The 56,936-nt window shown below is 60.3% G+C and carries 55 protein-coding genes and 1 tRNA gene (1 of these 56 running past the window's edge); 21 read left to right on the top strand and 35 right to left on the bottom strand.

Going from position 1 to position 56,936, the window contains the following annotated elements; all coding sequences use genetic code 11:
* Positions 1–103 precede the first annotated feature (103 nt).
* Positions 104–910, bottom strand: a complete 807-nt coding sequence (locus ACR0MO_RS19615; RefSeq protein WP_480892984.1) for a mechanosensitive ion channel family protein — start codon at positions 908–910, stop codon at positions 104–106.
* A gap of 216 nt (positions 911–1,126) precedes the next feature.
* Here ACR0MO_RS19615 and ACR0MO_RS19620 point away from each other — a divergent pair, with 216 nt between their 5' ends.
* Positions 1,127–1,825: a glutathione S-transferase N-terminal domain-containing protein gene (locus ACR0MO_RS19620; protein ID WP_170522116.1), complete on the top strand. Its 699-nt coding sequence runs from the start codon at positions 1,127–1,129 to the stop codon at positions 1,823–1,825.
* A gap of 51 nt (positions 1,826–1,876) precedes the next feature.
* Here the strand turns inward: ACR0MO_RS19620 and ACR0MO_RS19625 are convergent, their stop codons facing one another.
* The 11 genes from ACR0MO_RS19625 to ACR0MO_RS19675 form a co-directional block, all read right to left on the bottom strand.
* Positions 1,877–2,326 (bottom strand): YtoQ family protein, encoded by a 450-nt coding sequence (locus tag ACR0MO_RS19625; protein WP_170453210.1) that lies wholly within the window; start codon positions 2,324–2,326, stop codon positions 1,877–1,879.
* A gap of 64 nt (positions 2,327–2,390) precedes the next feature.
* A complete protein-coding gene (locus ACR0MO_RS19630; protein ID WP_480892986.1) occupies positions 2,391–3,350 on the bottom strand; it encodes a hypothetical protein in 960 nt (319 codons plus the stop codon).
* A gap of 250 nt (positions 3,351–3,600) precedes the next feature.
* The gene (gene pheT / locus ACR0MO_RS19635; protein WP_170624113.1) at positions 3,601–5,997 is read right to left on the bottom strand and encodes a phenylalanine--tRNA ligase subunit beta; all 2,397 of its coding nucleotides are present in this window, start codon (positions 5,995–5,997) and stop codon (positions 3,601–3,603) included.
* 78 nt (positions 5,998–6,075) lie between these two features.
* Positions 6,076–6,870 carry an alpha/beta hydrolase family protein gene (locus ACR0MO_RS19640; protein ID WP_170453213.1) on the bottom strand — a complete coding sequence of 265 codons (795 nt, stop codon included), beginning with the start codon at positions 6,868–6,870 and terminating at the stop codon, positions 6,076–6,078.
* 237 nt (positions 6,871–7,107) lie between these two features.
* The gene (locus tag ACR0MO_RS19645; protein WP_480892989.1) at positions 7,108–7,536 is read right to left on the bottom strand and encodes a hypothetical protein; all 429 of its coding nucleotides are present in this window, start codon (positions 7,534–7,536) and stop codon (positions 7,108–7,110) included.
* 149 nt (positions 7,537–7,685) lie between these two features.
* The gene (gene pheS / locus ACR0MO_RS19650) at positions 7,686–8,759 is read right to left on the bottom strand and encodes a phenylalanine--tRNA ligase subunit alpha (protein ID WP_170453215.1); all 1,074 of its coding nucleotides are present in this window, start codon (positions 8,757–8,759) and stop codon (positions 7,686–7,688) included.
* Between the two features lie 81 nt (positions 8,760–8,840).
* A complete protein-coding gene (locus ACR0MO_RS19655) occupies positions 8,841–9,917 on the bottom strand; it encodes a Hint domain-containing protein (protein ID WP_480892991.1) in 1,077 nt (358 codons plus the stop codon).
* Positions 9,918–10,091: 174 nt separating this feature from the next.
* Positions 10,092–11,462, bottom strand: coding sequence for a glutamate--cysteine ligase (locus ACR0MO_RS19660; protein WP_480892993.1), 1,371 nt, complete (start codon positions 11,460–11,462; stop codon positions 10,092–10,094).
* A 65-nt stretch (positions 11,463–11,527) separates the two neighbouring features.
* On the bottom strand, positions 11,528–12,055 hold the full coding sequence (locus tag ACR0MO_RS19665) for a hypothetical protein (protein WP_480892994.1): 528 nt from the start codon (positions 12,053–12,055) through the stop codon (positions 11,528–11,530).
* Positions 12,052–12,777 carry an endonuclease NucS domain-containing protein gene (locus ACR0MO_RS19670; RefSeq protein WP_480892996.1) on the bottom strand — a complete coding sequence of 242 codons (726 nt, stop codon included), beginning with the start codon at positions 12,775–12,777 and terminating at the stop codon, positions 12,052–12,054. The genes ACR0MO_RS19665 and ACR0MO_RS19670 overlap by 4 nt, the downstream gene beginning before the upstream one ends.
* 9 nt (positions 12,778–12,786) lie before the next feature.
* Positions 12,787–13,512 (bottom strand): 16S rRNA (uracil(1498)-N(3))-methyltransferase, encoded by a 726-nt coding sequence (locus ACR0MO_RS19675; RefSeq protein WP_480892998.1) that lies wholly within the window; start codon positions 13,510–13,512, stop codon positions 12,787–12,789.
* Between the two features lie 12 nt (positions 13,513–13,524).
* On the opposite strand from ACR0MO_RS19675, the gene ubiA reads away from it, so the two are divergent.
* The 4 genes from ubiA (at position 13,525) to ACR0MO_RS19695 (ending at position 17,740) form a co-directional block, all read left to right on the top strand.
* Positions 13,525–14,487: a 4-hydroxybenzoate octaprenyltransferase gene (gene ubiA / locus ACR0MO_RS19680; protein ID WP_170453221.1), complete on the top strand. Its 963-nt coding sequence runs from the start codon at positions 13,525–13,527 to the stop codon at positions 14,485–14,487.
* Positions 14,488–14,551: 64 nt separating this feature from the next.
* Entirely contained in the window at positions 14,552–16,465 is a 1,914-nt protein-coding gene (locus ACR0MO_RS19685; protein ID WP_480893000.1) for an OmpA family protein, read from the top strand.
* Position 16,466: 1 nt separating this feature from the next.
* Complete coding sequence (locus ACR0MO_RS19690) at positions 16,467–16,787, top strand: prefoldin domain-containing protein (protein ID WP_170453223.1); 321 nt, start codon at positions 16,467–16,469, stop codon at positions 16,785–16,787.
* 368 nt (positions 16,788–17,155) lie between these two features.
* Positions 17,156–17,740, top strand: coding sequence for a hypothetical protein (locus ACR0MO_RS19695; RefSeq protein ID WP_170624134.1), 585 nt, complete (start codon positions 17,156–17,158; stop codon positions 17,738–17,740).
* Between the two features lie 333 nt (positions 17,741–18,073).
* Here the strand turns inward: ACR0MO_RS19695 and ACR0MO_RS19700 are convergent, their stop codons facing one another.
* The 3 genes from ACR0MO_RS19700 to pgsA are packed head-to-tail and all read right to left on the bottom strand — an operon-like array spanning position 18,074 to position 19,463.
* Entirely contained in the window at positions 18,074–18,544 is a 471-nt protein-coding gene (locus ACR0MO_RS19700) for a molybdopterin synthase catalytic subunit (RefSeq protein ID WP_170453225.1), read from the bottom strand.
* 1 nt (position 18,545) lies between these two features.
* On the bottom strand, positions 18,546–18,791 hold the full coding sequence (moaD, locus tag ACR0MO_RS19705) for a molybdopterin converting factor subunit 1 (protein ID WP_170522072.1): 246 nt from the start codon (positions 18,789–18,791) through the stop codon (positions 18,546–18,548).
* A gap of 3 nt (positions 18,792–18,794) precedes the next feature.
* On the bottom strand, positions 18,795–19,463 hold the full coding sequence (gene pgsA, locus ACR0MO_RS19710) for a CDP-diacylglycerol--glycerol-3-phosphate 3-phosphatidyltransferase (RefSeq protein WP_170453227.1): 669 nt from the start codon (positions 19,461–19,463) through the stop codon (positions 18,795–18,797).
* 169 nt (positions 19,464–19,632) lie between these two features.
* Here pgsA and ACR0MO_RS19715 point away from each other — a divergent pair, with 169 nt between their 5' ends.
* Positions 19,633–20,517: a DMT family transporter gene (locus ACR0MO_RS19715; protein WP_170522070.1), complete on the top strand. Its 885-nt coding sequence runs from the start codon at positions 19,633–19,635 to the stop codon at positions 20,515–20,517.
* Here ACR0MO_RS19715 and uvrC read toward each other — a convergent pair.
* The 7 genes from uvrC to ACR0MO_RS19750 form a co-directional block, all read right to left on the bottom strand.
* Complete coding sequence (uvrC, locus tag ACR0MO_RS19720) at positions 20,514–22,388, bottom strand: excinuclease ABC subunit UvrC (protein WP_170522068.1); 1,875 nt, start codon at positions 22,386–22,388, stop codon at positions 20,514–20,516. The genes ACR0MO_RS19715 and uvrC overlap by 4 nt on opposite strands.
* 290 nt (positions 22,389–22,678) lie before the next feature.
* Positions 22,679–23,458 carry an SDR family oxidoreductase gene (locus tag ACR0MO_RS19725; protein ID WP_170737339.1) on the bottom strand — a complete coding sequence of 260 codons (780 nt, stop codon included), beginning with the start codon at positions 23,456–23,458 and terminating at the stop codon, positions 22,679–22,681.
* 21 nt (positions 23,459–23,479) lie between these two features.
* A complete protein-coding gene (locus ACR0MO_RS19730; RefSeq protein ID WP_170522064.1) occupies positions 23,480–24,451 on the bottom strand; it encodes a calcium/sodium antiporter in 972 nt (323 codons plus the stop codon).
* Positions 24,448–24,618, bottom strand: a complete 171-nt coding sequence (locus tag ACR0MO_RS19735; RefSeq protein ID WP_170522062.1) for a hypothetical protein — start codon at positions 24,616–24,618, stop codon at positions 24,448–24,450. Before ACR0MO_RS19735 ends, ACR0MO_RS19730 begins: the two co-directional genes overlap by 4 nt.
* Before the next feature lies 1 nt (position 24,619).
* Positions 24,620–25,417, bottom strand: coding sequence for a S49 family peptidase (locus ACR0MO_RS19740; protein WP_170624218.1), 798 nt, complete (start codon positions 25,415–25,417; stop codon positions 24,620–24,622).
* Between the two features lie 114 nt (positions 25,418–25,531).
* Positions 25,532–26,293 carry an ABC transporter permease gene (locus tag ACR0MO_RS19745; RefSeq protein ID WP_170453233.1) on the bottom strand — a complete coding sequence of 254 codons (762 nt, stop codon included), beginning with the start codon at positions 26,291–26,293 and terminating at the stop codon, positions 25,532–25,534.
* Positions 26,290–27,219, bottom strand: coding sequence for an ABC transporter ATP-binding protein (locus ACR0MO_RS19750; RefSeq protein ID WP_170453234.1), 930 nt, complete (start codon positions 27,217–27,219; stop codon positions 26,290–26,292). Before ACR0MO_RS19750 ends, ACR0MO_RS19745 begins: the two co-directional genes overlap by 4 nt.
* A 204-nt stretch (positions 27,220–27,423) precedes the next feature.
* On the opposite strand from ACR0MO_RS19750, the gene ACR0MO_RS19755 reads away from it, so the two are divergent.
* On the top strand, positions 27,424–28,533 hold the full coding sequence (locus ACR0MO_RS19755) for a CaiB/BaiF CoA transferase family protein (RefSeq protein ID WP_480893004.1): 1,110 nt from the start codon (positions 27,424–27,426) through the stop codon (positions 28,531–28,533).
* Positions 28,534–28,591: 58 nt separating this feature from the next.
* Here ACR0MO_RS19755 and hemE read toward each other — a convergent pair whose 3' ends face one another.
* Positions 28,592–29,626: a uroporphyrinogen decarboxylase gene (gene hemE, locus ACR0MO_RS19760; protein WP_170522056.1), complete on the bottom strand. Its 1,035-nt coding sequence runs from the start codon at positions 29,624–29,626 to the stop codon at positions 28,592–28,594.
* A 106-nt stretch (positions 29,627–29,732) separates the two neighbouring features.
* Here hemE and hemC point away from each other — a divergent pair, with 106 nt between their 5' ends.
* Positions 29,733–30,695 (top strand): hydroxymethylbilane synthase, encoded by a 963-nt coding sequence (hemC, locus tag ACR0MO_RS19765; RefSeq protein WP_170522054.1) that lies wholly within the window; start codon positions 29,733–29,735, stop codon positions 30,693–30,695.
* Positions 30,696–30,907: 212 nt separating this feature from the next.
* On the opposite strand, the gene ACR0MO_RS19770 is transcribed toward hemC, so the two are convergent.
* The 6 genes from ACR0MO_RS19770 to ACR0MO_RS19795 are packed head-to-tail and all read right to left on the bottom strand — an operon-like array spanning position 30,908 to position 36,373.
* Positions 30,908–32,194, bottom strand: coding sequence for an aspartate aminotransferase family protein (locus ACR0MO_RS19770; protein WP_480893006.1), 1,287 nt, complete (start codon positions 32,192–32,194; stop codon positions 30,908–30,910).
* A 34-nt stretch (positions 32,195–32,228) separates the two neighbouring features.
* On the bottom strand, positions 32,229–33,335 hold the full coding sequence (locus tag ACR0MO_RS19775; protein ID WP_480893008.1) for a mandelate racemase/muconate lactonizing enzyme family protein: 1,107 nt from the start codon (positions 33,333–33,335) through the stop codon (positions 32,229–32,231).
* On the bottom strand, positions 33,332–33,616 hold the full coding sequence (locus tag ACR0MO_RS19780) for a cupin domain-containing protein (protein ID WP_480585471.1): 285 nt from the start codon (positions 33,614–33,616) through the stop codon (positions 33,332–33,334). Before ACR0MO_RS19780 ends, ACR0MO_RS19775 begins: the two co-directional genes overlap by 4 nt.
* Positions 33,613–34,719, bottom strand: coding sequence for a mandelate racemase/muconate lactonizing enzyme family protein (locus tag ACR0MO_RS19785; protein ID WP_480893010.1), 1,107 nt, complete (start codon positions 34,717–34,719; stop codon positions 33,613–33,615). The genes ACR0MO_RS19780 and ACR0MO_RS19785 overlap by 4 nt, the downstream gene beginning before the upstream one ends.
* On the bottom strand, positions 34,716–35,294 hold the full coding sequence (locus ACR0MO_RS19790; protein ID WP_480893012.1) for a dimethylsulfonioproprionate lyase family protein: 579 nt from the start codon (positions 35,292–35,294) through the stop codon (positions 34,716–34,718). The genes ACR0MO_RS19785 and ACR0MO_RS19790 overlap by 4 nt, the downstream gene beginning before the upstream one ends.
* Complete coding sequence (locus ACR0MO_RS19795; RefSeq protein WP_480627063.1) at positions 35,291–36,373, bottom strand: alcohol dehydrogenase family protein; 1,083 nt, start codon at positions 36,371–36,373, stop codon at positions 35,291–35,293. Before ACR0MO_RS19795 ends, ACR0MO_RS19790 begins: the two co-directional genes overlap by 4 nt.
* Positions 36,374–36,469: 96 nt before the next feature.
* Between ACR0MO_RS19795 and ACR0MO_RS19800 the strand changes: the two genes are divergently transcribed.
* The 8 genes from ACR0MO_RS19800 to ACR0MO_RS19835 all read left to right on the top strand — a co-directional run bounded on the left by ACR0MO_RS19800 (position 36,470) and on the right by ACR0MO_RS19835 (position 44,529).
* Positions 36,470–37,357, top strand: coding sequence for a MurR/RpiR family transcriptional regulator (locus ACR0MO_RS19800; protein WP_170453242.1), 888 nt, complete (start codon positions 36,470–36,472; stop codon positions 37,355–37,357).
* Between the two features lie 158 nt (positions 37,358–37,515).
* On the top strand, positions 37,516–38,214 hold the full coding sequence (locus ACR0MO_RS19805) for a hypothetical protein (protein ID WP_480585459.1): 699 nt from the start codon (positions 37,516–37,518) through the stop codon (positions 38,212–38,214).
* Complete coding sequence (locus tag ACR0MO_RS19810; protein WP_480893014.1) at positions 38,211–39,521, top strand: hypothetical protein; 1,311 nt, start codon at positions 38,211–38,213, stop codon at positions 39,519–39,521. The genes ACR0MO_RS19805 and ACR0MO_RS19810 overlap by 4 nt, the downstream gene beginning before the upstream one ends.
* Positions 39,511–40,467, top strand: coding sequence for an AAA family ATPase (locus ACR0MO_RS19815; protein ID WP_480893016.1), 957 nt, complete (start codon positions 39,511–39,513; stop codon positions 40,465–40,467). Before ACR0MO_RS19810 ends, ACR0MO_RS19815 begins: the two co-directional genes overlap by 11 nt.
* Before the next feature lie 17 nt (positions 40,468–40,484).
* Positions 40,485–41,747, top strand: a complete 1,263-nt coding sequence (locus tag ACR0MO_RS19820) for a DUF58 domain-containing protein (RefSeq protein ID WP_480893018.1) — start codon at positions 40,485–40,487, stop codon at positions 41,745–41,747.
* Entirely contained in the window at positions 41,747–42,742 is a 996-nt protein-coding gene (locus tag ACR0MO_RS19825; RefSeq protein WP_480893028.1) for a stage II sporulation protein M, read from the top strand. The genes ACR0MO_RS19820 and ACR0MO_RS19825 overlap by 1 nt, the downstream gene beginning before the upstream one ends.
* The gene (locus ACR0MO_RS19830; RefSeq protein ID WP_480893030.1) at positions 42,739–43,632 is read left to right on the top strand and encodes an RDD family protein; all 894 of its coding nucleotides are present in this window, start codon (positions 42,739–42,741) and stop codon (positions 43,630–43,632) included. The genes ACR0MO_RS19825 and ACR0MO_RS19830 overlap by 4 nt, the downstream gene beginning before the upstream one ends.
* A 120-nt stretch (positions 43,633–43,752) precedes the next feature.
* Positions 43,753–44,529 carry a hypothetical protein gene (locus ACR0MO_RS19835; RefSeq protein ID WP_480893031.1) on the top strand — a complete coding sequence of 259 codons (777 nt, stop codon included), beginning with the start codon at positions 43,753–43,755 and terminating at the stop codon, positions 44,527–44,529.
* Between the two features lie 74 nt (positions 44,530–44,603).
* Here the strand turns inward: ACR0MO_RS19835 and ACR0MO_RS19840 are convergent, their stop codons facing one another.
* Both ACR0MO_RS19840 and ACR0MO_RS19845 read right to left on the bottom strand, forming a co-directional pair.
* The gene (locus ACR0MO_RS19840; protein WP_480893033.1) at positions 44,604–46,826 is read right to left on the bottom strand and encodes a CHASE2 domain-containing protein; all 2,223 of its coding nucleotides are present in this window, start codon (positions 46,824–46,826) and stop codon (positions 44,604–44,606) included.
* 40 nt (positions 46,827–46,866) lie between these two features.
* Positions 46,867–47,769 carry a FecR family protein gene (locus tag ACR0MO_RS19845; RefSeq protein WP_480627070.1) on the bottom strand — a complete coding sequence of 301 codons (903 nt, stop codon included), beginning with the start codon at positions 47,767–47,769 and terminating at the stop codon, positions 46,867–46,869.
* Between the two features lie 345 nt (positions 47,770–48,114).
* Here ACR0MO_RS19845 and ACR0MO_RS19850 point away from each other — a divergent pair.
* From ACR0MO_RS19850 to ACR0MO_RS19870, 5 genes are all read left to right on the top strand, one after another.
* A tRNA-Ser gene (locus ACR0MO_RS19850) sits at positions 48,115–48,204 on the top strand.
* Between the two features lie 193 nt (positions 48,205–48,397).
* Positions 48,398–49,807 (top strand): hypothetical protein, encoded by a 1,410-nt coding sequence (locus ACR0MO_RS19855; RefSeq protein WP_480893036.1) that lies wholly within the window; start codon positions 48,398–48,400, stop codon positions 49,805–49,807.
* Complete coding sequence (locus tag ACR0MO_RS19860) at positions 49,804–50,274, top strand: hypothetical protein (protein ID WP_170453250.1); 471 nt, start codon at positions 49,804–49,806, stop codon at positions 50,272–50,274. The genes ACR0MO_RS19855 and ACR0MO_RS19860 overlap by 4 nt, the downstream gene beginning before the upstream one ends.
* A gap of 66 nt (positions 50,275–50,340) precedes the next feature.
* The gene (locus tag ACR0MO_RS19865; RefSeq protein ID WP_170453251.1) at positions 50,341–51,921 is read left to right on the top strand and encodes a phage tail sheath subtilisin-like domain-containing protein; all 1,581 of its coding nucleotides are present in this window, start codon (positions 50,341–50,343) and stop codon (positions 51,919–51,921) included.
* Between the two features lie 226 nt (positions 51,922–52,147).
* Entirely contained in the window at positions 52,148–52,906 is a 759-nt protein-coding gene (locus ACR0MO_RS19870) for an aspartate/glutamate racemase family protein (RefSeq protein WP_480893038.1), read from the top strand.
* Positions 52,907–52,993: 87 nt separating this feature from the next.
* Here ACR0MO_RS19870 and ACR0MO_RS19875 read toward each other — a convergent pair whose 3' ends face one another.
* The 4 genes from ACR0MO_RS19875 to ACR0MO_RS19890 all read right to left on the bottom strand — a co-directional run.
* On the bottom strand, positions 52,994–54,727 hold the full coding sequence (locus tag ACR0MO_RS19875; RefSeq protein WP_480893040.1) for a thiamine pyrophosphate-binding protein: 1,734 nt from the start codon (positions 54,725–54,727) through the stop codon (positions 52,994–52,996).
* A gap of 68 nt (positions 54,728–54,795) precedes the next feature.
* The gene (locus ACR0MO_RS19880; RefSeq protein WP_170453253.1) at positions 54,796–55,920 is read right to left on the bottom strand and encodes an enolase C-terminal domain-like protein; all 1,125 of its coding nucleotides are present in this window, start codon (positions 55,918–55,920) and stop codon (positions 54,796–54,798) included.
* Between the two features lie 39 nt (positions 55,921–55,959).
* Positions 55,960–56,394, bottom strand: coding sequence for a universal stress protein (locus ACR0MO_RS19885; RefSeq protein ID WP_480585425.1), 435 nt, complete (start codon positions 56,392–56,394; stop codon positions 55,960–55,962).
* A 49-nt stretch (positions 56,395–56,443) separates the two neighbouring features.
* A protein-coding gene (locus ACR0MO_RS19890; protein WP_170453255.1) for a TRAP transporter large permease subunit crosses the window boundary here: on the bottom strand, positions 56,444–56,936 show its end. It continues 821 nt past the right edge of the window; 493 of the gene's 1,314 nt are visible here — the last part of the coding sequence; the start codon falls outside the window, past its right edge; its stop codon occupies positions 56,444–56,446.

Consider the following 56,936-nt stretch of genomic DNA (forward strand, 5'->3'; position numbering starts at 1 on the left):
TGCTGTACGTTCCCAAAAAAAAAAAAAGGCCCCGAACGATTGTGCTGCGCCGGGCCCAACGGGAAGAGGGCATTTTGAATGCCCGAACGACAGGCGGGAGGCCTTAGCCCTGTTTCTGGATCTCCACCGAATGCGGATAGGGGATCGACACGCCCTTGGCGTCGAAGGCTTCCTTGATCGTCTTGGTCAGTTCGAACTTCACATCCCAGTAATCTGCCGCCGCGCACCACAGGCGCGCCGTCAGGTCAACAGAACTGTCACCCAGATTGGTGACACGCACCCAGGGTTCCGGGTCCTTGTGAATGCGCTCATCCGCGTTCGCAACGTCCAGAATGATCTTCATCGCCTCATCCGCGCTGTCACCGTAGTCGATGCCAAAGATCAGATCGACGCGGCGCGTGTCATGGGCCGAGTAGTTGGTGATCACAGACCCCCAGGCTTGCCCGTTTGGTACGATGATCTGCACATTGTCCGGCGTCACCAACTCGGTCGTGAACAGGTTCAGGTCTTTGACCGTTCCGGCTGTTCCGCCAATATCCACGTATTGGCCCAGCTTATAGGGCCGGAACACCACCAGCATCACGCCTGCGGCCAGATCGCTGAGTGTCCCTTGCAGCGCCAGACCAATCGCCAGCGATGCAGCACCCAGAATGGCGACGATGCTTGTGGCTTCGATCCCGAAAATCCCCAGCACAGCCACCAGGACCATCGCAAGAATGGCCCATTTGACCAGGCTGGCCATGAAATTGCCAAGCGTCGGGTCAATATGCGGGGTCGCGTTGATCCGACGCCGCACGACGCCAGCAATCATACCTGCAACAATCCAACCGATGATCAGAACGATCAGTGCCTTCACCGCGTTCATGATCACAGGCGCAAATGCACCCACCTGTGTTACGACCTCATCCACGCGCATCTCCTTTGTCCAACAAGAAACCCGCGTCTTATGCGCGGGATTGGCCAAATTGTGAGGCAAAACCGCGTTTTGGTCTAGGTGCGAGTTGCGCGGGATTTCCCCGTTGTTCACCAGCAAACAGGTACTGACCGGCGTTGCACACAGGCAGGGGCTTTCAAGATCGCGCTGTGCTGCCTAGGTTTGACGATATCCAAAACAGGAGCCCCCTCAATGCTGGATGCCGAAACACACCCGATCATGACCCGTTGGCCTGCGCAGTTCCCTGACAGAATCCAACTCTATTCCTTTCCCACACCAAACGGCGTCAAGGCGTCGATCATGCTGGAAGAAACCGGCCTGCCGTATGAGGCGCACAAGGTCACTCTGGCCGATGCCGACGTGAAAAGCCCCGCGTTCCTGTCGCTGAACCCCAACAACAAGATCCCTGCGATCATCGACCCCAACGGCCCCGATGGCGAACCCTTGGGTCTGTTCGAAAGCGGTGCGATCCTGCTGTATCTGGCCGAGAAAACCGGCCAGTTCATCGGACAAACCGCAGCGGACAAGCATCGCGTCACCCAATGGCTGATGTTCCAGATGGGCGGCATCGGCCCGATGTTTGGACAGCTTGGATATTTCTACAAATTTGCTGGCAGCGAGATCGAAGACCCCCGCCCGCGCGAGCGTTATGTGAACGAAGCCAAGCGCCTGCTGAATGTGCTGAACACGCAGCTGGACGGGCAGGACTGGATTGCCGGTGAGTACTCGATTGCCGATATCGCCATCGCACCCTGGCTGCGCGGGTTGGACTTCTACGGCGCCAAAGAGCTGTTGGGATGGGATGACCACGCCCATCTCGCGCCCTATCTGGATCGGTTTCTGGACCGACCTGCGGTGCAAAAAGGACTGGTTACGCCTGCCCGTGACTAAGTGAACGCAACTGGTGGATGCCCGTCACAGGCATCCACCAGTTGTTTCACCTTAGCCCGGCAGCTTGCCGGTCAGGACATAGCGCAGGATCTCCACCACCTGTCGGGGGTCTTCCGCAACCGCCAGGGCGGCGGCATCGACCTCTTTCAGGGCATGTTGGTGATCGGGGCCGTGCAGCACGATCAGTGACTTGCCCAGCGCGGCGGCATAGCCCGCGTCAAAGGCCGCGTTCCACTGTTTGTACTTGTCGCCAAACCGTACCACGACCACATCGGCATCCGCGATGCCCTTGCGGGTGCGGATGGCGTTGACCATTGCGCCCTTGTGGTCATGCCAATACTTGTTCGGCTCGGCCCCAAGAATGGCGACCCCGCAATCATCGCTGGCGGCATGATCTGTGACCGGGCTGTTGAACGTGACATCCAGCCCCTGCGCCCCTTCAATGATTTGCTCACGCCAATCGGTGTGGATTTCTCCGGAAAGATAGACATTCAGGCCCATGGGTGCCTCCTTTGATTTCTTGCTGCGACCCTAGTTCGAAAGGGCGCGCAACCCAAGGGGTCGCTCAGAACGACAAGCGCCAGAACACCGGCTGATCGTTCCGAGCCACCTTGCGGGCCGCACTGCGTTGCTTGCTGCCCAAAAAGGGCGGAGTTTCGCGCGTCGGTTCGAACCCGAAACTGCGGGGCAGTTTGGTGTAGATCGACCGCGGCGGCATCCGGCCCCAGGTGATCGCCTTCAGCTTTGCGCCCGGACCGGGCTGATGCATCCAGACGGTGCGCACGGCAAATTCCTCGCGCAGCAGCATCAGAACCGCCAGCATCATCACCTCGGCCCAGATTTTCGCGTATTTCCGCCGCAGCGCCTGCTCATATTCCGAGGTCAGCCGCAATTCGCGCGAGCGTGGCGCGCGGTTTTCCAACCGTTGCCGCGCACGGCCGACAAAGCGCAACCAGTCCGATTGAACCTCTTCAATCAGGCAATGGCCGCTGGTCAGATCGACGTCCAGACGGCACCAGGCAAGGGTCGGACGACCTTCGGTCCGGATCGGGTGCCAGCAGCTTTGATATGCACCAACAGCACAGCGCTGTTCGTATTTCCACAGCAGCGCGGCATGTTCGGTCGGGAACCCCAACTGCACGACAAGGTTATGCGCCTTGCGCGTAGTCTGCTCGCCAGACCAGCAGTCGAAGCTGAGGCAGAAATCCATCCACTGGGATTGATAGGAAACCTCCAGCCCCGACAGCGCAGCCGGGCTCAGCCCGTCAAACCGCATCGCACGGTCCGCATGGGCCACCGCCAGCACATCATGCCGCCGCAGGACGCCACCGCACTGTGCAATCATCGGTGCCAACAGCGGGCGTGACAGCAAACGGGACAGTCCCGATTGTTTCAGGGTCGAGACCGGGGCCTCGGCATCCATGACCTGGCCAAGCAACCATGGGCTCTGCCGGTCGGGATAGTAAGGAAAGGGCATCTCTTGCGGCAGAATCTGCCGAATCATCGAGATGTCTTGGCGTTTCATGACAGCTCTCCAACGGGAAACACACCCGCCGAAGAACCGGCGGGCAATCAGATATGGGGTATCGCTTGCGCAGGGCTGGGATCTGGCATCTGGCAGACTCCGAAGTTTGATTGCGTCAGGGGGCCGGATGTAGGGGCCGAGGGTGATTCTGCTCAACCCTTTGTTTCGAGGCGCTTTCAGGTGTTGCCGTTTCGCCACAACAAAAAAGCGCGCCGGATGGCGCGCTTTTGTCGGATCATGTCGGGGGCGATCAGCCGCGCAGAACGCCGCCTGTGGCCTTGGTGACCTTGGCGATGATCTTTTCGGCCACCGCTTCGATGTCTTTCTCCTTCAGCGTTGCATCCGTCGGCTGCAAACGCACGGTGATGGCCAGCGATTTCTTACCCTCACCCAAACTGCCGCCGATGAATTCGTCAAAGACGCGCACATCCTCGATCAGCGCCTTGTCCGCACCTGCTGCGGCGTTCACCAGCGTCAGCGCCTCGACGCCTTCATCCACGACAAAGGCAAAGTCGCGCTCGACCGCTTGCAGGTCACGCAGTTCAAGGGCTGCACGGGTGGCACCGGATTTGCGCGGCAGCGGCACCTCATCCGGCCAGATGGTAAAGGCCATCGCCGGGCCCTTGATGTCCATCGCCTGCAACACGCGCGGGTGCAGTTCACCAAAGACGCCCAATACCTTTTTTGGCCCCAGACAGATCTTGCCGTGACGGCCCGGATGCCACCAGGCATCGCCATCGCGCAGAACCTGCACCTTGGCGGGCGCGCCAATGGCGGCCAGCACCGCCTCGGCATCCGCCTTGGCGTCGAATACGTCCACCGGGCGCGAGGCTCCGTGCACGTCCTTGGGCCCGCTACGACCGACCAGCAGGCCAGTGATCTGGGTTTTCTGATCGCCGGGCTCGCCGTCATGGAAGACCGGACCAACCTCGAACAGGGCCACATCTGCGTAACCACGTGCCTGATTGCGGGCAGCGGCCTGCAACAGACCGGGCAGCAGATCGGGGCGCATATGGCTCATCTCGGACGAGATCGGGTTTTCCAACTGCGTCGCATCATCGCCACCACCAAACAGCGCCGCCGAGGCCTGATCGATGAACGTGTACGAGACGCATTCGTTATAGCCCAGCGCAGCGCAGGTGCGACGCGCCATTGACTGGCGACGCTGTCCCGGGGTCATCACCGGCTTGGGGATACCATCGGTCACGCGCGGCAGCGGCTTGCCCTGCAGCTTGGTCAGGGATGCAATCCGCGCGACCTCTTCCACCAGATCGGCCTCGCCCATGATGTCGGGCCGCCAGCTGGGCACATGCGCCATCTCGCCCTCAAGGCGGAAGCCCAGGCGGGTCAGGGTCTGGCGCTGCTCGCTCTCGGCGATGTCCATCCCGACCAGAGACTGCACCCGCGCCGCATCCAGCTTGTAGGCCCGCGCGTGGTTCGGCGCTTTGCCCGCCTGAACCACGTTCGACGCCTCGCCACCGCAGATATCCAGAATCATCTGCGTCGCGTGTTCCAACCCTTCCAGCGTGTAGTCCGGGTCAACACCACGTTCGAACCGATAGCGCGCATCCGAGTTGATCTTAAGCGCCCGCCCGGTCAGAGCGATCTGCACATGATCCCAGAACGCGCTTTCCAGAAAGACGTTCACAGTCTCTTCGGTACAGCCGGTTTCCTCACCGCCCATGATACCGGCGATGGACTCCGCGCCCTTGTCATCCGAGATCACCATCATGCCCGGCTGCAGCGTGTATTCTTTCTCATCCAGCGCCACCAGCTTTTCGCCGCCTTTGGCGCGATGCACCCGCAGGTTGCCCTGTACCTTGTCAGCGTCGAACACGTGCAGCGGGCGGTTGTGGTCGAAGGTCATATAGTTGGTGATATCCACCAGGGCCGAGATCGGACGCAGCCCGATCGCCTTCAACTGGTCCTGCAACCACTGCGGGCTAGGGCCGTTCTTGACGCCACGGATCAGACGCCCGGTGAAATGCGGCGCACCATCCAGCGTGTCATCGTCAATCGTCACCTTGATCGGGCTGTCGAAATCGCCGGGCACCGGCGTGTAGTCCCGCTGTTTCAGCGTCCCGATCCCGCGCGCGGCCAGATCGCGGGCAATCCCCTCGACCCCCAGCGCATCGGGGCGGTTCGGAGTGATCGCGATCTCGATCATCGTATCGACCTTGGACGGCTCATTCTCGGCCAGCCAGTCGACGAACCGGTCTCCGACCTCGCCCGAGGGCAGCTCGATGATGCCGTCATGCTCGTCCGACAGCTCCAACTCACGTTCCGAGGCCATCATGCCAAAGCTTTCAACGCCACGGATCTTGCCGACGCTGATGGTCAGGTCCAGACCGGGGATATACATGCCCGGTTTGCAGACCACGACGGTGATGCCTTCGCGCGCGTTGGGGGCACCGCAGATGATCTGCAACTCACCCTCATCCGTGTCCACCTTGCAGACGCGCAGCTTGTCGGCGTCGGGGTGTTTCTCGGCATGTTTCACATAGCCCAGCGTAAAGCCTGCCAGCCGATCCGCCGGGTTCACGATCTCTTCGACCTCAAGGCCAAGATCGGTCAGCGCCTCGGCGATCTCATCAACCGAAGCGTCAGTGTCGAGGTGGTCTTTCAGCCAGGACAGAGTGAATTTCATTGCAAGCGGCCTTCTTGGGCAAACATCCGTTTGGCACAGGCAATGGCAAAGAATACGCCGGGGTGCAAGCGCTGCGCGTCACGGATAGCTGGGGGTGCGGCCCAAAATCTCATCCAACTGCCGCCCGATCCAGCCATGCGGGATGAAATGGCCGCCGGGATGGGTGTCCAGCACCACATGGCCTTTCGCGCAATCGGTCCATTCCACGCGGCTGAGCGTCAGGATCGGCACCACGCTCCAATCCCCGGTCGGAGTGGCGGTGTCACAGCCGTATTTCTGCCGCCACAGCGCCACCGGATAGGTGGTGTCGCCGCCCGGCCCAAACGGGAAATCCATCACCGTGTCACCCGTCCCATGCACATGGCGCACCTGGCGCGGGGCCTGCGGGCAGTCTTCGGTCTGACGGATGGTTCCGGCCACCCCCAGCAGCGCGGCGATGTCGTCACCCGACTGGCAGGCAAAACGCCACGCCATCGCGCCGCCAAAGGAATAGCCCGAGACATAGATGCGTTCGGGATCAACCGGATAGCGTTTGGCGACGTCCTGAAGCACCCGGTCGGCAAAGGGTACGTCGTCGGTGTCCGAGGTCCAGAAATCCCAGCTTTTACCCAACCCGTTGGGCGCAACCAGCAACACGCCGCGCAGCTTGGTCGCCCCGGCGATGCGTTGATGGTTCACCACCACGGTTCCCTGCCGCGCCCAGCCGTGGAAATGCAGCAGCACCGGCAGAGGCGTTTCGCCATCCCACCCGTCCGGCTCCAGCACATGATACGAGCGATCGCCGACCTGACAGGCGATATCGCCATGGCAGGCCTCCACAGCAGCGGCTTGGGTGGCGGTCAGCAACAGAAGGCAGAGTAGTCGATAGATCATGCGCCCGACCCTACCCGGCCCGCGCGCCATGTCACGTCACAACCCCGTGCGAGCCTGTAACAAGCCGCGCCATCGCCAGACCGCGGGATGGCGATCCAACGGTTATGTTGGGCAGTTTATGTTGGCCAAATCCGTGCGTCGTTCAAATGGAGCGCTGACGGAGACAAATCGCCAGCCCGTGCGGGCGGTCTGGCGATGGCGCGGCGGCCTATCGGCCTTTACTCCGCGCAACAGCACTCAGAAACCCATGTTTCCATTTATCCTGTGCCAATAGGTTACAAGTTCAACCCAAACAGGCGGCACAATAAGACTTAACGAAAAGGTTAGTATCGCAGCACCGAGAAAATAAGTGGCGTAGGTTTGTAGTCGCTCAACATGCCCGATGAACCCAGTGATCTTTTTCTCCCATTGGCTCAATTCGAGTTTTTCAAATCGCCCATCAACCGTCACATCCATGTGCTTCATCGAAAGCAAGTAGAGCCAGATCGCAATCAAAAGTGTAGAAAGCCCAACCAATAGGCCGGGTGCAAAAAGATCACTGCTTTTGAGCATCCCCAATCCGGTGATCTTTTCAGCCAAACCAACCAAACTTGCAGCCCCAAGGAGCCCAGACGCGACCGCCAAACCTCTTTGTGATCGAGCTTGTACATTTCCAAGAATCTGCAACGAGCGGTCAACTCGGTTTACTTCCCAAGTACATTTGCTCTCGGCAGAACATAGCGGGCAATTTGTCGTATAACCATCAGAACTATCGCAAAACGACCCATGCTCCCGGCACAAGTACCTTCCGCGATTGACGCTCAGAAAGTGATAGATCACCGAGACAAACCACCATGTAGGTTCGGCATATCCAGCGCCGCAAACCCGTAGTGGCGCAGCCACCGCAGATCGCTGTCAAAGAACGCGCGCAAATCCGGAATGCCGTATTTCAGCATCGCCAGACGGTCGATCCCGATCCCGAAGGCAAAGCCCTGATAGACCTCGGGATCGATCCCACCCGCAGCGATCACCTTGGGGTGGACCATGCCCGAGCCCAGAATCTCCATCCAGTCGTCGCCCTCGCCGATCTTCAGCTGACCGTTATCCCAGGAACAGCGGATATCGACCTCGGCCGAGGGTTCGGTGAAGGGGAAATGCGAGGCGCGGAAGCGGAGTTCGACATCGTCGACCTCGAAGAACGCCTTCACGAACTCTTCCAGAACCCATTTCAGGTTCGCCATCGAGATGTCTTTATCAATCGCCAGCCCCTCGACCTGATGGAACATCGGCGTGTGGGTCTGGTCATAGTCGGCGCGGTACACGCCGCCCGGACAGATCACGCGGATCGGCGCGCCCTGCTTCTCCATCGAGCGGATCTGCACCGGCGAGGTATGGGTGCGCAGCACATGCGGCGGGCGGTTGTCGCCCTCGGCACGGTGCATATAGAACGTGTCCATCTCGGCCCGCGCGGGGTGGTGGCCGGGGATGTTCAGGGCGTCGAAATTATACCAGTCGGTCTCGATCCGCGGCCCTTCGGCCACCGAGAAACCCAGCTCGGCAAAGATCGCGGTCAGTTCCTCGGTCGCCTGGCTGATCGGGTGGATCGAGCCCTGACGGCGCGCGCGGGTCGGCAGGGTGACGTCCAGCCATTCGGTGCGCAGACGCTCATCCAGCGCGGCATCGGCAAGTGCTGCTTTCTTGGCGGACAGGGCCGAGTTGATCTCATCCTTCAGCGCATTCAGCGCGGGGCCTGCGACCTGGCGTTCCTCGGGGGTCATCTTGCCCAGTTCGCGCATCTTCAGCGCGACCTCGCCCTTTTTGCCGACGGCGGCGACGCGGATCGACTCGAGCGTGTTCTCGTCGCCTGCTTCGGCGATCTGACCCAGATATTTTGCCTTGAGATCGTCCATGACGCTTCCTGACCTTGGCCCCTGACTGCTGTTCAGGCTCTGCTATCACAGCGGACCGTGAAAGCAAGAGGGGCCGGGCAATCAGGCGCAGCGCAGCAAAGCGGTGGTTCTGTTCTGCCGCACCGGGCGCGCGGTCTCGCCATAGGTTTCGGGGCAGTCGCGCAGGTTGGGGAACAGGGTCAGGATCTCATCCGTGGCGTCACCGCCCAAGCCATCCAACCCCTCTTGCCCGGGAAAGAAGCTTTCGGACACCAGACCGCTGGTGGTCACCAATTGGTGGCGGTCGAACATCATATGGATGTAGCGCACGATATCGCAGGGCACGGCCGTCACGGTCGCGCCATTGACCAGCGCCTTGGCGGGAACCAGCACCTCATGCTCGCCAAACAGAAGCTGAGCTTGCCAGCCGGTGATCAGAACCTGGTGCTGGGGTGAAATCAGAACGTCATCCTTGGCCCCCAGTGTTCCGGCGCTGATCCGGATCGGGGCAAAGCGACCGCGCCCGGACACCGTGCTGCCCCCGATCCAGCTGATCGGAAGCGGGCCGTTATCAACGGTGTTCACCAGGTCCCCCGCTTCAAGCGTTTCGATACGGCGGGGCCCGTGTGGCGTATCCACCAACGTGCCCGCCGTGAAACAGGCGGCACCACTGTCACCGGGCGAAACATCGGCGTGAACCAGCGTGTTCGGGTTGGGCTGGTTGAACTGCAAGGATGTGGTGGTCGAGCCGGGACCCGTCAGAACAACCAGATTTTCGGACGTCGCCCCCGCAGCCAGCCCATCGATTGCGGTGATATTCTGCGTGCCGTTGCCGATGTCATAGAAGTCGATGACCTCATTGGTGCTTGTGTTGGTCAATGCGACCGCTTCGAAGATCGTATCGTTCACCGGAACAGGCGCATCGGGGTCGGTCAGCAGGAAGGTGAAGTTATCCGCCGAGATGACAAAGACCTGCTCATTGTTGTCCGGGTCGGTTGTCACTACGACGCCGGGATCGGTCAGCGCGATCTCTAACCCGACGGTGCCGTCGCTGTTGTAAAGCGAAACGGTGAAATCTGCCGGATCTTCCGACGCGCCCAGCGCAACTTCGACAAACTCATTCACGCCGGAGGAAACGACAAACGGGTCGGCGTAGTGCAATTCGCTGATGCGGGGCATTCAGGGCATCCTTTGGGGAAAGGTCGTCGCAATTACTAGGACGCTTGTATTCACGAACGATGAACGCCTTCAATCCACAGGCGATCACAATTTGCGTTACCACACGGCAGCTTACGACGCGCACGCCACCTCACCAAAGGGGTAAGGTGGGCTGCTCGGCGTGTTAGGTCGGTGTCAGTAGCTGTACTGCGGGAACACCCGCGTCAGATCGCCGTTCCAGTCGCCGTTATAGTGATCCAGCAATTCATCTGCCGGAACCTTGCCGGTTTCGATACTGTCTTTCAGCGCATTCAGGAAATGGGTTTCGTCCGGCACCAGACCGCCTGCGCCGGGGAAGGCGCGGGATTTCAGCCCGGATTCCGAGATCGCCACGACCTCGCGCGCCAGATCGTGCATGTTGATGTTGCCGACCCGCGCTTGCAGCCCGTCCTTGGCGGCCTCAACACGCAGCGCTTCGCGGGTTTCGGCATCCCAGCCCTTGACCAGATCCCAGGCTGCATCCAGCGCGCCCTGATCGTAGGTCAGACCAACCCAAAAGGCAGGCAGCGCACAAAGCCTGCGCCACGGGCCGCCATCAGCGCCGCGCATCTCCATGAATTTCTTGATCCGCGCTTCGGGGAAGGCGGTGGTCAGATGGTCGGCCCAATCGGACAGGGTCGGTGTTTCGCCCGGCAATGCGGGCAGCTTGCCTTGCAGGAAGTCACGGAAGGACATGCCCAGAGCATTCACATACTGACCGTCGCGATAGACAAAATACATCGGCACATCGAGCGCATATTGCACGTAGCGCTCGAACCCGAACCCGTCTTCGAACACGAAGGGCAACATGCCCGTACGCGCATCATCGAGATGCCGCCAGATATAGCTGCGCCAGCTTTTCTGGCCGTTGGGCTTGCCCTCGAAGAACGGAGAGTTGGCGAACAGCGCCGTTGCCACCGGCTGCAACGCCAGCGCCACGCGCAGTTTCTGCACCATGTCGGCCTCGGACCCGAAGTCGATATTGACCTGAACGGTGCAGGTGCGCCGCATCATGGCGCGGCCCATGGTGCCGACCTTCTCCATATAGTCGTTCATCAGCCGATAGCGGCCCTTGGGCATCAGCGGCATCTCATCATGGGTCCAGAACGGAGCCGCGCCCAGACCGATAAAACCTACGCCGATCTCGTCAGCGATGTCCTTTACCTCGCGCAGGTGGGTGTTCACCTCGTCGCAGGTCTCGTGGATCGTTTCCAACGGTGCCCCCGACAGCTCCAGCGCGCCACCGGGTTCGAGGCTGACATTCGCCCCGTCTTTCTCCAAACCGATCAGCTTGCCGCCTTCGCGCACCTCGGCCCAGCCGTGCCGATCCCGCAGACCCTCCAGCACCGCCACGATAGACCGAGTGCCTTCGAATGGCAGCGGCTTCAGGGTGTCCTTGCAATAGCCGAACTTTTCATGCTCGGTGCCGATGCGCCAATCCTGCTTGGGCTTGCAGCCCGATTCCAGGTATTCGGCCAATTGCTCATGACGTTCGATCGGTCCGCCGCCGGACTGGGGGATGGACATGAATCGCGCTCCGATCCTGATGTGTCTGTCTGGTTGGTCAGTCGTGGGGGCAAACCGCGCCGGTGTCAATGCAGCCTGAGATGCGCGGGCCGTAAGGGGGTGCGTTCCCAGATCACCACCGGATGGCTCGCGCCACCGTTCAACTCCGCCAGCATTTGTTCGGTTTTCAATCCCGGCAGGGCCGAGAAGACATCGAACAGCGCCTCGGCCCCTTCGGCATTCACAGGAATGTGAAGCAGAGGCTGGCCCGGTTGTTCCAGCACCCAATGCGCCGGGGTCGAGGTCGGGTCGAGCGCCAGCCGCTCAATCTCGCGCGTGGCGACCATGCCACCGTCCAGCGGGCCAAAGTAGTTGATCTGACCTTCGTCGACGGTGACAACACCCTGCCCGCCCGACCCGGTCCGGAACCGCCCGCGCTGTACCCCGATCACCGCCAGCGCCACCGCGACGGCCACAAGCACCCAGCCGAGCCAGCCCAGCAATCCACCGGGCCCGCTAATCCAACTGAGGCCGAGGATCAGGACAAACCCGGCCACCAACACTTCGCGCCAGCGCCAAAGGGCCTGTTTTGCTTCGGGTCGGATAAAGCTCATGACAAAGCCTCGAACGTAAACGAGACCGAGTAACGGACCAGTTTCAAATTGGGGACAGCCTTTGATGCAGACAAAGTGCGTTTGTCGAATTCATGTGCAACGATAATACCCCGGATCGAGTCTTCGCCCTCTTCCACCAAATCACCCATGTATCCCAAGATTTGAGCGACAACCTTTGAATCCGTCTTGCCAGCCTTCAACTCTACAACGACCAGCTTCTCGTCCGTATCTCGGCACAGAATATCGATGAAGCCCGAGGTCACAGCCCGCTCGGCCCCGTCGTCAACAATTTCAAGGCCGGCGTCAAGCAACGAGATTTCTTGCCGTATCGCCGATTGCATATCCCGCTCTAGCGCAAACCGCTGTCTCTCGGGTGCTTGCATTCCGATAGACTCTCTGGCGTCATTCGGTTTCGTCAATCTGCTGTCAGGCTCATTTTCGCGCAGGAAGCGTGCGTAGCGCTGAACCGCGTTCTTGTAAGATTGCAACCCATTTCGCAAATTGCCGTTGATGGGAATCTTCGACGGGTTATCTTTACCGCTCCGCTGATCCGCAGACGAATAACTCAAAGCCGTAACGATATCGCTCAATGTCCCGTGGTCAGACGCTTCGTCCAACGAACCGTAATGCTCTTCGACTTTTTGAACCCGATGAATTTGAGCAACACAGGTATTTTCCGCATATCCTTCGGAAACCAGCCAGTCTCGATAATGTGTTTTCATAATTTTATTCTAGCTCCAATCCCCCAACGCCTGCTGCCACATTGTCAACGCCGCAACCGCCGCTGTATCCGCGCGCAGGATACGAGGGCCAAGACTGACCACATGCGCAAAGGGCAACGCTGTCAGGCGCGCGCGTTCCTTGTTCGAAAACCCACCCTCGGGACCCACCAGAATGGCCCATGGCTGACCTTTTTCCTGGGCCGCCAGACGCAGGGCCGAGCCGACCTCGGCCTCATTGCAGAACATCAACTGACGCCCCTCGGGCCACGCGTCCAGTACACGATCCAGTCGCTGCAGATCGGCAACCTCGGGCACAAAAGTACCGCCACACTGTTCGGCAGCCTCGACCGCATGGGCCTGCAAACGGTCCTGTCGGATGCGTTCGGAATTGGTGAACTCGGTCTGAACGGGCACAATCCGCGCCGCGCCCATTTCCGCTGCTTTTTCAACGATGAAGTCCGTGCGGGCCTTTTTGATCGGCGCAAACAGAAACCACAGATCGGGCGGCAATTGCAGCGGCTTGGTCTGCCGCTGACAGGTCAGAACACCACCGCGCTTTCCGGCCTCGGCAACCTCGGCCAGCCATTCGCCATCCTTGCTGTTGAACAACGCCACAGGACCGCCAACCGACAGGCGCATGACGCCGAACAGGTAATGCGCCTGCTCGCGCGTCAATTCAACCGATTGCCCCTGACCCAGGGGCTGCTCTACATACAGTCTGATCTTCGCACTCATGAGACCTTACATATGCAAGGCAATGCCCCAACACCAGATGGTCAGGTCGCCGATGCCGTATCCGGCAACTGGGTCGACACCTATGCCCCCGCTTTCGCGCGCCCCTACCTGCGGCTCAGCCGCGCGGACCGGCCCATTGGAACATGGCTTTTGCTGATTCCCTGCTGGTGGGGTCTGGCGCTGGCCATCCTGCATGACGGGCAAGCGCGGTTGGAGGATCTGTGGATCGCCATCGGATGCGCGCTGGGCGCGTTCCTGATGCGCGGGGCGGGGTGCACCTGGAACGACATCACCGACCGAGAGTTCGACGCGCAGGTCGAACGCACGCGGTCCCGCCCCCTGCCCGCAGGTCAGGTCACGGTGCGGCAGGCGATGGGCTGGATGATCCTGCAATGTCTGCTGGCGTTGGGCATCCTGCTCAGCTTCAATCAGGCGGCAATTGCGATGGGAGTGCTGTCGCTGCTGCCGGTGGCGATCTATCCGTTTGCCAAGCGCTTTACATGGTGGCCGCAGGTGTTTCTGGGGCTGGCCTTTAACTGGGGCGCGCTGCTGGCCTGGGCTGCGCATACCGGATCAGTGGGCTGGCCCGCAATCACCCTGTATCTGGCGGGTATCGCGTGGACGCTGTTTTATGACACCATCTACGCCCATCAGGACGCCGAGGATGACGAACTGGTCGGCATTAAATCCACCGCGCGGCTGTTCGGGACCGATACGGCAAAATGGCTCAAATATTTTCTGGCCGCCACCGTTTCGCTGATGGGACTGGCGATCATCGACGCGCTGGTTCCCGGAAGGTCGACTCTGGTGCTGGTTATCGCCCTTGGCGGTCCATGGGCGATGGGCTGGCACATGATGTGGCAATTGCGCGGTCTGGATCTGGAAAACAATGCCAAGCTGCTGCAATTGTTCCAGTCGAACCGCGACACCGGCCTTATTCCGCTGATCTTCCTCTGCGTCGCGCTGCTGCTCTGATTGCACCTGCGGGCCGGGGTCTGTAAGAGTCCGCCCAAACGCCTGAGGAGTCACTAGCCCGCACATGCGTCTGCCGTATTTTCTGTCCGTGTCCCTGATCTTTCTTGTATCCGCAGGGGTGTCACTGCTGGCGGCCGGTTTTGCCGTCACCAAGATCGAGGAAAGCTCGGAATTTGCTGTGCGGCGAGCCCTGGACCTGAAGGGCCATGACTGGGCCGAAGTTCAGTCAGACGGGCTGCGCGTGGTGCTGACCGGCATCGCACCGGACGAGGCCACACGGTTCAATGCCCTGACCGCTGCGGGAACCGAGGTCGATACCTCGCGCGTCATCGACGAGATGGAGGTCACCGCCACCACCGCGCTGGCCGCGCCGCGCTTTTCGGTCGAGATTCTGCGCAATGACAGCGGCATCTCGGTCATTGGCCTGTTCCCGGCCAGCGAAAGCCGCGATGACCTTGTCGACAGGCTTAGCGATCTGGATCGCGCGGCCCCTGTTGCGGATCTGATGGAAACTGCCGACTACCCGAAACCCGATGGTTGGGATGAGGCGATCGCCTATGCGGTCAGCGCCCTGTCGCGCCTGCCGCGTGCAAAGATCTCGGCTAGCCCGGGGTTGGTGAAAGTGACCGCCATTGCCGACAGCCAGGCCGAAAAAGAACAGCTGGAACAGGACCTGACCCGCGCCGCGCCGCCCAGCCTGCGCATCGGCCTGTCGATCTCGGCCCCGCGCCCCGTCATCACTCCGTTCACCCTGCGTTACCTGATCGGCGCGGATGGTGGCCAGTTTGACGCCTGCTCGGCCCAGGATGAAGAGGCGCGGGATCAGATCATTGCCGCCGCGCAGCAGGCCGGTCTGAGCACGACATATACCTGCACCATCGGTCTGGGTGTGCCGTCGCCCCGTTGGGCAGACGCGGCGACCCTTGGCATCAAGGCGCTGGCCGAGATTGGGCAGGGATCGATCACCCTGTCCGATGCAGATATCACCCTGATTGCCGCGCAAGGAACCAATCCCGCCCTGTTTGACCGTGTGGTGGGCGAACTGGAAAACGCCCTGCCCGAGGTCTTCGCCCTGCACGCCGTACTGCCCGAGCCCGAGGACGAAGAACCCACAGGCCCGATTGAGTTTTCAGCCACACGCAGCCCCGAAGGACTGGTGCAATTGCGCGGGCGCGTGGGCGATGAAACCCTGCGGGACATGGCCGACAGCTATGCTCGCGCCGCCTTTGGGTCGGAACAGGTTTATACAGCCACCCGCGTCGTTCCTGATCTGCCCGCAGACTGGCCTGTCCGTGTTCTGGCCGGGCTTGAGGCGCTTTCGCTTCTGCAAAACGGCGCTTTGACCGTGACGCCGGAATCAGTGGACCTGAGCGGCAACAGCCATGACGAAGACGCCAAGGCCCGCATCGCCGGGATGTTGTCCGAGAAATTGGGCGAAGCGCAGGATTTCACCCTGTCGATCACCTATGTACCGCCGCCGGAACCTGAGGACGCCCTGCCCGATCCCGAGCTGTGCGAGGAACGGATTGCCGAGGTACAGAAAGCCAGCAAAATTGCGTTCGAGCCCGGCTCGGCCACAATCGCGGCGGACTCGCGCGATGCGGTGAACCAGATCGCCGATATCCTGCGCGAATGCGGCCCGATCCGATTGGAAATCCAGGGCCATACCGACAGTCAGGGCCGCGAAGAAATGAACCAGCAACTCAGCCAGGCGCGCGCGCAATCCATCCTGAACGAATTGCGCGGGCGGCGGATTCCGACCTCAAGCTATACCGCCGTCGGGTATGGGGAAACGCAGCCCATCGCCGACAATGACAGCGAAGCGGGCCGCGAGGAAAACCGCCGGATCGAGTTCCGCCTGATCCGCCCGGAACCGGTCGAAAACACCGAAACCGGGCTTGAAGCGCTGGAAACCGGCGCGACCGAGCCGGACCAGACCGACACGACCGCACCGGATGCGGATGCAGAGGATCAATAGAGTGAACAGAACCGAATTCATCATCGCCACCGCCGTCATCCTGTTCGCGGCCTTCTGCATGGGCTGGTTCGCCAACTGGCTGGCCCACCGCCTGTCCCGCGTGCGTCAAAGCGACGTGGCCGATCTGGACCGGATGAGCCAGGAGCTGCACGAGGCCGAAGAAACCCGCGATCAGGCGATCACCTACCTGCAACAGCGCGAAGCCGAACTGACCAACCAGCTGACCCAGACCGAAGCGGAACTCGCCGCCGCCATGGACGGCCTGCGCGCCGCCCGGCAAGAGGCCGAAGAACTGCGCGGACGCATCAACAACGCGGATTAGGAGTTTCCTCAGAATTGAGACCTTCGCGCTTGCCAGCTGTTGACCGTCACACGAACCTGACTCAACCGTAATAGTTGGATCAATAGCAAGGCGAGCGCTCAACATCAGAGATGTGCGCCAGTCAAACATCCTTGGAGCAAAGAGATTAGGTACAGGAGTACTGATCTGTACGGCGCTCTTTAGGAAGTGTCGGCTATAAGCCCTAGGTGTCAGATGCTGCGGCAACAACGAACGTCGGTTTTTCGCGCTATGATCAAAAACCAGAGCTGGTCTCGAACAACATTGCACGCAGAAATACAGTAGCGCGACTTACTCACCTGTATCGAGTGGTTGATGACGGCCTCACTGGCTTAGGATAAAGTGAACCTATGAAATGTGGTCAATGTGAACGGCCAGCGCTCTACGAATACGATAACGGGCTGTATCTGTGCCTGTCCTGCAATGCGATCCTGCAAGAAAACAATTACCGTGGCTTCCTGATGAACGCTGCTATGATGAACCATGCCATGGATGAAATGGACATGGTGACGGGCATTCCTCTGGGAGGTGGTAGAATCCCGGTTAGCGCGCTATCCCAAGCAATGAGCCGCCCCATGACAAACAACCATATCACCATCTCAAATTCATCCGTGGGCGTTTTGAACACTGGTGACCTAGCGAAGATCAATGCAGTTATAACGATCACGGAAGGAAGTGACGCTGAGGAGCTGGGTCACACCATCAAAGACTTCGCGCAAGCTGTGGTCGATTCCGATGAGATCACGAAAGAGGAAAAGCACGAGGTAGGCGAACTGCTCGGGACCCTGTCGGAGCAGATCGCCGGAAAGCGTTCTAAACCTGTGATCGGAAGCGTTCTCAAAGGAATCGAGGAGCGGATAAAGTCCGTGAATGTGTTGTGGGGCTTCGCTGAGAAAATTGGTAAGCTACTAGCAGACCTTGGAATTACAGCTTGACGTTCTGGCACGTGGCGCAGGTCAAGACCCCTCTACCGTGCCTCTCGACGCTCCTGTTTGTCCTTCGCCCTAGCCAGTACCTCACCAATCGCGAGAAGCCCCGTCCGACGGCACTGGCGGCTTCTTCTGACGCTCGGCCACCACTCCCGCTCGTTGATCCGCAACACTGCTATTTCCGAGTGTTTCGTGACCAGCACATTCTTGAAGCTGACATTGGCGCGTGTGGGTTTAACGACAACTTGGTCCCGCACTGCCGACACTGGATCAGCAATACACGGTGTTCGGGCCAATGCTACGTGTCGGGTCACGCTGCATTGATTCAGAAATTTCGCATCAAGACTCAGAGAGTTGCGACGTTCCATCCCAACGGGTCAGCGCGTCTTCGTCCTCATCCTTGGCGGCGACCCATTCCGCGCCGGAGTCGGTGATTTCCTTCTTCCAGAACGGCGCGCGGGATTTGAGGTAGTCCATCAGAAACTCAGCCGCCTCGAACGCATCCTTGCGGTGCCGCGCGGCGGTGGCGACCATCATGATGCGATCGCCCGGAGCAAGCCGTCCGTGGCGGTGAATCACCAGCACATCGCCCAATGACCAGCGCGCGCGCGCCTCTTCCGCGATCTTGGTCAGGGCGCGTTCGGTCATGCCCGGATAATGCTCAATCTCCATCACATCCAGATCGCCCGAGGCCAGATCGCGCACCACCCCAGTAAAGGTCACAATGGCGCCGTTGGCGTCGTCACCGGCAGCAAAAGCATTGGCCTCGGCCCCCAGATCAAATGGCGCTTCCTGAACCGCGATCCGCATCTCAGCCACCGGTCATGGGCGGGAAAAACGCCACCTCGCGCACCCCGGCCAAGGGGGCGTCGAAGTCGGACAATTCCTGATCCAGCGCCACGCGCAGAGCCGAGATATCGGCAAAGGCGGCGGCATAGCGATCTTCGCGTGCGCTAAGCTCGGCGACCAGCTCGGACACGGTCGCAGCCTCGGTCGCGACCTTTTCTTTCGGCAGGCCGATGCGTTCGCGCACCCAGGCGAAATACAGCACGTCCATCGCTTAGCTCTCCTTCAGATGGGGCATGGCTTTACGTAGGTAGTCGTAGCCGGTGATCAATGTCAGAGTCGCGGCGATCCAAAGCAGCCACAACCCGATCTGACCCGACCAATACATGCCCTCCAACGTCCAGGCGATGTTGTTTACATCCTCGATCTGGCCGGTCAAAACCTGATCGATGGTCGGCGCGTCCATGCCGAACGTAGCCATCACAAAGTAGTGTTCAAAGATCCCCTGCGAAAACAGAATTGCAATGGCGAACATCTGCGCCGTGGTCTTCCATTTTGCCAGCTTTGTTACCTTGAGCGTCCCGGCCACATCCCCCAGATATTCGCGCAGACCCGAGACAAAGACCTCACGAAACAGGATCACGGTGGCGGGCAGCACCAGCCACGGGGTCCAATGCTCGGTCGAGTATCCCACAAGGATCATCAGCGCGATCACCACCATCGCCTTGTCGGCAATCGGGTCCAGCATCGCTCCGATCTTGGTTTCCTGCTTCCACGCGCGGGCCAGATAGCCATCGAACCAGTCCGTAATCGCCGCCGACATGAACAGGATCAGGGCAAACCAGTCTGCGTAGGGGCGGGTGAAATACAGAAACATCACGGCCAGACCGGGTGCCGCCAGCAGGCGCAGCAGGGTCAGAATATTGGGCAAGTTCCACTTCATGCGCAGACCCTACATCGCCGGGTCAGGACAGAAAAGACGAACGCGCAAAAAACTGCACCAATCACAGGCGGTTGTTCAAAGCGCTGCGGGTTTGGTGCGGGGCCGCATTGCCTCTTGGCCCCAGGTCGGAATGGCGTCAGATTGCGGGTGACTTGGCCAAGGGCGACATATGACCCCAAATATTCAAACCGATGCGCGTGCGAACCTGACGGGCAGCGCGTGGATGATCGGCGCGATGGCGTGTTTCGCGCTTGAGGACGCGCTGTTGAAGGCTGCCGCCCAGACGCTGCCGATCTGGCAGATCCTGGTCCTGTTCGGTGCGGGCGGTGCGGTGATCTTTGCCAGTGTCGCGTTTGCGCGTGGCACTCGGTTATGGCAGCCCGACGTGCTGTCGCCCGCGATGAAAATCCGCGCCGTGTTCGAGATATTGGGACGCCTGTTTTACATACTGGCCTTCACGCTGACCCCCTTGTCCTCGGCCACCGTGATCCTGCAGGCCACCCCGCTGGTCGTCGTCGCCTGCGCCGCGCTGTTGTTTGGCGAAACCGTCGGCTGGCGACGGTGGAGCGCCATTCTCGTCGGTTTGCTCGGCGTTGTGATCATCATCCAACCAACCGGCGAGAGTTTCACGCTGCTGTCTCTGCTGGCTGTGTTTGGCATGTTGGGATTTGCCGGGCGCGATCTGGCCAGCCGTGCGGCCCCGGCCAGTCTGGGCACCGAAGTTCTGGGCTTTTATGGCTTTGCCTGCGTAATCATCGCCGGGTTTGCCTACAGCTTTTGGGAACAGGCCCCGGTCGCAGCGCTGAATTTGAACACAAGCCTGCACGTTGCCGGAGCCGTGGCTTTCGGAACAATCGCCTATGCATCGCTGATGAAAGCCATGCGCACCGGAGAGGTCGCAGCCGTCACGCCGTTCCGCTATTCTCGCCTGCTGTTCGGTGTGGCGTTGGGCGTGGTGATGTTCGGAGAACGTCTGGACCAGACCATGTGGATCGGTTCCGCACTGATCGTCGCCTCGGGGCTCTATATCCTGTGGCGCGGGCGGCGGACTTAGCCCTTGTCGTGGAAGAAATCATAAACCTTCTGCGCCAACCCGGCTGAGATCCCCTCGACCGCTTTAAGATCCGCCAGGTTGGCCCGGCTGACCGCCTTGGCGCTGCCGAAATGCGCCAGCAGGGCACGTTTGCGCGCCGCCCCCACGCCGGGGATTTCGTCCAGCGGGGTCGCGCCCACAGCCTTGGCCCGTTTGGCGCGATGGGTGCCGATGGCGAACCGGTGCGCCTCGTCCCGCAGGCGTTGAATGAAATACAGCACCGGGTCGTTGCGTTTCAGCGCAAAGGGGCGCTGGCCGATGCGGTGAAATTCTTCCTTGCCGTGGTCACGGTCGATACCTTTGGCGACGCCAACCATCGGAATATCCTCGACGCCATGTTCGACCATGATCTCATGCACGGCGCTCACCTGCCCCGCGCCGCCGTCGATCAGCAGCAGATCGGGCCATAACCCTTTGTCGCGGTCGGGGTCTTCCTTTTGCAGGCGGGTGAAACGGCGGGTCAGAACCTCTTTCATCATGCCAAAGTCATCGCCGGGGGTCAGGTCGTCGCCGCGGATGTTGAACTTGCGATAGGCGTTTTTCATGTAACCTTCGGGGCCAGCCACGATCATGCCGCCCACCGCGTTGGTGCCCTGAATGTGAGAGTTGTCGTAAACCTCGATCCGCGCTGGAGGCCCGTCCAGATCAAACGCCTCGGCCACGCCGCGCAACAGCTTGGCCTGCGTGGCGCTTTCCGACATGCGCCGGGCCAGTGACTCACGCGCGTTGCGCAGGGCACCGGCGACCAGTTCCTGTTTCTCGCCGCGCTGAGGCACCAGAATCTCTACCTTGCGGCCTGCCTTCTCGGTCAGTGCCTGCTGCATCAGATCGGCGTTTTCGATCCCATCCGACAGGATCAACTGCCGGGGTGGTTCCTTGTTGTCGTAAAACTGGCCAAGGAAGGCCTCCATCACCTCAGCAGGCGACACATCGGCCCCCACGCGCGGATAGAAATCCTTGTTGCCCCAGTTCTGGTTGGCCCGGATAAAAAACACCTGAACACAGGCCTGCCCGCTATCCATGTACAGGCCGATCACATCCGCCTCGGCCACGCCGCGCGGGTTGATGCCCTGAGACGTCTGCACCTGCGTCAGCGCCCGGATACGGTCGCGCAGACCGGCGGCGCGTTCGAACTCCATCGCCTCGGACGCGGCCATCATCTGTTCGGCCAGTTCCTCCTGCACCTTGGTGGACCGCCCCGACAGGAAGCGTTCCGCATCCCTGACGCTTTCGCGGTAGTCGGCCTCGCTGATCAGGTCCACGCACGGCCCAGAACAGCGCTTGATCTGATACAGCAAACAGGGCCGCGTGCGGCTGTCGAACATGGAATCCGAGCAGTTGCGCAACAGAAATGCCTTTTGCAGTTGGTTCAGAGTCCGGTTCACTGCGCCTGCACTGGCAAACGGCCCGAAATAGGCACCCTTCTCTTTCTTCGCGCCGCGATGTTTCTTGATCTGCGGAAAGGCATGATCCTTGGCGACCAGAATGTTCGGGAAACTTTTGTCATCCCGCAGCAGCACGTTGTACTTGGGCTTGAGCTGCTTGATCAGGTTCTGTTCCAGCAGCAGCGCCTCGGTTTCGGTCCGTGTGGTCAGGAACATCATCGAGGCGGTCGCGGCGATCATCTTCTCGATCCGGCCCGAATGCCCGGGGCGCGTGTAATTCGACACCCGCGCCTTGAGATTCCGCGCCTTGCCCACATAGAGAACCCGACTATCCCCATCCAGCATCCGATACACACCGGGCGAGCTATCCAGCGTTTTCACGTAACGCTGAATGCAGGCATAGCCGGTTGGCTGAGTGTCCGAAGTTGATTCGCTGTGGGAGGTCATGGCCCTGAGATATGATTCCCTGACAATGGCTGCAATCTTGTGCGTCTCAGTTCAAGAGAAAACAAATCCACGGTTTCTGTGGATAAGTGTGAAGATAAGTTTCCGTGAGGCTGGATTTTTCCTTGTTTCCTTGCTGTTTCGTCAAGTTGCACAAAAAATAGGCAATGCCATATCATATTGTTTTTAAATGTTATTTTTTTGAACACTTAGCAAGTGCATGAAAAAAAAGACATTTTTGTAACGGACAGGTAACACGAATGAGAGCGGTGCAAAACTTGCACGGGAATTGCTTATTCTACCCCCAGCACATCCGGCGTCTGCCACCCAAGATGCTGCCCGCCATCCACGCACAAAAGCTGTCCTGTGACCGCATGCGCATCCAGGAAATAACCCAAAGCTGCCGTGATATCCGAAGGATTCGCCCCGCGCTCCAACACGGTGTTGGCGCGCTGCGCCTGAAAATGCGCCTCGGACTGGCGGTGGCCTTGCATGGTTGGCCCCGGCCCGATGGCATTGACGCGGATCGAAGGCGTCAGCGCCTGCGCCGCCGTCCGGGTCAATGCCCACAGGCCCATCTTGGCGATGGTGTAGGTCATGAACTCGGGCGTCAGCTTGCGCACCCGCATATCGACCATGTTGACGATCAGCCCGGTCGCTACAGGCTCACCCTGCGCATCAGTCTCGGGCTGCAATTCCTGCTCGGCCATCGCCTGTGTCAGAACAAAGGGCGCGCGCAGGTTGCTGTCGAGGTGCCGGTCCCAGCTTTGGCGCGTTGCGGTTTTGATATTGTCGTATTCAAAGATCGAGGCATTGTTCACCAGACAGGTGATCGGCCCGCCCAGCGCCTCGGCCGCGCGTGGCAGCAGGGCGGTGACCTGAGTCTCATCCAGCAGATCAGCCTGCAGCGCAACGGCTTTCCGGCCAAGGGCCTCAACCTGCGCAACGGTCTCTGACGCCGGTCCTTCGGACGTCGCGTAATGCACAGCCACATCATACCCGCGCCCGGCCAGATACAGCGCCATGGCGCGGCCCAGACGGATACCGGCTCCGGTCACTAACGCTCGGGTCATGGGCTACCTCTTTCTGTCAGGTCACATCAGCAATGTGGTGACATAAAGCGCATAAAGGAAAGTCAACACCAGACCCCAGATCCGGGAAATGTCCTGTTTGAAGAACACAAACGGGATCAACAGCAGCGATGCGCCCAGCATGACCCACAGATCGAACTCAAGGAATTCCGGGTCGACGGGGATGTTGCCGAACCATGTGGCGATGCCGACGATGGCCAGCAGGTTGAACATGTTCGACCCGATCACATTGCCCAGCGCCACATCCGCCTGACGCCGCAGCGCCGCCATAACGGTTGTGGCCAGTTCGGGCAGAGACGTTCCGACTGCAACCAGCGTCAACCCGATCACCGTCTCGCTGATCCCGTACATCCGCGCGATGACGGTGGCATTGTCCACAAGCAAGTGCGCGCCCATGGGCAGGCCGATCAGACCCAGGATCAGGTAGATCGAGATCTTCCAGTACGGCATGTCCGGGTCGGCCTCTTCCAGACCGTCCAGTTCTTCGTCCTCGGCGCATCCGTTCTCGGCATCAGCGCAGGCTTTGCGGTGGGCTTTGGCTTCGCGGAACGCATTCCACAGAACAAGGCCAAGCGCGGCCAGCAAAATGGCACCGCTGACCAGATTGAAGACCCCGCAAAACGCCAGACCGATGAACAACACACTGGCCAGCAGCATGAACACATAGTTCTTACGACTGTCACACTCGCTGGTGTGCAGGGTCGCCAGCAAGGCAGGAACACCCAGCACCAGCAGAATATTGGCGGTATTGGACCCGACCACGTTACCCAAAGCGATCCCCGGCGCGTTTTCCTTCAACGCACTGATCGCAATCAGCAACTCGGGGGCCGAGGTGCCAAAGGCCACAATCGTCAGGCTGACGATCAGCGCTGGTACACCCAGCCGCAAGCTCAGGTTCACCGCACCGCGCACCAACGCATCGCCGGCCAGCAGCAGGATCACCAACCCAAGGCCGGAGAGCAGCCATGCCGTCATGTCCGGCCTCCTTTTTCGCAGGCGCACGGGCCCTTGCCGATCCGAAACCGGCCACAGCGCGGGCATTTTGCGGAACTCAACCGCTTTTGCCCCGGAAAGCGCAGCTTGCCGAACATCGCCAAAACACCCATGGCGACCAGAAACAAAGTGACAATCTTGATGATCACGTCACAAACCGAAACGCGCGTAGGCCGCCCGCTCCTCTAACCCTGCAATGGCGTCTTGCGCCAGCGAGGCCCCAATGCGCGACCAGATGGGTTTGCGCAGACCGTAGCGACGGAATTTGACCTTCTCGCCGAACCGTTCCTGCATCTTGGGTTTCAGATGGGCGATGCCTTCGATCAGACCCAATTCCTGCGCGCGTTTGGCCAGCCAGACCTCGCCCGTGAACAGATCGGCGTTTTCGTCCAACTTGTCGCCCCGGCGGGCTTTGACATGGGCAATGAAGTTTTCATGGATGTCGCCCAGCAGGCCTTGCAGGCGCTTCACATCCTCTTTCTTTTCCGGCCGGAAAGGATCAAGCATCGATTTCGACTTGCCTGCCGTATGCACGCGCCGCTCAAACCCCTGCTTTGCCAGAAACTCATGCGCCCCAAACCCGGCCGAGATCACCCCGATTGATCCCAGAACCGAGCTGTCGTCGGCCCAGATTTCATCCGCCGCCGCGGCCAGCCAATACCCGCCCGAGGCAGCAACATCCTCGACAAACGCGATCACGGGGATCTTCAGTTCGTCTGACAACCGCCGAATCCGCGCCCCGATCAGCGAGCTTTGCACCGGCGATCCACCGGGCGAATTGACCTCAAGCGCGACGGCAACCGGTTTGCCCTTGCGAAACGCCTTCTCCAGCACGGGCGCCAGAGAGGTATCGTTCAACGCCCCGCGCCCGGCCATACCAATGGCTCCAGACAGGCGCACGACGGCCACAACGGGGTGCTTTTTGACAAACGGCAGGCTGAGTTTCATGCGTGCCGATGTAGAGTGCCCCCAACGTCTAAACAAGGGACTCTCAGATCGCAAAACGTGACGTGAGACAATTTCCTGACACCAATGGGCAAAAATGCAACGCCCGCCAGTGGCCTAGCTGCGGATGCGCCAACCGGTTTTGAAGATCCATCCGATGACGCCAAGACAGATCCCGGTGAAGGCCACAATCGCCAGCAGGCTGAACACAATCGGCACATCTGCAAGCCCGTAAAACGACCACCGAAAGCCCGAGATCAGGTACACAACCGGGTTGAACAGGGTGATGGTCTGCCACAGCGGCGGCAGCATCGAGATCGAATAGAACGTCCCGCCCAGAAAGATCAGCGGGGTCACGACAAGCTGCGGGACCAGCGACATCTGCTCGAAATTGCTGGCCCAGATGCCGATGATGAAGCCCAGCAAGGAAAAGCTGAGACAGGACAGGATCAGAAACGCGGCCATGGCAAAGGGATGTTCGATGCGGATATCCACAAAAAAGGTCGCCGTGATCAGGATCACGATTCCCACAAACAACGCCTTGGTCGCCGCCGCCCCGACATAGCCGATGACGATCTCGATAAAGTTCACGGGGGCGGATAGCAGTTCGTAAATCGTACCCAGAAACTTGGGAAAATAGATACCGAAAGAGGCGTTCGAGATCGACAGCATCACCACCGACAACATGATCAGCCCCGGCACGATGAAGGCCCCGTAGGAGACGCCCTCGACCTCTTGAATCCGGCTGCCGATGGCGGTGCCGAAAACGACGAAATACAAAGACGTGGACAGGACAGGCGACAGAAAGCTCTGCGCCAGGGTGCGGAAAAACCGCGCCATTTCAAATCGATAAATGGCGGCAACGGCTGACCAGTTCATGCAGGCTCTCCCGACACCAGATTGACAAAAATCTCTTCCAGGCTGGATTGCCGCGTCTGAACGTCCCGCAAGACAAGCCCGGCCTGCGCCACATCATTCAACAGCGTGGTGATCCCGGTTCGGTCGGCATGGGTGTCATAGGTATAAACCAGCGCGTCGCCATTGCCGTTCAGAACCAGATTATGTGCCGCCAGAGCGTCGGGAATGTCGGTGATGGGCTCGGTCAGCATGACCTCGATCTGCTTCTTGCCCATTTGCGCCATCAGCGTGTCCTTGTCCTGCACCAGCAGCAACTCACCCTTGTCGATTACCCCGACGCGATCTGCGATGGCTTCGGCCTCTTCGATGTAATGGGTGGTCAGGATGATGGTGACACCGGCCCGTTTCAATTCGGCCACGATCTCCCACATATCCTTGCGCAGCTCGACATCGACCCCGGCGGTTGGCTCATCCAAAAACAGAACACGCGGCTCATGCGCCAACGCCTTGGCGATCAACACCCGGCGCTTCATCCCACCGGACAGTTCCTTGATCGCATTCTTGCGTTTGTCCCACAGCGACAGTTTGCGCAGAATTTCCTCGATCCGCGCACTGTCATGGCCGTGGCCAAACAAGCCACGCGAAAACCGCACTGTGTTATAGACCTTCTCGAACGGCTCCAGCGCAATCTCCTGCGGCACCAGTCCGATCATCTTGCGGGCGGAGCGAAACTCGGTCTGAATGTCATGCCCGCCAACGGTCACCGACCCTGAACTGAGGGTCGTGATACCACAAACTGTCGAGATCAAGGTGGTCTTGCCCGCCCCGTTTGGCCCCAGCAGCGCCAGAATCTCACCCTCTTCGATATCCAGCGACACGCCTTTCAGCGCTTCAAACCCGTCGGCATAGGATTTGCGCAAATCCTTTATGGACAAAATGGCGGTCATGCACGGTCCCCGTTTTGGCCGACCATATCCCGCGATCCGCACGCGGAACAGGTCACTTCCGCACAGTGTTCTGAGCATTTTTGCCGAAAGGTCAATCAGAGTGAGACGCACACCGCCCTGATCGCCCACTGCGCTGTGGCCAGAAACGCATTGATCCCCTGCCCGCCTGCCGATACCCCGAAGGCCGCACCATGGAGGAACCGAATGCTTAACGGAATACGTGTTATCGAAATCGAAGGGCTGGGGCCCGCGCCGTTTGCCGCCATGTTGCTGGCCGATCTGGGTGCCGATGTGATCACCATCCACCGCAAATCCGGCAACCCCACGCCCGGCATGCCGGACCAGTCGGTTCTGGACCGGGGCAAACGGTCAATCGCGCTGGACCTCAAGGACCCCGACGATCTTGAAACGGCCAAACGCCTGATCGACACCGCCGACGCCCTGATCGAAGGGTTTCGCCCCGGCGTGATGGAAAAGCTTGGCCTTGGGCCCGACGCCTGTTTTGCACGCAACCCCAGGCTGGTCTTCGGGCGGATGACCGGCTGGGGGCAGGACAGCCCGCTGGCGCAAACCGCCGGGCATGATCTGAACTACATCTCCCTGTCGGGCGCACTCTGGTACGGCTCGACACCCGACACGCCGCCCCAAACCCCCGCCACACTGGTCGGCGACATCGGCGGCGGCGCGCTCTATCTGGTGTCGGGCCTGCTGGCGGGTCTGATCAATGCGCAACGGACCGGGCAAGGCACCGTCGTCGACGCCGCCATCTATGATGGCTCGGCCCATATGATGAACCTGCTGATGACCATGCGGCAAACCGGCAACCTGTCCGGTACCCGGGGCCAAAGCATGCTGGACGGCCCGCATTGGAGCCGCACCTACACCTGCGCAGACGGGCGCTATGTTACGGTGCAATGCCTCGAACCCAAGTTCTACGTCCAATTCCTGCACCTCATGGGCCTGACCGACGATCCCGACTTCACCCAACAATTCAACCCGGCCCTCTGGCCCGATCAAACCCGACGCCTCGCTGCGCTGTTCTGCAAACACCCGCGCGATCACTGGGCGGCGCTGTTTCAGGGCACCGATGCCTGCGTCGCCCCGGTGCTCAGCCCGACCGAAGCCCTGACACACCCGATGAACGCAAGCCGCCAAACCTGGCAGACGGTGGATGGCACCCTGCAAGCCGCCGCCGCCCCGCGATTCCCGAACCACCCCTGGACTGCCAAACCCAGCCCAACCCGCGGCGAACACAGCGCGGGCATCAGAGCCGAGCTAGACAAGCAGCGCGGATCCGCCCCTTCATCTGGCTAAAAATATCTCGGGGGATGAATTGGCCGCAGGCCAAGAAGGGGGCTGGCCCCCTTCCCCTTTACCGCCCGCGCACCGTGTCGATCATCAACTGAACATTCTCGGGGTCCGCATCCGGTGTAATCCCATGCCCAAGGTTGAAGATATGCGGCCCTTTCGAGAACGCCTCGACAATGCGCCGCGTCTCATCCACCAGCGCCTGCCCCCCGGTCACCATATGGGACGAGGCCAGATTGCCCTGCACGCAGCCATCCACCTGCACATGTTCTGCCGCCCAATCGGGCGCGACCGAGTTGTCCAGCGCCACGCAATCCACGCCGGTCTTCTGTGCAAACCCGATATAACCGTCACCAGCCTCACGCGGGAAGCCGATAACCGGGATGCCGGGATGCCGGTCCTTGATCGCCTGAGTGATCACTCGGCACGGCTCGACCGCATATTTCCGGAAGGCTTCACCTTTCAACGATCCGGCCCAACTGTCGAAGATCTTGACCACTTCGGCCCCGGCCTCGATCTGGGCCGAGAGGTATTCGATCGTCGCCAGGGTAATCCGCTCCAGCAGCGCCTCGAATAATACGGTGTTCTCTTCCCGCAGCGCATGGGCAGGCCCCTGATCCGGCGTGCCGCGCCCGGCGATCATGTAGGTTGCCACCGTCCAGGGTGCACCTGCGAATCCGATCAGCGTGGTCTCGGATGGCAGCTCCCGCGACAGGATGCGAACCGTCTCGTAGACCGGCGACAGGGTCTCGTGAATATCCTCAACCGGTCTAAGCGCATCAAATTCCGACTGCTGCGTGATCGTCGACAGACGAGGCCCCTCGCCTGTCACAAACCACAAATCCGCACCCAGCGCCTGCGGTACCAAAAGGATGTCGGCAAACAGAATCGCCGCGTCGAACCCATAGCGGCGAATGGGCTGCAATGTGACCTCGGCCGCCAGATCCGGGTTATAGCAAAGCGACAGGAAATCCCCCGCCTGCGCCCGGGTCGCGCGGTATTCGGGCAAATACCGACCGGCCTGACGCATCATCCAGATCGGCGGCACATCCTGTACTTCACCCGCCAGTGCCCGCAGCAGTTTTTTCGTCTCGGCCATTGTCATCCCCAGAAATCAGGTTTTGGCAACGGGTCGGCGCTCAGTGGCAATTTGTCAAGCTCTGCCCCCATTGTCAGGGCAATGTGACGCGACTAAAGCTGTGCGTATGACTTTGACCCTGCCCACCCCCGCATCACCTCTCAGAATTGGGACCCGAGGTTCGCCGCTGGCTCTGGCTCAGGCCTACGAGACGCGCCAAAGGCTGCGTGACGCGTTTGATCTGACCGATGACGCGTTCGAAATCGTTGTGATCAAGACCACCGGTGACAACCGCGCGATGATTGATGCGGATCGCCCGCTGAAAGAGATCGGCAACAAGGGCCTGTTCACCAAGGAAATCGAAGAGGCGATGCTGCGCGAGGACATCGACATCGCCGTGCATTCCACCAAGGACATGCCGGTGGCACAGCCCGACGGGCTGGTGCTGGACACGTTCCTGCCGCGCGAGGATGTGCGGGATGCGTTCATCTCGCCGCATCTGCAATCGATTCACGACCTGCCCGAGGGCGCGGTGGTCGGCACCTCGTCCCTGCGCCGCCGGGCGCAGCTTTTGAACCGCCGCCCGGATCTGAATGTCGTCGAGTTTCGCGGCAACGTTCAGACCCGGCTGAAAAAGCTGGCTGATGGCGTGGCGGATTGCACCTTTCTGGCGATGGCGGGCATTCGGCGGCTGGATATGGATGAGGTTCCGGCAACCGCAATCTCGCCAGACGATATGCTGCCCGCGATTGCACAAGGCACGATCGGGATCGAGCGGCGCAGCAATGACACCCGCGCGGCCGCTCTGCTGGAGGCCATTCACCACGCTGAAACCAGCAAGCGCCTCAGCGCTGAACGGTCCCTGCTGGCGGCGCTGGACGGATCCTGCGAAACCCCCATCGCCGGTCTGGCCGAGATTCAGGAGGGCCAACTGCGCCTGCGCGGTGAAGTTCTGCGCCCCGATGGATCAGAAGCGATTTCCGAGGATACCGTTGGGTCCATCGAGGATGGGGCCGAGATGGGACGCGCAATGGCCGAAATCCTGTTGAAAAACGCAGGCCCCGGTTTCTTCGACTGGAGAAACTCCTGATAATTTTAACCAATGTGAACTAATTCACTGTTCCACGTCTCAGATTGCGGCAAGACTGTGATCATACCGGCTGAAAAGTTGGATCAGTCTCGAAATGTATCGAAGAGTTTCAGATAGTTGGTGTTTTAATAAGTATTCGAGGGGGCGAGGCTGAGCCCGACATTCAGAAGGTGCAGGGTCGCTGTTGGAAACAACAGCGACCCGACTATTTTCTAGCCTTGCGTAGTCTCGCTGAGCGCTGCGACCGCGTGATGAATGGCGTTCTGCGTCTGCTCCAGATCGGCCTCGGTAATCGCCAGTGACGGGTATAGCTTGCCCGGTGATTTGAACACACCATGGGATCGCAGAACCTCGTTGAACACGACATTATGCTTGGGGTCATCATGTTTGGCGCTGCGATAGTCTCGGCAGGCGTTGTCGGTGAAGTAAACGTCGAACAGGGTCACGTCCCCGCAAATCTGATGCGCGATACCGGCCTGATCCAAGGCGCCCGTCAGCATCTGTTGCAACCGGGCACCGATGTCGCGCAAACGGTCATAGGTCCCCTCGCGGCGCAGAATCTCCATCGTTTTCAGACCTGCAACCGACGCGACGGGATTGCCGGACAGGGTTCCAAGCTGCATCAGCCATCCCTCCTGACCGACCTGCGCCTTGTCGAAATGCTTCATGATCTCGGCACTTGCGCCCAACGCTGCCAAAGGAAAGCCGCCGCCGGTGATTTTGCCCAGGGTGCAGATATCGGGCGTAACCCCATACCGCTCCTGCGCCCCGCCATAGTCCAGGCGGAAGCCGGTGACGATTTCATCGAAGATCAGCAGCACGTTATGCTTGTCGCACAATTCGCGCAGCCCTTGCAGATAACCGGGCATCGGCGGGATGATCCGCTGTAGCGGTTCGGCCATGACGGCGGCGATGTCGTCATGTTCGTCCAGCAGCGCCGCGACCGCCTCAAGATCGTTGTAAGGCGCAATCAGCATCTGATCGGCCACGCCTTGCGGAATACCGGCACTGTCGGGCACGGCTTGCGGGAAATTGACCTGACGGCTGGGGGCCAGGCTCATCTGCGCCTCGGCGCTCATGCCGTGATAGCCGCCTTCGAATTTCAGGATCTTGTCTCGCCCGGTATAGGCCCGCGCCAGCCGGATCGCATACATATCCGCCTCGCCGCCCGAAGCGACAAAGCGCACCTGTTCGCAGCAGGGCACCGCGTCGATGATGGCCTCGGCCAGTTCGATACCTTTGGAGTTGTTGGCAAAGAAGGTCATGCCTTTGGGCAATTGCTCCAGCACGGCCTCCATCACCTCGGGGTGGCCATGGCCCAGCAGCATCGGCCCCGATCCGATCAGATAGTCGATATATTCGTTGCCGTCCTCATCCCAGACGCGGCTGCCCTCGCCGTGCGAGATGATGATGCCCGGATCGAAATTCCCGAACCCGCCTGCGGGCAAAACAGCCTTCGCGCGGTCGATCCATTCGGATTGAGTGTTGATCTTCAGCATGTCACGCGATCTCCATATTCAATAAAATCAGTGTCTATTCGTAAACGGCAACCGGATCGCCCAGCGCGTCTTCATCCGGGTGTACGCCAAGGCCGGGGCTCTCGGGCAAATGCAGGTGGCCGTCGACATTGCGGGGGCCGCGACCGCCTGCAATGTCAACGGTCAGCATGTCCTGACAGGACCAGACGGCATGGCAATTGTCATCCGGGATGGTGGCTGCCAGATGCAGCGCTTCGGTATCAGCCAGCACGCTGCCACCCGTGGCCATCACGAACATGTCGATGCCATGGGCCAGCGCAATATCCCGCATCCGCGCGGCTTTGGTCAGGCCGCCGACGCGGTTCAGCTTGATCCCGAATATCTCGGCGATCCCGTCACGCGCGATGCGGGCAGCGTCCTGTAAGCTCACAAGGCTTTCATCCACCGACACGGGCGAGGCGTGCTGGCCCGAGAGTGCGGCGATATCGTCCAGCGTTTCGCCGGGTTGTTCGAACATCACATTCAGGTCTTCGCAGGCGCTCAGGACCCGCAGGGCCTGTTGCCGGGTCCAGCCGCGATTGACGTCATAGAGGACAATCTCACCCGGTCGCCGGATGCTTTCGACGTCGCGGACCCGCGCAATATCACGTTCGACATTGCCGCCAATCTTCACCGAATGGGCGATATAGCCCCGGCTGCGATAGCGTTCCATCACTTCGCGGGTTTCTTCGACCGTTTTGGCCCCGACCGAGGACGCAATCGGGCGCGGTGTCCTGGACCCGCCACCCATCAGATCAGCAATCGGAAGCCCAGCCGCCTGTCCGGCAATATCCCAGCACGCCATGTCGATGGGGCTTTTGGCATAGAGATGCCCCGGCAAGGCCAGATCCATCGCCCGTTCCACATCCAGAACTTTGCGTGGATCAAGGCCCAGGATGAAAGGCGCCATCGTTTCAATCCCGGCGCGAATGCCCGGCCCGTGTGCAGGCACATAGGTGTGGCCCCACGGGGTACCCTCACCCCAGCCAGTCAGGCCGGCATCGGTTTCGATCTTCACCAGCGTCGCGTCCAGCATTTCGAACTTCAACCGCCCACCGGACAGCCAGTAGGGATGCTCCAAAGGCAGATCGACGTGATAGACCGAAAGTCGGGAGATCTTCATTTCAATTCCACTTCCACGAAGGACATCGGGGCATCCCCGGCATTGATGACATTATGTTCGACCCCTTCATCGCGGCGATAAGCGGTTCCGGCGGGCACGGTCACCTCGTTGACCGTTCCGTCCGGCAGATCCAAACGCATGTGGCAATCGGTAATCGCCGTGATGACGTAATCCATCGCATGGCGATGCCATCCGGTTTCCGCACCGGGCGCAAAGTCAAACCGCGTCACGCGCACGCGTGCGTCGTCGATCATCTGAGTGGCAACGGCCTGTGGTCTCATAACGCGTACTCCGCCAAAGGCGCGCCGAGGCTTTCGAAATCCGGTTTGACACCCAGTCCGGGCGTGTCGGGCGCGTATAGCTTGCCGTCACGGGCAGTCGGGCCGCCGATGCCGGTGGATCGGGTGTTGTAGTTCATAAGGTCAGTTGTGTTCTGCAGGTACTCTGGCGGGGTTGAGGCGGCGAAATGGGCCACAACCGAGGATGTGATCTCGCCGCCCCATGTATCCTCGCTGACAACCGGGATGCGGTTGTCGACCAGATAATCCCGCACCCGCCGCGCCTTGCTGATCCCGCCGAGGTTCGAGATTTTCAGGCAACAGATCTCGGCCCCGCGATCCGCGACGATGCGCTGCGCCGCGTGGATACCGGTGACGCATTCGTCCAGCTTCATCGGCTGTTCGGCAACGCGGCGCACCTGTTGGCATTCCTCATAGGTGCGGCAGGGCTGTTCCAGAATGAAATCCAGATCGCGCGTGGCGCGGGCCACCCGGATCGCGTTGTCCACGCGCCAGCCCTGATTGGCATCGGCCATCGCCTTCTCGCCCGGGTTCAGCAAGGGAACCGTGGTGCGGATGCGGTCAATGTCGGTGGCCCAGTCGCTGCCCACCTTGACCTGAAACTGCCGGTAGCCCTGATCGCGGTAACGATCCATCTCGGCCACGGTCTCATCCACCGCCTTCTGCGGCGCAACCCGGTACATTGGCGCGCCGTCGGTCAGCTTGCCACCCAGCAGCATCCAGACCGGCTGATCGCAGGCCTGCCCCAGAATGTCCCAGCAGGCCGCATCGAACGGGGCCTTGGCATAGCCGTGGCCCTGCACCAGATGATCCATCAACTGCTCGATCAGCGCCACCTGACGCGGATCTTCGCCCAGAAGATGCGGAGCCACCAGCCGCGCCAGCGCACCCACGCCTTCGGAATGGGCGACCATGTAGTTTTCACCGCAGGGCGTGAACTCGCCACAGCCTTGCAACCCTGCATCGGTGTCGATGACCACGACCGAGGCGGTGGCGGTTTCGATGGCGTTGCCAGCCCCCCAGGCATATGCCCCGCCGACATACGGAAGCCCGGTCTGATAGACGCGTATCCGATTGATTTTCATGCCGCATCCATTCTGGGCAGATCACCCATTCCCTCTCCGCGCCACAGCACAAAGGTCAAGATCGGTTGATCGGTTGTAACCATCGCGTGGCTTTGCCAACTGGTATGCAGGCGGGTCTGATCTGTCCCGAAAATACCCGTATCCTCGGTAGTTTTGAATTCGGCACCGCCTGCAAGGGTCAGATAGATTTCCTCGGCCTGATGGCTGTGCCAGTCGTAATTCAGCCCCGGCCCCCAATAGGCGATGTAGCCGCGCAATTGGGTCGAGTGGAAATGACCCGTCGGCCCGAACAGCTCGTAATACCCATAGCGTCGCAGGAAATCCGCGCCGACCTCGTCTTCGGTATAGGTCTGTTTCCACTGCGCCAGATGCGTTGTGGCACAGATGGCAGAAATAAGCGGTTGGGTCAGATCGCTGCCCACGATTTCAAAGTCCTTCACCAGATCAGCCGCCGGAATATGATCGGCCGTCAACGGGGAAGGCGACAAATCCGTGGGCCATGCCCCGAACGCAGACAGGTCGGGATGCGCCTGATGCAGTTGCCGCGCGGCTTCGAGCACATCATTCAGTGTCATGGGATCACCACGATATTGCCAGTGTGTTGCTTGGTAATGAACGCGGCCTGCGCGTCCCGCAATTCCTCCAGCGGATAGGTGGCGGCGAGGGCGGGTTTGATCTCAGCCGCTTCGATGTATTTCACGAGGTTCTGCATCACCTGCGGGTCAATCACGGTCGAGCCTGTGAAGGTCAGATCGCGCAGGTAGAAGGTGCGCAGATCAAACTCGACCATCGGGCCAGCGATGGCCCCAGAGCAGGTATAGCGCCCGCCGCGTTCCAGAATGTCGATCAGTTTCGGCCAGTACGGCCCGCCCACCACATCGGCGACAACGGTAATTTTCTCAGCTCTGAGAGCCGCGCGCAGATTGTCAGGCGCGCGGGGCAGGATCATGTCGGGGCCCAGCTTGGCTACGTCCTCGTGCTTGGCCTCGGACGCCATCGCGATGACACGCGCGCCCCGGCGTTTGGCCAGTTGCACCAGCGCGCCGCCAACGCCGCCGGATGCACCCGGCACCAGAACCGTGTCTGCGCTGGTCACATTGGCCCGGGTCAGCATCCCTTCGGCCGTTGAGTACGAGCAAGAGAATGTGGCGAGTTCCGCATCCGACAGGTCCGACGTGATCGGCACCGCATTCATCGCAAGCGTTGTGGCATATTCGGCAAAGCCGCCATCCCGCTCGGACCCGTAGTATCCGGCCTTGTCCATGTTTTGCGGATCGTCGGGATCGCGCAACCAGCCGTCTGTTATCACCCGCTGTCCGATACGCGCGCTGTCCACACCCTCACCCACGGCAACGATATGACCGCAGATATCGGCCCCCTGAATGCGCGGGAAGGTGATGGGCGCGCCGCCCCAGGTGGGATCGTCTTCGCCGACTTCCTCGAACGCGCCGCCGGTTGTGGCATCAGTTACGGTCTTCGAGTACCAGCCGGATCGCGTGTTCACATCCGTATTGTTCAGCCCGCAGGCGGCGACGCGGATCAGCACTTCGCCCGCCGCGGGTTCGGGGCGCGGCCAATCCTTGTGCAGCACCATTTGCTCAAGACCGCCGTGACCCATGGTCACCATGGCTTTCATTGTGTCGGGCAGACTCATCCTTTAGTCTCCTGAGTTGGGCCACAGGTCGATGCGCGTTTCCCGGCCTGCGATTCTGCTCGACAGGCTAATTTCACAACTGTACCATCGTCAATCATGAATGACACAAATGTATCATCAATCGTCCTGGATCGCCTGACCGAGGAATGGGACGCCCTGACGCCCGAGGCCCAGAAAGCCGCGCGCTATGTGCTGGAAAACCCCACAGATGTGGGCGTGTCCACCGTGCGCGAGATTGCCGAGGCCGCCAACGTCAAACCCAACACTTTTGTCCGCATGGCACGGCAGGTCGGCTTCGAAGGCTACGAGGATTTTCGTGCCCCGTTCCGGCAGGCCATCCGGCAGGGGACGGTTTCGTTTCCCGACCGCGCCCGCTGGTTGCAGGAAATCGGCAAATCCGGTGAGATGGGTGGCCTTTACGCCGACATGATCGGTGCCACGATCCGCAATATTGAAGAGACATTTGCCGGTATCGATGCCGACCGGCTGCGCGCTGCAGCCGAAGATATTTGGAACTGCCGTCAGATTTTCACGCTGGGCGTCGGCGTCAACAATTCAAACGCGCGGAACTTTACCTATCTGGCCTCGACCGGGATGAAGCAGTTTCACGCCATTCCCCGCTCGGGCTCGACCCCGGTGGATGATCTGGCCTGGGCAGATGAACAGGACGTGCTGATTGCGATCACCTGCCATCCCTACCGGACCGAGGTGATCGATGCGATCAAACTTGCCCGCCAGCAGGGGCTGACGGTTGTCGGTATCTCGGACAGCCCTGCCAGCCCGGTGATCCTGAACGCGCAGCACGGATTTGTCGTGGCAGCCGACACGCCGCAATATTTCCCGTCCTCTGTGTCGACCATCGCCTTGCTGGAAACGCTTCTGTCCTTCGTGATCGCGGTATCCAGCGATGAAATCGTCGAACGGGTTGAGCGGTTTCATCAGCGCAGGCACCAGCTTGGGCTATACGCGGCGGAACCGGAATAAGATGCCCGGCACCCTGAACGCCTGAGCCATGCCACTCACCTGCGTTTCAGCGCCAAAAAGACCGGGTAGACCGAGTTGATACGAGGTCATGAACAATCCATACGAGAATTCCGCACAGGTTGTTGCCTGCCTTGCGAGAGTGATCTATCGATACCGGAATGAGATCTGGTTTTGCCATTGTTTCAGCGTTTTTCTTATGCGCCTTTTTCCCTGCTAGCGCGCAGGAAACCACGCTTTCCCGACCGGATCTGAGCGCGTCGGGACAGGACTATCTGAAAGCCGTTCGGTATCGCGGGATCGACACGGATGTTGTCTATTTCGACCCCACGCAACCCGCGCCGCCGCTGGACACAGATGCAACGCCGCAACCCGACCGGACTGTCGAGCTGTCCGTTGACAACCGCTGGATCGTCGGCGGGCTGGCTGCGGTCATTCTGATTTTCCTGACCTTGTTCATCTACAACACTGCCGGGAAGACCTCGGTCTCGTTCCGCAAATCCGTGGGCAATGCGCGGCGCAAAGGCGGGCGGGACGACCCAGAGTTATCGGACACCAGGCAGAACATTCCCGATCTTGACGCGCTTCTGAAATTGAAAGATCGCGATCTGGCGGTCACCGGGTTGGCGCAACTGGCGCTGAGCCATTGCCTGTCCAAAAACGAAGTGCTGTTCAAACGCAGCTGGACCCATCGCGAGGCCCTGCGCAGCATGCCGCAGACGCTTTGGTACATCCCCGACCTGCGCGCCCTGGTTCTGGCCAGTGAACGCATTAATTTCGGCCATCACTCGATCACCGAGGGCGATTTCGAGGCCCTTCTGAACCGGATCAGACCCGTCCTGCGCGAGGTCACCGCATGAGCGACACGACCAGCCTGCCCCCTACCGATCGCATCCGGCTGGATTGGGTCATCGTGGGCGTTGTGGTCGCGGTTTGCGTCGGGATTTTTCTGTACGTCATGGCCGGGCGGCAATACGCGTTGCGCGAGTCGGCCAGCGGGTTTGACGGGCTGGATCGCTGGCTGAACAGCCAGTCCTACATGACACAGAGCTTTACGGGCGGCTGGCCTCTGGACCGCAGCACCGTGGGTCTGCTGGTGCAGCCGGTCTATGACACGCGTCTGGACACAGATCGGGACGCGGCCAGAACCAAAGAAGAATTGCTGTTTCAGGCGGATGAGTTCGATCAGGAGATTGAGGTGATCCGCGACAAGGCGCAATCCGTGCCCAGCCTGGTGATCCTGCCCAAATGGCGCAGCGGAATGCGCCTGACCGGGTTCGGGCATCCGTTTCTGATGTCTCCGCGCGCAGAGATTCAGACCATCCTGCACCAGATTGCCGGTCCTGATGTCGGGCCGATGGTTTTGGCGCGCCGTCCGTTTTCCGACTACGCACTGGCCGCTGACCCGCAGTTGAAGGCCCGTATCTACGCCGCCCAAACCTTCGCCGGGCGCGGATGTGACCCAATCGTCGGACGGGCCGGAGAGATGCTGCTGGGCGCGTGCCCTCTGCCGGGGTCCGAGGACGGCCAGAAGGTCTATATCCTGTCCGACCCCGATCTGCTGAACAATCACGGGCTGACGCTGGGCGACAATGCGTGGATCGCGGCGCAAGTTCTGCCCGAAATCGCGGGCGATCAGCGCATCATCATTGATTACAGCGATCGGAATTGGCTGACCGCGCCAGAACTCGTTGAGGCCCGCGAACGCACGTGGGACGACCTCAAGCGTTTGTTTGAACCACCGTTCCGCTCGCTTTGGATCGGCGCAGGGCTGTTGCTGGCCTTAGCGATCTGGCGGGGCGGGGTGCGCAGTGGCCCGGTGATCGATATCGCCCCAACGCTGGGCACCGGCAAACGCATGGCCAACCGCGCAAGGGCACGGCTGATGCGTATGACAGACCAGGACGGTGCAATGCTGTCCGATTATGTTGATACCCGCCTGCGCGCCCGCGCGGCGGCGGTGTTCGGCAGCACTTACAAGATCATGGGCACACCGGAAGAGGCCTATCTGAAATATGTCCGAGCCCGAAAACCTGACCTCGCGGCCCGACTGGACGCGCTGATCCAAACCATTCGCGCCCTGCCCCCGCATCTGGCGGCGCCAGACGCCATTTCCCACATTGACCAATTCGAAATGATACTGGAGCACCTTGCCGATGAATCTTGAAGACCTGTTCGCCCGCGCCGAGGCCCTGCGGGCCGAGATCGGCAAAGTTGTGCAAGGCCAGCAAGAGGTCGTCGATCTGCTGTTGACGGCCTTGTTTGCACGCGGGCATGTGCTGCTCGAAGGTCCTCCGGGCACGGCCAAAACGCTGCTGGCGCGAAGCTTTGCAGGGGCGCTGAACCTGCAATTCGGGCGCATCCAGTTCACCCCCGATCTGATGCCGGGAGACGTGCTGGGCACCTCGATCTACAATTTCCAGACCAGCGAGTTTGTTCTGACCAAAGGCCCCGTCTTCAGCCAGATCCTGCTGGCGGACGAGATCAACCGCGCCCCGCCCAAAACGCAGGCCGCGCTGTTGCAGGCGATGAATGAGAGGATGGTGACGATTGACGGCACCGACCACCTTCTGGGTTCGGAATTCATCGTGGTCGCCACCCAGAACCCGATTGAACAGCAAGGCACCTATCCCCTGCCCGAGGCGCAGTTGGACCGGTTTCTGTTCAAGGTGAACCTGACCTTCCCACCCGAGGATGTGGAACTGTCGATCCTGCGCCAGCACGCCAATGAGCCGCTGGATTTTCTAAGCGCGACGCAGACCGTACAGCCGCTGCTGGATGCGCCCACCATGGCGGCGGCGCGGCAGTTGATCGACGGGATCGTGCTGGATGACGACATTCTTGCCTATATCCTGCGGCTGGTCCGCGCGACCCGCGAAAGCGCTGATATCGCCTTTGGCGCCTCGACACGCGCCGCTGATGCGATTGCCGGGGCGACGCGGGCCACGGCGGCCCTGAACGGGCGCGACTTTGCCATCCCCGACGACGTCAAAACCCTGATCATCCACGCGCTGCAACACCGGATCGTCCTGTCCCCTTCGGCCGAGATCGAAGGGCGCGGCGCGCGGCAGGTGCTGGAAAACATCCTCAACCAGATCGAGGCCCCACGCTGATCCGGCCATCCCGCATATTGCTGATCGCGGCCTGCGCAGCGCTGTGCCTGACGCTGCTGGCGATCGTCCTGGGCGACGCAACGCGTCCCATCGCCGGGTTGCCGTGGCTTGTGCTGTGCGGTCTGGCGATCCTCGACCTGTTGCTGTCCTGGCCCCGCCGCCGGTCTGTCTCGGTCGAGCCGATATCGGATATCTTTGTGGGCGAAGAGGGGCAAATTGATCTGTCCGTCTCCCCCGCCGCGCCGAGGATGCGGGGAGAGCTGGACTGGCCCGCCGGACTGGACGGACCGTCGGTGTTTGATCTGTCGGGCGGAACTGCCCAGATCCCGTTTCGCGCCAGCCAGCGGGGCACATGGGCGCTGTCCAACCTGTGGCTGTCCTGGCCATCAAGGCTGAAACTGTTCGAACTTGTCCCAAAGCTGGCCTTTGGCTTGTCGGTGGCGGTTGTTCCCAATATCCGCCGCGTCATGTCGGGTGAGATTTCGACGACCGTGCAATCGCGCCTGTTCGGCGTGAAAGAAAACCGCGCCATCGGCGAAGGCACCGAGTTCCACCAACTGCGCGATTTCGTGCGTGGCATGGATGCCAGTTCGATCGACTGGAAACGCTCGGCCCGGTATCGCTCGCTTGTGGCCAAAGAGGTGCGGGCCGAGCGCAACCACCATGTGATCATCGCGCTGGATAACGGCTATCAGATGCGAGAGCAGGTCGCAGGCCTGCCCAAGATCGACCACGCCATCACCGCCGCGCTGGCCACCGCCTGGGCCGCAGCCATCGGGGGCGATCTGGTCGGGCTGTATGCCTATGACGCCAAGCCGCGCATGTTCCTGCCGCCGGAACCGGGGCGCACCGCGTTCAACCGGCTGCGCAGCCGCACCGCCGAGCTCAGCTATGAAAGCGTCGAGACCAACCACACCTTGGCGATGACCGAGCTGAACGGGCGCACCCCGAAACGCAGCCTGATCATCGTGTTTTCGGATTTCGTAGATACGACCACGGCCGAGTTGATGGTCGAAAACGTCAGCGTTCTGGCCAAGCGGCATCTGATCGTCTTTGTCACCTTGCACGATCCCATCCTTGAAACGAAGGTCAATCAGGCCGCCGAGGATATGGATGGCGTGGCCGAGACGATCTCGACCGGGCAATTGCTACGCGAGCGCCGCCTTGTGCTGGAACGGTTGCACCAGTTGGGTGTGACGGTGATTGACGCGGAACCCGGCGAGGTGTCGGCCCGTTTGATCTCGACCTATCTGGAAATCAAAGCGCGAGAGATGATCTGATGGCTGACAGCGACCTGATCCGCTCGGCCCGGTTTCGGCGGGAACGCGAAGGCGACTGGCTCAGATTGTCCGATCTGGTGGACAAGGCTGAAAATCAGGGCCTGCACCGCATGAGCTTTCAGGAGGCCCGCGATCTGGCCGATCTGTACCGTCAGGCCACCACATCCCTGTCCATCGCACGTGAGATTTCGCTGGATCGCGCCTTGCTGGAATATCTCGAAGCCCTGACCAGCCGTGCATACCTCAGCGTCTACGCCCCGCAGCAACGGTTGGGCGGGACCATCCGCAGGTTCCTGACCAGCGGCGGCCCGCGGGCGATGCGCGCCTCGTGGAGGGTGACGCTGCTGGGATTTTTGTGCATGGCGGCGGGGGCGCTTGCGGGGTATTTCTTCTATTTCGACAACCCCGAATGGTTTTACGTTTTCATGCCCTCTGAACTGGCCGGAGGGCGCGGACCGGATGCCAGCACCGACTATCTGCGGACGGCCATTTACGGCGAAGATGACACCTCGGGCCTTGGGGCCTTTGCGACATATCTGTTTTCACACAACACCCGTATCGCCATCTTTGTCTTCGGGCTGGGCGCGTTTCTGTGTGCCCCAACGGTCATGCTGGTGTTCTACAACGGCTTGATATTGGGCGTCTTCTACGCCCTGCATATTGACCGGGGGCTGGGCTGGGACATGTTCGGGTGGCTGTCCATCCATGGTGTGACCGAGCTGTCGGCGATCTGTATCGCAGCCGCAGGCGGGTTGAAGCTGGGCCTCGCCGTCCTGTTTCCCGGCCATCACACGCGGCGCGCAGCATTGCGCGCGGCAGGCCATGATGCGGTCAAACTGGCTGTGATCGCGGCCCTGATGTTGGTGGTTGCGGCGCTGCTGGAAGGGTTCGGTCGGCAGTTGGTTCAGGATCGATCAACCCGAATTGCAGTCGGCTGGGGCGTCGGCGCGCTGTGGCTTGCGTGGTTTGTGCTGGGTGGAAGGAAGCGGTCATGACCCAACCCGCGCTGGACCGTCTGTTGCCGCCCGAAGGTGTGCCCCTGTTCTTTCGGGTCGCGGGCGTTGGCGTGCGAACCGCAGCGCAGCTCACCGATCTGCTGATCACCGTCGCTGCGGCCGTGGCCCTGTTCCTGCTTGTCGCTGCCTTCGATCTGGTGACACCCAGCACCGCAATGGCCATTGGCGCGATGCTGTTCTTTATCACCCGCATCCCCTACTACGCCGCGTCCGAACTGATCTGGAACGGCCAGACGCTGGGCAAGAGGCTGATGAAAATCAAAGTGGTCGCGGCGGATGGCCAGGCCCTGACCACACAGTCTCTGGTCGTGCGCAACCTGATGAAAGAGGCCGAGATCTTTCTGCCCGGCACGCTGGTTCTGACGCTGACGACCGAGGCGGTTGTGCCATCGCTTTTGTCGCTGGCCTGGGTGCTGGGCGTTCTGGCCGTGCCCCTGTTCAACAAACGCCGCCAGCGTCTTGGGGACATCATCGCCGGAACCTATGTCATCCACCTGCCGAAACCCATTCTGTTGCAGGACATGTCCAACGCCATGCGGCCCCGGACCAATGCGCAATCGACCTACAGGTTCCTCTCGCATCAGTTGGAACATTACGGAGCCTTTGAATTGCAGACGCTGGAATCTGTTTTGCGCAATGCCAATCGCGCAAGCGGGCCCGAGGCTTACAGGCGTCAAAAGGAAACCCTGGCCGCGATTTTCGCGCAGGTACGCCGCAAGATCGACTATGCCGATCCGGTGCCGGAACAGGATCATCAAGCCTTTCTTGAAGCCTTTTACAAAGCCCAGCGCGCGTTTCTGGAACAGCGCCAGTTGTTTGGTGACAAACGCAAGGACAAACACCACACCTTGAAAAACGAAGACGCCTAGGCGCCCCTGTTGCCGTTTTACCCAAGGGCGAAGCTTTAGTCGCGACTTCCTCTTGCGGATGACCGGTGGCGCGCGGCTTTATTGGCCCGGAACCCAAAGATCTTTGTTCAGGACTTGACGATGGCCGACACAACAAATCAGCACATTCACATCCCCTTTGGCGTTGGCACTGTGATCAGTGACACGTTTTCGATTTTCTTCCGCAAGATACATATCGTTCTGCTGCTGGGCTTCATTCCCGCGCTTGTCGATGTGGTCCTCAGCCTGTGGCTGTTTGACAGCTCGTTCGAAACGACGCCGGCCGCCGATATTGACTGGGCCGCGTTCTGGCCCGCTTTTGCCGGGCTGGTTCTGGTGTCGATGGTTGCCGTTGCCTTTACCTCGGCGATGGTGATCCAGTTTGCCTATGACACCAAGCTCAACCGCCCGGCTCAGATCGGGCGGTATTTCGCCTCGGCGTTCAACAACCTGCCCGCGATTGCAATCCTGTCGATTATCACCGGTATCCTGACCATCATCGGCTGGGTGATGCTGGTGGTACCGGGCATTTGGCTTTACGCGGTTTTCTCGGTCGTGGTTCCCGCCATCGTCATTGATCGGGCCGGGTTTGGCGCCATCGGGCGCAGCGCGGAACTGACCAAAAACTACCGCTGGCCCATTGTCGGCGCATTGATCCTGATTGTCCTGTGCATCTTCCTGTTTGCCGCCGCCATCGGTTTCATCTTTGGCCTGGCGTTGCTGTCCTTCGACTCGCAAGGGGCAGAAATCATCTCGGAAAGCATCGGATCAGCAATTGGGTACGGGTGGACCGGTGTTGCCATCGCGATGATCTTCGCCCGCCTGAAGGAGATCAAAGAGGGCGTCAGCGTATCCGATCTGGCGGATGTCTTCCGGTAGTCGACGAAAATGGCCCGGTGGTCGCCAAGGCCACCGGGTGTCTTGATCCCCGACCGATCTTGCAAAAACAGCCGTCACTGCCCTGCGGCGCGGTGGCTGAACAACACCTGGTTTGACTGCACATCCGACCTGAAATCCGCCGCCCGACCGGGAAGCGCGTCATAGAATGCGCTTAGTCCCGGCTCGATGTCCGCTGCAAGGCTGGCACAGTCCTGACACCTCGCCCGGACCAGATCGTGCGATGCACCGTCCCGAATGGACGCGATCAGGGACTTGTGCGTCTCGGCCAAGGACTGAAACGCCGCGCTTTGAAGAACCGGTTTGTCACCGACCAGAATGTAAACCGGTTCCAGTTCGGCCTTGCCTTTCAGTTCCACAAACCCGGCCTCAAGCACCGCCAGCTCGGTTCGTGTGTCATCAACAACCGCGCGCGAGATCACGATGTCATAATTGACATGGCGGCAGCTTTGTTCCAGCCGGGCGGCGACATTCACCACATCCCCGATGACGGTATAGTTGAACCGCCGCCGCGAACCGATGTTGCCAACACAGGCCCGTCCCGTTGCGCATCCGGTTGCCAAGGCAATCGGGGGTCGCCCGCGCATGACCTCGGACGCATTGAACGCCACCAGCGCCTGCCGCATCAACAACGCAGCCTGCGCCGCCCGTGTCGGATGATCCGCAACCGGAAGCGGCGCGTTCCAGAACGCCATCACGGCGTCGCCGATGAACTTGTCGATAGTGCCCTGCTGGGCCAGAATCTGATCCCCGACCTGCGAAAACAGCTCGTTCAATATGGCCACAAGATCGGTCGCCGACACGGATTCCGACAGGGGCGTAAACCCGCGGATGTCCGAAAACATCACGGTGATGTCCTGTGTCTCACCCCCCAGTTGAAGCGCATGGCCCGAGCCTTCAAGCTCGTGCAGAATTTCCGGTGATACGTAACGCGAGAAGATGCGGCGGATCACCCGCTTCTCGCGTTCGGTCGAAACGAACAGATACCCGGCCAGAACTCCGAAATTGGCCATACCCCCAAGAAGCGGGAAGGTGACATCGAACAGCACCAGATGGTTTCGAAAGGCCAACCAGCTGATCCCCAGAACAACAGCCGCCGAGATCCCTCCGGCCACGAATGAGGCCACCGCGCCCCGGCGCGTCATGACAACGATGACGACAAGGCCCAGCAACGCAAAGGCCAGCAATTCCAGCGCGGCGTTAACGTCCGACCGGCTGATCATCTCATCGGTCAGGATCTGCTCAAGCAGTTGCGCGTGGATCGACACGCCCGGAACGGATTCACCCAGCGCCGTCAGGTGCATGTCGAACAGACCCGCCGCAGAGGTGCCCACCAGAATGATCCGACCTTCGATCTGGGCGCGCATTTCCAGGTCGTCCCCGGATTGCATGATCCTGTTGGCCGGAAGATAAAGCGCCGGGTTCTCGTGGCGGTATCTGATCCAGACCTCGCCGTTTTCGGTGGTGGGCAGGATAAACGCGCCAATCTCGACACCCAGCATAATGCCTGTCTCGTCCTGCGCGCCTTCGGCCAGAATGACCGGCTCGTCCATCGCAACCCGCAGCGCCTCGATCCCCAGCGCAGGCAGCGCGCCGTCGGGGCCGCCCCACAGCACCGGCACCCGGCGCACGACGCCGGTATCACCCATGGGCGAAACATTGACGCCGCCGATACCTGTCGCATCCTGATCCAGTGGCGGGGCCAGCGGGGTCCATTGCGGCACGGACACCAGCCCCTCGGTCGGTTGGTCCCCGATTTCTATGATCCCGGCCTTGGCAAAAACAGGTTGGTCTTCGCCGGACAGCCGCGCGGCAACCCCAAGCACGACCGGCCAATTGGCCATCTCGGCCCCGAACAGAACATCATTGTCCAAATCCGCCGCCGTGCGATCCACGGACAGCACGCCGGACAATGCCGGATCGTTCAACAGGCGCGCGGGGGAATACCGGTCCGGCTCGGCAAACAGCATGTCGAAGGCGATTGCGGCGGCGCCATATTCCCCCAGATGTTCGACCATCTGCGCCAGCAAAGTGCGTGGCCAGGGCCATTGACCCCATGTCTCAAGCGCGGCCTCGTCGATATCCACCACGCGCACGGGCAGATCAGGATTAAACGCGCGCGGCGACAGGCGTTGCAGAATATCGAAATACACCAGACGCGACATCCTAACGGGATACGGGTCCAGAACCCGGATGAAACAGCCAAACAGGATCAGCCCCAGCCCCACGATCCGAAAAACGCGCCACCGACCGTTCTTTTCCTGCGGTTTTTTGGTCACATCAACCTCGCTGGACAAGCGAAAGGGTCAAGGTCCGGCCCTATTCGGATTCGCGTTCTGGCTGACCGGTTGGGTTGCCCTGACCAGCCCCGGAAGGCGCGGCGGGCGAAGATTCACCGCCGCCGCCCTCTGGTCCGGGCGTCCCGGGGTCGCCTGTCGAAGGGGGATCGGGCGTTGGATCCGGTTCGGGCCGCGAGGGCCGCGATGGCTCGGGTTCGCGCGCCCGCGCTTCGCGCCTCTCCGGCCCATCAGGTTTCTCGGGCCGTACCGGAGCAGCCTCGCGCGCGCAGCCTTCGATATTGACCCGCAGCGGGACAAGCAGCCGTTCCTGCGCCTGTATGAACGGGAAGCCGCTTTGGATCGCTTTGTCATATTGCTCCTGATCGATCGGACGCCCGACACGGCCACGCTGACTGGTGGCATACAGGCTGCATTGCCGACCTGTAGACCGGCACCCGCCATTCAGACCACACATCTGAACCGTGCCCTGCAACACCAGCATCGAGCTTTGATTGCCCGGCGCGATCCATATGTCAAAAATCGTACCCCGCACGGCCATGGTCGCCGTCGGCGTGCGGACGGAATACGCCCGTTTCCGGCTTTTGCCGGATATGAACCTGAAACTGCCGCCCAGCGCCTGCACTGCAAAGCTTTTGGCCTTGCGATTTCCCCGCAGCATCTTGACGTCCAGCACCATGCTGGCATTGGGTCCGATGGCGATCTTCGTCTCGTCCACGAAAATCAGCTGCACCACACCGCTGCGATCCGTCGAGATCGCATCGCCCGAGGCGACCTCCATCCCCATCTTCAACGGCTGCCGGTTTCCGTCACGCGTGATCTCGGCCCCCGGTTTGACCGCCACGACCGTTCCGATATTCGCCAGCACCTGAGATGGAATGATCAGCAGGCAAACCGCAACACAAAACACTTTTAACCAGGCCAACAGTCTTTCCTTCCCCCAAAGGTAATGTCCGAGCGTTCAACGCCCGCTGCCCGGTTTTTTTGCCCCCTGCGTAAAGTCTTTGCGCTATCATTTATTTGTTAAATACAGACAAATATGCCGTAAACATCGCATTCTTTGCAAGTATTTCAAAAAAACACCCTTCCCAGACAGTGTTGTGCGGGCCTTGGTGCAAGGACTTCCGTGCCAACCAAACGCCCAACCAACATGTCAGACGCAGCGCCTTGGGATCGAGCGTTTCGGATTGGAGATTTGAGCTCAGAAAAATGACATGAGGCTAAGAATCGACCTTGTATCTCGGTGACATGCACGGATATACCCGTCGGCGGAGACGTGGCCGAGTGGTCGAAGGCGCTCCCCTGCTAAGGGAGTAGGCGGGAAACCGTCTCGAGGGTTCGAATCCCTTCGTCTCCGCCACTACATCAAGCCCATTGTCTTGGTTTGGCTGAACCGCCGGTAGTACGACCTTACCCAATATCCAAAAACACCTGAAACGTTGACAGGGGTCGCGTTCGATCGTCATTTAGGGAAGCATGGCACCAAGCTTCGACCAATCGACTTAACCCTCAACGCTTCGCGGTGCGAAAGGGTCGCGAGAAGGGAGAACGTTATGCGACTTCCGAACGTTGACGTCATTCTGGATGATATCGGCCCGATCCCGGAGGCACATGCGCGTTACCTTGCGTGGATCACGGCCAATCTCGGTCAGAACCGGGCCGAGAACAGCCATATGTCGCCATTCCCAACCGGCCGGGCGACCGTTCACGCGTGCGAATGCGACTACCTGATTGCGTATCAGAACGGCTCGGCTTTGGCGTTGCAACGTCTGCGGGAGCGCCTGCCCGAAGTTATGCACAAACTCTATGGCCAAAGCATCGAACTGCCTGAAGTTTTCGTCTTTGTAGGCGAGGCGCGCAATGGGTTTTCCGTGCTTGAACGCAATGGCTGCCATGCGGTGAAGATTGATTTTCGCACGGCTATGACCCTGACTCTGACCCAATTTCTGCTTGGTGTTTCCGGGGGTAACCCTCAGCTCAGGCAACTGGCGACATGGCTGATCCTGTCGGTCGTTCTATCGAAGAACCGTGTGTTTGACCCGGTCCTGATGCAGCTTGCTCATGAGGCCCGGGCGATGGACCAGCGCGTTTTTGAGGACCTGGTGGGCAGCGTCGCCAATCTGATCCTTCTGCACGAGATCGGCCATGTGCTGTTCGACCAACTGCCAAAGGGTTTTGCGCAGGTGGTCTATCAATTCGTCGACATTCCCGGTGCGGATCAAGGCCAAAGAATTGGTGCGGCGTCAGCAGCAATTGGGGCACCACCCACTGAAAGAACGCAGCCGGTGGACGCGCACGCGCGTTTGATCCTGCCCCCGGAACTGGCGCGCTGGAACCCGGAAATCACCGCCGATTGCTTCAGCGTTTTCGGGCATTTCGCATGTCTGCTTGAGGTCTATAACGGTCAGCCTCGGATTGCCATCGAGGCTATCTGCGATTCATTCCTGGGCTGGAACCTGACCTTCTTTGGCCTTTGGTCGATGCAGCAAGTACAATCCGAGGCGATGGGGCTTGGACCGGGGACAACCCCCGAAACGGCCAGCCATCCGGATGGGCTGACCCGCTGCGATATCATGCTGCTCTACATCAATCATATTATGGCGCGGGTTGTTCCCGACTATCGCAGCCCGGCTTTGGGGCGGTCCGTGCGCGCCTATCAAAACCTTTGGTCCGCCGATATGCATCAATCGCTAAGGGCCCTGCGCACCTATCTGCTGGTCACACCCGAGGCGTTTGAAACCTTCCGGGACGGTCTGTTGCGAACCGTTTTATCCGGGTGCCTCTATGATGAATTCAAGCAGGTCGGCAGCGCCCAGCGATTGACCAACAACCTACGTGAAATCGAAGGGAAATGGACCGCCTTTCACACGGCCAACCACCTGAACGGGCAGCCGGTCTTTCTTGACCTCGCGCAGCAGTTTGGCGCGCTTGACCTGAAATTCATTTCGGAGGACCGCGTATGAGTTACGATCCAACACTTGTATCCGCAATTGCCCAAGCGGATCAGGGCGGAGATCTGGACGATGTCAGGGCCTTGCTTGATCCTGACCGCCCCAATGAAGAAGAGAACTTTCTGGGCGGGCTCACGCCGGATCTGGCCGCGATCCTTGCGTTTTGTGTCGCCGTCGGGACCATCAGCGGTGCCGCCAAAAGTATTGCCGACATGATCGGGCTGGCCAACAAGGCCGCAAAATGGGCAAAATCCTTGCGCGGCGAGAAACCGGTAAAGGCCGAACTGACGCTTCGGGAACGCACGCTTGCATTGCTGTTTGAGGCCACAACAAACCGGCGCGAGGGGCTGTCTGCCAAAACACTGCAAACCATTCTTGGATGCTCACACGCGGATCTGGACGAAGCCCTGACCGCGCTTGAACACAGCGGCGTTGCCCGCAAGTCCCTGCAAGGCAACTGGAAGTTTTCGTCCCGCTGATGTCCCGGACCGGCGGCGCCGGACAACGCCGCCGTCAGAACCCCGCGAACCGATTGGATCTCTGTCATGCCAGAATATCTTGCCCCCGGTGTTTTCGTTGAAGAAGTCAGCCGGGGCCCAAGGCCCGTCGAAGGTGTTGAAACCAGTACCACGGCCATGATCGGTGAAACCGAACGCGGACCGCTGAGGCCGCCCCTGATCACGTCGTACCGGGAGTACCTGCGTGTGTTTGGCGATGTGTTCGCCGAAGACCGCTTTGTACCATTCAGCGTCAAAGCGTTTTTCGACAATGGCGGGCAGCGTTGCGTGGTCTGCCGGGTCGTCGGAGATGGCGCGGAAACGGCCCATATCGACGCGGCCGGATACCGTCTGAGCGCAAGCGGCCCCGGTCAATTCGGCAACGCCATCTGGGTCCGCATCCTGCCGTCGAGCGCACAGAAGCGCGGTGCAGACGGGCCAGTGCCCATCGGATTTCGGCTGCAGGTCGCATATTTCGGACACGGGTTTTCCGGCGACCTATTCGATCCTTTCGACGACTCCAAACGCAAACCCCGGCCCGTTCTGGTCGAAGACTTCGATGACCTGTCGCTGGATACGAACAGCGATGATTTCTGGCGCAAGAAACTCTCGGAAAACCCATCTGCGCTGATCACGCTCGATCTGTCCGATCAGGCTGAAACACCTGCCGGTCTGGTGTTCAGCGGCGCTTTGAAAGGGGGGCAGGAGGGTAAAAGACCTACCGCCGCCCAGTTCGCAGGCAGGACCGACGCGGCAGGGGCGGTGATCACAGACCCGACCAACTATCGCGGCCTCGCGGCGCTGGAGCGTGATGCATATCAGTCTGTCGCGATTGTCCATGCGCCGGGTATCGGAAACGACACGCTGCCCGAGATTACGATACAGGATGAAGTCATCGCACATTGCGAACGCAATCGTTTTCGGTTTGCAGTGCTCGATACGCCGCGCGGCGTGAAAGATTTGCGGTCCGACGCGCTGTCTCCGCGCAATCGGCGCGCGTCTGACTATGCAGCGATCTACTACCCCTGGATTGTTGCGGCACATCCTAAGACGGGCGACAAGGTTCTTGTCCCTCCGGGCGGGGCCGTCTGTGGCGTTTACGCGCGCGTGGACTCGGCGCGCGGCGTCTGGAAAGCACCGGCGGGTGTGGCGATCAACGGGGCCGTGGATGTCGAGTTCCATCTGAACGCAAACCAACAGGACGTTCTGAACCAGGCCGGCGTCAATTGCATTCGTCAGTTTCCCGGGCGCGGGATTTGCGTCTGGGGCGCACGAACACTGTCGTCGGACCCGGAATGGAAATACGTGCCTGTCCGCCGGTTCTTTATCTTTCTTGAAGCATCCATTTCCCGCTCGCTCCAATGTGTTGTGTTCGAGCCGAATGACGAAAAGCTCTGGTCCAGTGTCGCGCAGGCGGTGGGAAATTTCCTAAGCACCCAATGGCGCGCGGGGGCCTTGGCGGGCGCAAAGGAATCCGAGGCGTATTTCGTGTCCGTCGGACGGGACACGATGACCGAGGCGGATATTGCAAACGGCCGGTTGGTGATGCTGATCGGGGTCGCTGCACTGCGCCCGGCCGAGTTCGTGATCATCCGTATATCGCTGAAAACCAGTGACGCGCTTGATTAAGCGTTGCGCTGGCCAGTCGGCAGCAAGACCCAAAGCCGGAATTCAAGTTTCAAGTGGTGTTCGAAGAAACCAGCAAAGCGGGGATATGCGTCAACATGACGTTCAAACGCGGGGTTCTCGGCGACGCTTGTCTCGACACATGGCAAGCAAACCATTCATGGTTGACTTAACGGCAGGCTGTATACAGAACGGTGTTCAACTGTGTTCGACATATGACGAGGCGAATATGCACAAATTGCATGGCGGTAAAACGGTGTTCGGGGCCAATCTGGGCATCCTGATGCTGGAAACTCAGTTTCCGCGCATTCCAGGCGATATCGGCAACGCGACCACATGGCCTTTTCCGGTGCAATACCGCGTCGTCCGCAGCGCAACGCCGGACAAGGTTGTCCGCAATGACGCCCGCGAACTGGTCGGGCTGTTCATTGATGCCGCGAAAGAGCTGGTTGCCACCGGCTGCGACGGCATCACCACCAATTGCGGTTTCCTGTCCATCGTACAGGATCAACTGGCCGAGGCGGTGCCGGTTCCGGTTGCCACCTCATCGCTGATGCAAACCCCGATGGTGCAGGCCATGTTGCCGCCCGGCAAACGTCCGGGGATTTTGACAATCTCGAAGGAAACGCTGACACCCGCGCATCTGCAGGCCGCGAATGTCCCGCTGGATACGCCGATTGTCGGAACCGAGGGCGGTCGGGTCTTTACCCGCGACATTCTGGGCGACGCGCCCGAGATCGATTTTGCCGCCTGCCGCGAAGACATGCGCGACGCCGCGCGGCAATTGGTGACCGAGCATCAGGATATCGGCGCGATCATTCTGGAATGCACCAACATGTCGCCTTACGCAGCGGATGTGCGCAAACTGACCGGCCTGCCCGTGTTTTCAATCTACAGCTTCGTTCGTTGGTTCCATCAGGCGCTGGTGCCGGATCGCTTTCCGGTCGATCTGGACGATCCGCTGCTCGGGCTGGCAGGTCAGTCCTGATCTATAGTCACAAAAGACCCCCCGGCCTGGAACAAAGCCGGGGGGTCTGTGTTGAAAGGATCGGGCGCGAGCGCCCGACCGAAGGCATCAATAGAAATGCGGCAGGTTCTTTGCCCGCGCCGCGCGCACCCAGTTGGGGACAAACGGAACGATCTTGTCCTGCGACGGAACCATCATCTCGATGAAGTTTGCGCCGGGGTTGGCGATGGCCTCGGACAGGATCGGCTCGATATCGTCTTCGGATTTGATCCGGGCAGTCTTGAAGCCAAAGCCTTCAGCCACTTTGCAATAATCGACACGACCGAAATCCGTTGACCAAGGCTCATCCACGTCGTCCAGCAGAATGGCCTCGCCCCGGATCCAGCCGAAGGTATCGTTGCGGGTCAGAATGACGGTGATGTTCCTGCCGCTGCGTTTCAGCGTTTCCATGTCACCGATGACAAACCCAAACGACCCGTCGCCGGTGAACGAAATAACCGGCCCGTCATTGGCATAGATCGCGCCCAGCCCCGCAGGCACCGAATAGCCCAGCGCCCCCATCGAATAGTTGGTGATATAGCGCCGCCCCGGCTTGCGGAAGGTCAGCAGGGCCGAAGGGTAGATCGCGCTGACGCCCGGCTCGGACGTGACCACCGCGTTGTCCGGCATGATCCGGTCCAGTACCTGAGACAGCTTGACCGGTGAAATCGTGCCCTCGGGCATCGGAATGTTCGAGTTGAATACCTTGTCCAGCGCCGTCTTCTTGATCGGGTTCAGGTCGATCTTTGGGCGGGTCAGGTTGGGATGATCGGCTTTGATCAGCACATTCATGTATTCCAGCGTCGCGCGGGCATCGCCGACCAGACCGACTTTGACGGGGAAGTTGTTGCCAACATGCGCCTCGGCAATGTCCAGATGCAGGAAGGTTTTGGCCTTGGGATCGCCATACAACTTCCAGTGATCGGTGGCGGCGCTGTCCGTGTTCGAGCCGATGAAGAAGATCGTATCGGCGTCGTGCACATATTGGTTGGAATACTCCATGCCGCCGCGCCCGCCGATCACGCGCAGGGCAAGCGGGTGATCCTCGGGGATGGTACCCTTGCCGGGTGTGGTGGTCCCGACCGGGATTTGCAGCAGTTCAGCCAGTTCCAGGATCGCCTCGGACGCCTTTGAAATCAGCCCGCCCTGCCCCACAACAATCGCCGGTTTCTCGGCTGCCAGCAGCACATCGATCGCCGCGCGGATTTTCGAGTGATCGGCCACGGGGCGATGCGCCGGATAGGTGCTGTATTCGGGTTCGGCATAAAGATCGTTGATCTCGGCCTCTTCCCCGAAGATGTTGATCGGAACGCGGATATGCACCGGCGCCGGACGCCCCGAGGTCGCCACGCGGAAGGCCCGGCGCATCAGGAACGGGATTTCCCTGGCATTGGTCAGAACAAAGCTTTCCTTGCAGATGCTGTCATACAGCTTGGTCTGATCGACCCCGGTCAGCCCGTGCTTTTTGTCCTGATTGATCGGGATGTCCGAGCTGAAATAGATCACCGGAACCGAGCTCAGATACGCCTCGGTAATACCCGGCGTACAGTGAGTTACACCAGGGCTTGGCGCTTCCAGCACGCAAGGACGTCCGGTGATCTTGGCATAGGATTCGGCCGCGTAGGATGCGGTACGTTCGTCGCGGGTCAGCACAAATTCGATATTCGAGTGTTCGCGCCACTCTTTGTACCACCCGATTGTGGTTTCCCCGGGCAGGCCGAATACGTGGCTTACACCGTGCAGTTCGAGCATCTTGAGAATGATCTGAGCGCCGTTCATGCGCTGGGTGTCAGCATCGGTCATTGGTTTGAACCTTTCTCAGCCGGATTTTTGCGCACAGGACTGTATACAATAAATCCGCAGTTTTTTAGTTACGTCAGTGTTTCGGCGACGGCGTATTTCGCCAGTTTGTCAGGATCGACCGCAACGCCCAGCCCCGGCCCGTCCGGCACGTGAACGCGCCCGTGCTTGACGGGGAACGGCTGGGTCAGGATGTCGTCAGCGGCATAGTAGGTGGCCATGTAAAACTCGCATTGCAGCACCAGATCGGGCACAGCCGCCATCAGATGCGCACCGGCGGCATGGGCCAGACCGGTTTCGAACATGCAGCCGCCATAGATTTCAATCCCGGCGGCACGCGCGATTGCTGCCACCTCAAGCGCGCGGCGAATGCCGCCCGATTTCATGATCTTCAGCGAGAAAATATCGGCAATCCGGTTCTGCGCGCCATAGAGCGCGCCTTTGGGATCAAACACGCTTTCATCCGCCATGATCGGCGTATCGATGGCATGGGTGATATGGGCCAGCGCCTCACGCTCGTGCATCTTGACGGGCTGTTCGACAAAGGTCGGGCGGAAGGCTTCGAGGTCGCGGATGCAACGCACCGCGTCATAGGCCAGCAGACCCTGGTTGTAGTCGATGCGGATATCGACTTCATCGCCGTAAATCTCGCGAAGTTTCTCGACACGCATTACATCGAACTTGTGATCGGCAAAGCCGGTCTTGAACTTGAAGATGCGCACGCCGTCGTCCCACATGGCGGCAATGTCATCCAGATCGGCGTCGAAATCCGGGTTGGCGACCGAAAAGCTCATCCCCATACTGTCGCGCATCTTGCCGCCGACCAGTTCGCAAACGGACAGGCCTGTGATCTGCCCGGTGATGTCCAGCAGCGCCATTTCCAACGCCGCCTTGGCCTCGGGATGGCCGACCAGCACCTTTTCGGCCATGTTCATGTGTTTCTCGACCTGCACCGGGTCCTGACCGATCAGATGCGGACGCAGATGCACGTGCAGCGCGGCGGCGTTGCCTTCGGCTGTGCCGGTAAACACGGGCCAGGGCGAGGCCTCACCCCAACCGGTGATCCCGGTGTCAGTGACAAGTTCCAGAATGGCCACGTTGATACCCGCAACATCGCCCGAGCCGTGGGAATGCACGGCCTTGGCAGGGATCAGAATGCGGTGGACCCGCAGGGCTTCGATTTTGTGATCGCTCACGGTCGTCTCCGTGTGAGAGTTTTTTGGGTTATTCGTGTCTTAGCGCGGGCGCACGACCATCACGCTGCACCCGGCATAGCGGGCGACGCGGGCCGCATTCGGACCGATCAGCAGATCAGTGACCGACGGTTTGCTGGCACCGATCACCACAAAACCGGCGGACAGCGTGTCGGCATGTTCGATCAGTTTTTCATAGACAACACCGCGCAGCACCTGACTGTCATGGACCACGCCCTGCCAGTCAAAACCGGCGGCATAGGCCTGAAGATCGCGCACGGCGTCATCGACAACCTGTTGATGCATATCCGCCGGGATGTAGTTCTGCGCGTAAGAGTTTTCCTGATCCGGGATCACGAAAACAACCTCGACCTCATGATCATGGGCCTTGGCCAGCAGGATCGCCTCGTGGATCACTGCGGCGTCGCTGTCCTTGTGGACAAGGTCCACGGCTGCCAGAATTTTCGGTTTCGTCATGGTTTGGCACCTCTTGGGTGGCTATCGGTAAATCGGGGGGGCGGGCCGGTTATCGGCCCGCTGAACTCACCATGCTGTCCGGCAGATAGGTCGCCAGTTCCGGGAAGCCGATCATGATGAAGACCATCACGACCATGATCAGGAACAGCGGCAACGCGGTCTTGGCGATATAGCCCATCTCGTGCCGGGTGATCCCCTGCATCACGAACAGGTTGAAGCCAATCGGCGGCGTGATCTGCGCCATTTCGACGACAATCACGATGAAGATGCCGAACCAGATCAGATCGATGCCTGCGCCTTCGACCATCGGCTGCACAATCGCCATGGTCAGCACCACCGAAGAGATACCGTCCAGGAACATACCCAACACGATGTAGAACAGCATCAGGGCGATCAGCAGTGAGAACCGCGACAACTCAAGCCCTTCGATGAATTCGGCCAGGGCGCGCGGCAGGCCGGTGAACCCCATGGCCAGCGTCAGGGCGATGGCGCCCATCAGGATGAAGGCAATCATGGCCGAGGTGCGCGTGGCCCCCAGTAGG

This window comes from Ruegeria sp. K5, assembly GCF_056531805.1.

Bases quoted from the DNA above. Each gene is read 5' to 3' on its own strand.
- ACR0MO_RS19640 (WP_170453213.1), bottom strand. From the start codon at position 6,870: ATGATCTATCGACTACTCTGCCTTCTGTTGCTGACCGCCACCCAAGCC.
- ACR0MO_RS19700 (WP_170453225.1), bottom strand. From the start codon at position 18,544: ATGCGGATCGCGGTTCAGGAAGCGCCATTTGATCTGGGGGCCGAGGCC.
- ACR0MO_RS19835 (WP_480893031.1), top strand. From the start codon at position 43,753: ATGGCCGACACAACAAATCAGCACATTCACATCCCCTTTGGCGTTGGC.
- ACR0MO_RS19855 (WP_480893036.1), top strand. From the start codon at position 48,398: ATGCGACTTCCGAACGTTGACGTCATTCTGGATGATATCGGCCCGATC.
- ACR0MO_RS19790 (WP_480893012.1), bottom strand. From the start codon at position 35,294: ATGACACTGAATGATGTGCTCGAAGCCGCGCGGCAACTGCATCAGGCG.
- ACR0MO_RS19810 (WP_480893014.1), top strand. From the start codon at position 38,211: ATGAGCGACACGACCAGCCTGCCCCCTACCGATCGCATCCGGCTGGAT.
- ACR0MO_RS19815 (WP_480893016.1), top strand. From the start codon at position 39,511: ATGAATCTTGAAGACCTGTTCGCCCGCGCCGAGGCCCTGCGGGCCGAG.
- ACR0MO_RS19800 (WP_170453242.1), top strand. From the start codon at position 36,470: ATGAATGACACAAATGTATCATCAATCGTCCTGGATCGCCTGACCGAG.
- hemE (WP_170522056.1), bottom strand. From the start codon at position 29,626: ATGGCCGAGACGAAAAAACTGCTGCGGGCACTGGCGGGTGAAGTACAG.
- ACR0MO_RS19865 (WP_170453251.1), top strand. From the start codon at position 50,341: ATGCCAGAATATCTTGCCCCCGGTGTTTTCGTTGAAGAAGTCAGCCGG.
- ACR0MO_RS19740 (WP_170624218.1), bottom strand. From the start codon at position 25,417: ATGAAACTCAGCCTGCCGTTTGTCAAAAAGCACCCCGTTGTGGCCGTC.
- ACR0MO_RS19620 (WP_170522116.1), top strand. From the start codon at position 1,127: ATGCTGGATGCCGAAACACACCCGATCATGACCCGTTGGCCTGCGCAG.
- ACR0MO_RS19885 (WP_480585425.1), bottom strand. From the start codon at position 56,394: ATGACGAAACCGAAAATTCTGGCAGCCGTGGACCTTGTCCACAAGGAC.
- ACR0MO_RS19750 (WP_170453234.1), bottom strand. From the start codon at position 27,219: ATGACCGCCATTTTGTCCATAAAGGATTTGCGCAAATCCTATGCCGAC.
- ACR0MO_RS19660 (WP_480892993.1), bottom strand. From the start codon at position 11,462: ATGTCCATCCCCCAGTCCGGCGGCGGACCGATCGAACGTCATGAGCAA.
- ACR0MO_RS19730 (WP_170522064.1), bottom strand. From the start codon at position 24,451: ATGACGGCATGGCTGCTCTCCGGCCTTGGGTTGGTGATCCTGCTGCTG.
- ACR0MO_RS19785 (WP_480893010.1), bottom strand. From the start codon at position 34,719: ATGAAAATCAATCGGATACGCGTCTATCAGACCGGGCTTCCGTATGTC.
- ACR0MO_RS19805 (WP_480585459.1), top strand. From the start codon at position 37,516: ATGAGATCTGGTTTTGCCATTGTTTCAGCGTTTTTCTTATGCGCCTTT.
- ACR0MO_RS19625 (WP_170453210.1), bottom strand. From the start codon at position 2,326: ATGGGCCTGAATGTCTATCTTTCCGGAGAAATCCACACCGATTGGCGT.
- ACR0MO_RS19795 (WP_480627063.1), bottom strand. From the start codon at position 36,373: ATGAGTCTGCCCGACACAATGAAAGCCATGGTGACCATGGGTCACGGC.
- ACR0MO_RS19830 (WP_480893030.1), top strand. From the start codon at position 42,739: ATGACCCAACCCGCGCTGGACCGTCTGTTGCCGCCCGAAGGTGTGCCC.
- ACR0MO_RS19825 (WP_480893028.1), top strand. From the start codon at position 41,747: ATGGCTGACAGCGACCTGATCCGCTCGGCCCGGTTTCGGCGGGAACGC.
- ACR0MO_RS19695 (WP_170624134.1), top strand. From the start codon at position 17,156: ATGAAATGTGGTCAATGTGAACGGCCAGCGCTCTACGAATACGATAAC.
- ACR0MO_RS19675 (WP_480892998.1), bottom strand. From the start codon at position 13,512: ATGAGTGCGAAGATCAGACTGTATGTAGAGCAGCCCCTGGGTCAGGGG.
- ACR0MO_RS19870 (WP_480893038.1), top strand. From the start codon at position 52,148: ATGCACAAATTGCATGGCGGTAAAACGGTGTTCGGGGCCAATCTGGGC.
- ACR0MO_RS19655 (WP_480892991.1), bottom strand. From the start codon at position 9,917: ATGCCCCGCATCAGCGAATTGCACTACGCCGACCCGTTTGTCGTTTCC.
- ACR0MO_RS19685 (WP_480893000.1), top strand. From the start codon at position 14,552: ATGCGTCTGCCGTATTTTCTGTCCGTGTCCCTGATCTTTCTTGTATCC.
- ACR0MO_RS19725 (WP_170737339.1), bottom strand. From the start codon at position 23,458: ATGACCCGAGCGTTAGTGACCGGAGCCGGTATCCGTCTGGGCCGCGCC.
- pheS (WP_170453215.1), bottom strand. From the start codon at position 8,759: ATGGACGATCTCAAGGCAAAATATCTGGGTCAGATCGCCGAAGCAGGC.
- ACR0MO_RS19860 (WP_170453250.1), top strand. From the start codon at position 49,804: ATGAGTTACGATCCAACACTTGTATCCGCAATTGCCCAAGCGGATCAG.
- uvrC (WP_170522068.1), bottom strand. From the start codon at position 22,388: ATGACCTCCCACAGCGAATCAACTTCGGACACTCAGCCAACCGGCTAT.
- ACR0MO_RS19780 (WP_480585471.1), bottom strand. From the start codon at position 33,616: ATGAGACCACAGGCCGTTGCCACTCAGATGATCGACGACGCACGCGTG.
- hemC (WP_170522054.1), top strand. From the start codon at position 29,733: ATGACTTTGACCCTGCCCACCCCCGCATCACCTCTCAGAATTGGGACC.
- ACR0MO_RS19875 (WP_480893040.1), bottom strand. From the start codon at position 54,727: ATGACCGATGCTGACACCCAGCGCATGAACGGCGCTCAGATCATTCTC.
- ACR0MO_RS19715 (WP_170522070.1), top strand. From the start codon at position 19,633: ATGACCCCAAATATTCAAACCGATGCGCGTGCGAACCTGACGGGCAGC.
- ACR0MO_RS19775 (WP_480893008.1), bottom strand. From the start codon at position 33,335: ATGAAGATCTCCCGACTTTCGGTCTATCACGTCGATCTGCCTTTGGAG.
- ACR0MO_RS19670 (WP_480892996.1), bottom strand. From the start codon at position 12,777: ATGAAAACACATTATCGAGACTGGCTGGTTTCCGAAGGATATGCGGAA.
- ACR0MO_RS19745 (WP_170453233.1), bottom strand. From the start codon at position 26,293: ATGAACTGGTCAGCCGTTGCCGCCATTTATCGATTTGAAATGGCGCGG.
- ACR0MO_RS19770 (WP_480893006.1), bottom strand. From the start codon at position 32,194: ATGCTGAAGATCAACACTCAATCCGAATGGATCGACCGCGCGAAGGCT.
- moaD (WP_170522072.1), bottom strand. From the start codon at position 18,791: ATGGACGTGCTGTATTTCGCCTGGGTGCGCGAACGCATCGGCCTGCCG.
- pgsA (WP_170453227.1), bottom strand. From the start codon at position 19,463: ATGAAGTGGAACTTGCCCAATATTCTGACCCTGCTGCGCCTGCTGGCG.
- pheT (WP_170624113.1), bottom strand. From the start codon at position 5,997: ATGAAATTCACTCTGTCCTGGCTGAAAGACCACCTCGACACTGACGCT.
- ACR0MO_RS19665 (WP_480892994.1), bottom strand. From the start codon at position 12,055: ATGAGCTTTATCCGACCCGAAGCAAAACAGGCCCTTTGGCGCTGGCGC.
- ACR0MO_RS19630 (WP_480892986.1), bottom strand. From the start codon at position 3,350: ATGAAACGCCAAGACATCTCGATGATTCGGCAGATTCTGCCGCAAGAG.
- ubiA (WP_170453221.1), top strand. From the start codon at position 13,525: ATGCAAGGCAATGCCCCAACACCAGATGGTCAGGTCGCCGATGCCGTA.
- ACR0MO_RS19755 (WP_480893004.1), top strand. From the start codon at position 27,424: ATGCTTAACGGAATACGTGTTATCGAAATCGAAGGGCTGGGGCCCGCG.